At 58.8% G+C, this 57,671-nt stretch carries 50 protein-coding genes and 2 pseudogenes (2 of these 52 cut by a window edge); 22 read left to right on the top strand and 30 right to left on the bottom strand.

Features of this window, described 5'->3' with window-relative positions; translation table 11 throughout:
• Positions 1-249, top strand: partial view of an MgtC/SapB family protein gene (locus tag JNB91_RS17005; protein WP_220326702.1) — the 3' portion only. Its footprint begins 213 nt before the window's first position; the window shows 249 of its 462 coding nt (coding positions 214-462); its start codon lies beyond the left edge, outside the window; the stop codon is at positions 247-249.
• A 100-nt stretch (positions 250-349) separates the two neighbouring features.
• Here JNB91_RS17005 and JNB91_RS17000 read toward each other — a convergent pair whose 3' ends face one another.
• The 5 genes from JNB91_RS17000 to JNB91_RS16980 form a co-directional block, all read right to left on the bottom strand.
• Positions 350-646, bottom strand: coding sequence for a PRC-barrel domain-containing protein (locus tag JNB91_RS17000; RefSeq protein ID WP_220326701.1), 297 nt, complete (start codon positions 644-646; stop codon positions 350-352).
• Between the two features lie 101 nt (positions 647-747).
• Positions 748-972: a hypothetical protein gene (locus tag JNB91_RS16995; protein WP_220326700.1), complete on the bottom strand. Its 225-nt coding sequence runs from the start codon at positions 970-972 to the stop codon at positions 748-750.
• Between the two features lie 179 nt (positions 973-1,151).
• Entirely contained in the window at positions 1,152-1,331 is a 180-nt protein-coding gene (locus JNB91_RS16990; protein ID WP_220326699.1) for a DUF2934 domain-containing protein, read from the bottom strand.
• A 127-nt stretch (positions 1,332-1,458) separates the two neighbouring features.
• The gene (locus JNB91_RS16985; protein ID WP_220326698.1) at positions 1,459-2,937 is read right to left on the bottom strand and encodes a PQQ-dependent sugar dehydrogenase; all 1,479 of its coding nucleotides are present in this window, start codon (positions 2,935-2,937) and stop codon (positions 1,459-1,461) included.
• Position 2,938: 1 nt separating this feature from the next.
• Positions 2,939-3,379, bottom strand: coding sequence for a DUF2231 domain-containing protein (locus JNB91_RS16980; protein WP_220326697.1), 441 nt, complete (start codon positions 3,377-3,379; stop codon positions 2,939-2,941).
• 149 nt (positions 3,380-3,528) lie between these two features.
• Here JNB91_RS16980 and coxB point away from each other — a divergent pair, with 149 nt between their 5' ends.
• From coxB to JNB91_RS16955, 5 genes are read left to right on the top strand one after another with little or no spacing between them, the layout of a single operon-like run.
• Positions 3,529-4,617 (top strand): cytochrome c oxidase subunit II, encoded by a 1,089-nt coding sequence (gene coxB, locus JNB91_RS16975; protein WP_223218224.1) that lies wholly within the window; start codon positions 3,529-3,531, stop codon positions 4,615-4,617.
• Complete coding sequence (gene ctaD, locus JNB91_RS16970; RefSeq protein WP_220326696.1) at positions 4,617-7,130, top strand: cytochrome c oxidase subunit I; 2,514 nt, start codon at positions 4,617-4,619, stop codon at positions 7,128-7,130. The genes coxB and ctaD overlap by 1 nt, the downstream gene beginning before the upstream one ends.
• Positions 7,127-7,510 carry a hypothetical protein gene (locus JNB91_RS16965; protein ID WP_220326695.1) on the top strand — a complete coding sequence of 128 codons (384 nt, stop codon included), beginning with the start codon at positions 7,127-7,129 and terminating at the stop codon, positions 7,508-7,510. Before ctaD ends, JNB91_RS16965 begins: the two co-directional genes overlap by 4 nt.
• Positions 7,507-8,148 carry a cytochrome c oxidase assembly protein gene (locus JNB91_RS16960; RefSeq protein ID WP_222857548.1) on the top strand — a complete coding sequence of 214 codons (642 nt, stop codon included), beginning with the start codon at positions 7,507-7,509 and terminating at the stop codon, positions 8,146-8,148. Before JNB91_RS16965 ends, JNB91_RS16960 begins: the two co-directional genes overlap by 4 nt.
• On the top strand, positions 8,148-9,200 hold the full coding sequence (locus tag JNB91_RS16955; RefSeq protein WP_220326693.1) for a c-type cytochrome: 1,053 nt from the start codon (positions 8,148-8,150) through the stop codon (positions 9,198-9,200). The genes JNB91_RS16960 and JNB91_RS16955 overlap by 1 nt, the downstream gene beginning before the upstream one ends.
• 79 nt (positions 9,201-9,279) lie before the next feature.
• Here the strand turns inward: JNB91_RS16955 and JNB91_RS16950 are convergent, their stop codons facing one another.
• From JNB91_RS16950 to JNB91_RS16930, 5 genes are all read right to left on the bottom strand, one after another.
• On the bottom strand, positions 9,280-9,531 hold the full coding sequence (locus tag JNB91_RS16950; RefSeq protein ID WP_220326692.1) for a YMGG-like glycine zipper-containing protein: 252 nt from the start codon (positions 9,529-9,531) through the stop codon (positions 9,280-9,282).
• A gap of 60 nt (positions 9,532-9,591) precedes the next feature.
• Positions 9,592-11,319 carry a ubiquinone-dependent pyruvate dehydrogenase gene (gene poxB, locus JNB91_RS16945; protein WP_220326691.1) on the bottom strand — a complete coding sequence of 576 codons (1,728 nt, stop codon included), beginning with the start codon at positions 11,317-11,319 and terminating at the stop codon, positions 9,592-9,594.
• Between the two features lie 456 nt (positions 11,320-11,775).
• Positions 11,776-12,846 (bottom strand): siderophore-interacting protein, encoded by a 1,071-nt coding sequence (locus JNB91_RS16940; RefSeq protein ID WP_220326690.1) that lies wholly within the window; start codon positions 12,844-12,846, stop codon positions 11,776-11,778.
• On the bottom strand, positions 12,843-13,949 hold the full coding sequence (locus JNB91_RS16935) for an ABC transporter substrate-binding protein (protein ID WP_220326689.1): 1,107 nt from the start codon (positions 13,947-13,949) through the stop codon (positions 12,843-12,845). The genes JNB91_RS16940 and JNB91_RS16935 overlap by 4 nt, the downstream gene beginning before the upstream one ends.
• Positions 13,943-15,997: a TonB-dependent siderophore receptor gene (locus tag JNB91_RS16930; protein ID WP_223218223.1), complete on the bottom strand. Its 2,055-nt coding sequence runs from the start codon at positions 15,995-15,997 to the stop codon at positions 13,943-13,945. The genes JNB91_RS16935 and JNB91_RS16930 overlap by 7 nt, the downstream gene beginning before the upstream one ends.
• A gap of 540 nt (positions 15,998-16,537) precedes the next feature.
• Between JNB91_RS16930 and JNB91_RS16925 the strand changes: the two genes are divergently transcribed.
• Positions 16,538-17,407 carry a helix-turn-helix transcriptional regulator gene (locus JNB91_RS16925; RefSeq protein WP_220326687.1) on the top strand — a complete coding sequence of 290 codons (870 nt, stop codon included), beginning with the start codon at positions 16,538-16,540 and terminating at the stop codon, positions 17,405-17,407.
• A gap of 210 nt (positions 17,408-17,617) precedes the next feature.
• Here JNB91_RS16925 and JNB91_RS16920 read toward each other — a convergent pair whose 3' ends face one another.
• The gene (locus tag JNB91_RS16920) at positions 17,618-18,577 is read right to left on the bottom strand and encodes a LysR family transcriptional regulator (RefSeq protein ID WP_220326758.1); all 960 of its coding nucleotides are present in this window, start codon (positions 18,575-18,577) and stop codon (positions 17,618-17,620) included.
• A gap of 165 nt (positions 18,578-18,742) precedes the next feature.
• Between JNB91_RS16920 and JNB91_RS16915 the strand changes: the two genes are divergently transcribed.
• The 4 genes from JNB91_RS16915 to JNB91_RS16900 all read left to right on the top strand — a co-directional run bounded on the left by JNB91_RS16915 (position 18,743) and on the right by JNB91_RS16900 (position 24,550).
• On the top strand, positions 18,743-20,830 hold the full coding sequence (locus tag JNB91_RS16915; protein ID WP_223218222.1) for a TonB-dependent siderophore receptor: 2,088 nt from the start codon (positions 18,743-18,745) through the stop codon (positions 20,828-20,830).
• Positions 20,831-20,900: 70 nt separating this feature from the next.
• Positions 20,901-21,731, top strand: a complete 831-nt coding sequence (locus JNB91_RS16910) for an ABC transporter substrate-binding protein (protein ID WP_220326685.1) — start codon at positions 20,901-20,903, stop codon at positions 21,729-21,731.
• Complete coding sequence (gene fhuB, locus JNB91_RS16905; protein ID WP_220326684.1) at positions 21,728-23,686, top strand: Fe(3+)-hydroxamate ABC transporter permease FhuB; 1,959 nt, start codon at positions 21,728-21,730, stop codon at positions 23,684-23,686. Before JNB91_RS16910 ends, fhuB begins: the two co-directional genes overlap by 4 nt.
• Before the next feature lie 78 nt (positions 23,687-23,764).
• Positions 23,765-24,550: an ABC transporter ATP-binding protein gene (locus JNB91_RS16900; RefSeq protein ID WP_220326757.1), complete on the top strand. Its 786-nt coding sequence runs from the start codon at positions 23,765-23,767 to the stop codon at positions 24,548-24,550.
• A 105-nt stretch (positions 24,551-24,655) separates the two neighbouring features.
• Here the strand turns inward: JNB91_RS16900 and JNB91_RS16895 are convergent, their stop codons facing one another.
• The 17 genes and pseudogenes from JNB91_RS16895 to JNB91_RS16825 form a co-directional block, all read right to left on the bottom strand.
• A complete protein-coding gene (locus JNB91_RS16895; protein WP_220326683.1) occupies positions 24,656-25,603 on the bottom strand; it encodes an MBL fold metallo-hydrolase in 948 nt (315 codons plus the stop codon).
• Positions 25,604-25,709: 106 nt separating this feature from the next.
• Complete coding sequence (locus tag JNB91_RS16890; protein ID WP_220326682.1) at positions 25,710-26,417, bottom strand: MOSC domain-containing protein; 708 nt, start codon at positions 26,415-26,417, stop codon at positions 25,710-25,712.
• Positions 26,410-27,126, bottom strand: coding sequence for a glutamine amidotransferase (locus JNB91_RS16885; protein WP_220326681.1), 717 nt, complete (start codon positions 27,124-27,126; stop codon positions 26,410-26,412). The genes JNB91_RS16890 and JNB91_RS16885 overlap by 8 nt, the downstream gene beginning before the upstream one ends.
• Before the next feature lie 3 nt (positions 27,127-27,129).
• Complete coding sequence (locus JNB91_RS16880) at positions 27,130-27,711, bottom strand: redoxin family protein (RefSeq protein WP_220326680.1); 582 nt, start codon at positions 27,709-27,711, stop codon at positions 27,130-27,132.
• 63 nt (positions 27,712-27,774) lie between these two features.
• Positions 27,775-28,323, bottom strand: a complete 549-nt coding sequence (locus tag JNB91_RS16875) for a carboxymuconolactone decarboxylase family protein (protein WP_220326679.1) — start codon at positions 28,321-28,323, stop codon at positions 27,775-27,777.
• Between the two features lie 72 nt (positions 28,324-28,395).
• Entirely contained in the window at positions 28,396-29,109 is a 714-nt protein-coding gene (locus JNB91_RS16870) for a hypothetical protein (protein WP_222857547.1), read from the bottom strand.
• A 41-nt stretch (positions 29,110-29,150) separates the two neighbouring features.
• The gene (locus JNB91_RS16865) at positions 29,151-29,720 is read right to left on the bottom strand and encodes a MarR family winged helix-turn-helix transcriptional regulator (protein WP_223218221.1); all 570 of its coding nucleotides are present in this window, start codon (positions 29,718-29,720) and stop codon (positions 29,151-29,153) included.
• Positions 29,721-29,845: 125 nt separating this feature from the next.
• Positions 29,846-30,562, bottom strand: coding sequence for a MauE/DoxX family redox-associated membrane protein (locus JNB91_RS16860; protein ID WP_223218220.1), 717 nt, complete (start codon positions 30,560-30,562; stop codon positions 29,846-29,848).
• An 80-nt stretch (positions 30,563-30,642) separates the two neighbouring features.
• Positions 30,643-30,984 (bottom strand): hypothetical protein, encoded by a 342-nt coding sequence (locus JNB91_RS30765; RefSeq protein WP_223218219.1) that lies wholly within the window; start codon positions 30,982-30,984, stop codon positions 30,643-30,645.
• Positions 30,985-30,996: 12 nt separating this feature from the next.
• On the bottom strand, positions 30,997-31,806 hold the full coding sequence (locus tag JNB91_RS16855) for an SDR family NAD(P)-dependent oxidoreductase (protein ID WP_220326677.1): 810 nt from the start codon (positions 31,804-31,806) through the stop codon (positions 30,997-30,999).
• A gap of 11 nt (positions 31,807-31,817) precedes the next feature.
• Positions 31,818-33,268 (bottom strand): annotated as a pseudogene (locus JNB91_RS16850) (catalase).
• Between the two features lie 59 nt (positions 33,269-33,327).
• Positions 33,328-34,158 carry an alpha/beta fold hydrolase gene (locus JNB91_RS16845; protein ID WP_220326676.1) on the bottom strand — a complete coding sequence of 277 codons (831 nt, stop codon included), beginning with the start codon at positions 34,156-34,158 and terminating at the stop codon, positions 33,328-33,330.
• Positions 34,159-34,413: 255 nt separating this feature from the next.
• Positions 34,414-34,956 (bottom strand): type 1 glutamine amidotransferase family protein, encoded by a 543-nt coding sequence (locus JNB91_RS16840; RefSeq protein WP_220326675.1) that lies wholly within the window; start codon positions 34,954-34,956, stop codon positions 34,414-34,416.
• Between the two features lie 66 nt (positions 34,957-35,022).
• The gene (locus JNB91_RS16835; protein WP_220326674.1) at positions 35,023-37,800 is read right to left on the bottom strand and encodes an ATP-binding protein; all 2,778 of its coding nucleotides are present in this window, start codon (positions 37,798-37,800) and stop codon (positions 35,023-35,025) included.
• A 660-nt stretch (positions 37,801-38,460) separates the two neighbouring features.
• The gene (gene mog / locus JNB91_RS16830) at positions 38,461-38,982 is read right to left on the bottom strand and encodes a molybdopterin adenylyltransferase (protein ID WP_220326673.1); all 522 of its coding nucleotides are present in this window, start codon (positions 38,980-38,982) and stop codon (positions 38,461-38,463) included.
• Position 38,983: 1 nt separating this feature from the next.
• Positions 38,984-39,160, bottom strand: coding sequence for a hypothetical protein (locus JNB91_RS31670; protein ID WP_430736297.1), 177 nt, complete (start codon positions 39,158-39,160; stop codon positions 38,984-38,986).
• 31 nt (positions 39,161-39,191) lie between these two features.
• Positions 39,192-40,808: pseudogene (locus JNB91_RS16825) on the bottom strand (molybdopterin-dependent oxidoreductase); the annotation flags it as partial.
• Here JNB91_RS16825 and JNB91_RS16820 point away from each other — a divergent pair.
• Positions 40,756-41,781, top strand: coding sequence for a heparinase II/III domain-containing protein (locus JNB91_RS16820; protein ID WP_220326672.1), 1,026 nt, complete (start codon positions 40,756-40,758; stop codon positions 41,779-41,781). The pseudogene JNB91_RS16825 and the gene JNB91_RS16820 sit on opposite strands and share 53 nt — an antisense overlap.
• Positions 41,782-42,059: 278 nt before the next feature.
• Here the strand turns inward: JNB91_RS16820 and JNB91_RS16815 are convergent, their stop codons facing one another.
• Both JNB91_RS16815 and JNB91_RS16810 read right to left on the bottom strand, forming a co-directional pair.
• Positions 42,060-42,809, bottom strand: coding sequence for a FadR/GntR family transcriptional regulator (locus JNB91_RS16815; RefSeq protein WP_220326671.1), 750 nt, complete (start codon positions 42,807-42,809; stop codon positions 42,060-42,062).
• Positions 42,810-42,898: 89 nt separating this feature from the next.
• Positions 42,899-43,219, bottom strand: a complete 321-nt coding sequence (locus JNB91_RS16810) for a hypothetical protein (RefSeq protein WP_220326670.1) — start codon at positions 43,217-43,219, stop codon at positions 42,899-42,901.
• A 26-nt stretch (positions 43,220-43,245) separates the two neighbouring features.
• On the opposite strand from JNB91_RS16810, the gene JNB91_RS16805 reads away from it, so the two are divergent.
• From JNB91_RS16805 to JNB91_RS16760, 10 genes are all read left to right on the top strand, one after another.
• Positions 43,246-43,719, top strand: coding sequence for a RidA family protein (locus JNB91_RS16805; RefSeq protein ID WP_220326669.1), 474 nt, complete (start codon positions 43,246-43,248; stop codon positions 43,717-43,719).
• Between the two features lie 20 nt (positions 43,720-43,739).
• Positions 43,740-44,495, top strand: coding sequence for an amino acid ABC transporter ATP-binding protein (locus tag JNB91_RS16800; RefSeq protein WP_220326668.1), 756 nt, complete (start codon positions 43,740-43,742; stop codon positions 44,493-44,495).
• A 10-nt stretch (positions 44,496-44,505) separates the two neighbouring features.
• Positions 44,506-45,174: an amino acid ABC transporter permease gene (locus JNB91_RS16795; protein WP_220326667.1), complete on the top strand. Its 669-nt coding sequence runs from the start codon at positions 44,506-44,508 to the stop codon at positions 45,172-45,174.
• Between the two features lie 9 nt (positions 45,175-45,183).
• Entirely contained in the window at positions 45,184-45,834 is a 651-nt protein-coding gene (locus JNB91_RS16790) for an amino acid ABC transporter permease (RefSeq protein WP_220326666.1), read from the top strand.
• 42 nt (positions 45,835-45,876) lie between these two features.
• Positions 45,877-46,722, top strand: coding sequence for a transporter substrate-binding domain-containing protein (locus tag JNB91_RS16785; protein WP_220326665.1), 846 nt, complete (start codon positions 45,877-45,879; stop codon positions 46,720-46,722).
• Between the two features lie 174 nt (positions 46,723-46,896).
• Positions 46,897-48,987 carry a hydantoinase/oxoprolinase family protein gene (locus tag JNB91_RS16780; RefSeq protein WP_220326664.1) on the top strand — a complete coding sequence of 697 codons (2,091 nt, stop codon included), beginning with the start codon at positions 46,897-46,899 and terminating at the stop codon, positions 48,985-48,987.
• 16 nt (positions 48,988-49,003) lie between these two features.
• Positions 49,004-50,641 carry a hydantoinase B/oxoprolinase family protein gene (locus JNB91_RS16775; RefSeq protein WP_220326663.1) on the top strand — a complete coding sequence of 546 codons (1,638 nt, stop codon included), beginning with the start codon at positions 49,004-49,006 and terminating at the stop codon, positions 50,639-50,641.
• Between the two features lie 75 nt (positions 50,642-50,716).
• Positions 50,717-51,922 (top strand): pyridoxal phosphate-dependent aminotransferase, encoded by a 1,206-nt coding sequence (locus tag JNB91_RS16770; protein ID WP_220326662.1) that lies wholly within the window; start codon positions 50,717-50,719, stop codon positions 51,920-51,922.
• A 73-nt stretch (positions 51,923-51,995) separates the two neighbouring features.
• Positions 51,996-52,901, top strand: a complete 906-nt coding sequence (kdgD, locus tag JNB91_RS16765; RefSeq protein WP_220326661.1) for a 5-dehydro-4-deoxyglucarate dehydratase — start codon at positions 51,996-51,998, stop codon at positions 52,899-52,901.
• Between the two features lie 665 nt (positions 52,902-53,566).
• On the top strand, positions 53,567-57,671 hold the 5' portion of the coding sequence (locus tag JNB91_RS16760; RefSeq protein ID WP_220326660.1) for a DUF4082 domain-containing protein. The gene runs 1,577 nt beyond the window's last position; 4,105 of the gene's 5,682 nt are visible here — the first part of the coding sequence; it begins with the start codon at positions 53,567-53,569; the stop codon falls past the right edge of the window.

Here is a 57,671-nt window from a genome sequence, read left to right as displayed (position 1 = left end):
ACGGCACGTGTGGTCGAGGGGTTGATCAATGGTGTCGGATTTATTGGCGGCGGTGCCATTCTTGTTGGCAAGGCTAGCACACGTGGGACCGCGACAGCGGCAAGCCTTTGGGCTACTGGCGCGATCGGCGCCGCGGTTGGATTGGGCGCCTATGACACCGCCATCGTACTCTCCATCGTCACCTTTGCCACGCTCAGGGTAATGGCGAATTTCAAAGCGACCAGGGATGACGAAGACGCTTCTTCCTGAAGAAGCTTGTATCGGTATCTGCTTGCCGCACGGCGTGCGGGCGAAAGGCGGACAGGAAAAAGCCCGGCGCGTGCGCCGGCTCCGGATATGCCGACGCAATCTAGTGGCGATGTTCGGGCATCTGCTTGAGCTGATCTTTCGTCCAGGCCGTGACGGCGTGAACATCACCGTCCTGGTCGCGCATGAATTCCAGATCGGTCAACGGAACGGCGACGGGCTTGGCGCCGATTCCGAGGAAACCGCCAACATCAATGATCGCGGTACTGCCTGCACCTGATCCATGGATATGGTCGACCTTGCCGACCTTGTGATCGTCTGCGCCATAAATCGTTGCGCCCTCGAGAACGGTTGGCGTCAGTTCCGTCGTGCTTAGACGAACATGATTGGTGTGGTCCATGATGTTTCCTCCTTGTGTTATCCGCAGCGACCGAACCTGATGGCCAAGCTTTTGTTCCTGTAGCTGCCTTCGGCGGAATGCCGGAAAACTGGAGCAAAAGGTCACACGTGCCGCAACTCATTGAGGCCGCAGTGAGCGGCGATTGCCTTGCGCATCGCGGGCATCGTGTCATTGCCTTCCCGAAATAGATTGATGACGATCGCAGCCGCCAGCTCAGCCTCGGGACTGTCCTTGGCGACATTGGCGACGGCCATCCACTCCTTAAAGGCGGTGTCGACGATATCGAGTTCGGTCGGTCCGAAAGTCGTTTCGAAGAAGTTTCTCATGGGATGCACCTGTGGTGGTCGCAGCGGGATGCATCATGCGTCGTCATTCAAGATGAGAGATTTCGCCCAGGTGGGTTGCTGGCTTTTCGTCTCCCGGCGTTTCTCATCCGTCATGGCGCGCTACTTTCAATCCCGTGCGAATTGCGGGACCGGCCTGATTGGAGATCAGAAATGGAGCTTCAACCCTCATCCTCGTCATCCCAATCGGAGCGACCATGAGGATCGGTGGAGCGATGAGCATCGCGTTCCCACTGATAGGCGGCATCTTGCCAGTGTTCCCGATCCAGGCCCTGTGGGCGGCCAGCCTGCTCCCAAAGATCATAGGCCTTGCGGGCAATCCATTCGTCGCGCTCAGGCATCGTTTCCTCCCGTGTTTACAAGGCGGGAATCTGGGATACTGCTGGCCGTAAACAATGTCCGATGCCGTACGAAGGAACGTGTTTCGACGAAGGCCCATAAGCGGACATGGTGTTAGAACATGATGCGTTACGGACCAGTCGCAGGGGCGATCTGCATTTGCGCTGGCTGCAACCGGTCCGCCTCGGGCACAAGCGGGTCCTGTCCGCCTTGCATGGTTGCGGCAGCCGGCGAAGCAGCGTTTGCGTGGTCCGTGCCGATCGGCTGCGGGATCGTCGTGCCATCAGCGGCGGAAATACGCCACACCGTATTTCCTGCATCATCGGCCACAAGCAGGGCGCCGGTGCCATCTATACCGAGGCCGACGGGACGACCGCGAGCCTGCTCACCGTTGATGAAGCCCGTGACGACGTCCTGCGTCTTGCCCGAAGGCTTGCCATTCTCGAAGGGAATGTAGACGACCTTGTAGCCGTTGAAGCTGTCGCGGTTCCAGCTGCCTCGGTTGCCGACAAATGCTCCATTCGCATAGGCTTGCGGCATGGCCGAGCCTTCGGTGAAGGCCATGCCCAGCGCCGCGACATGGCTCGACAGCGCGTAGTCGGGCTTGATTGCCTTCTCGACCATGTCCGGACGCGGGGGGTAAACGCGCGGATCGACGTGATCGCCATAGTAGCTCCATGGCCAGCCATAAAAGCCGCCATCCTTAACCGATGTCATATAGTCCGGCACAAGGTTGGGGCCGAGTTCGTCGCGCTCGTTGACCACCGTCCAGAGTTCGCCGGTCTGCGGATGGAATGTCAGCCCGTTCGGATTGCGCAGGCCGGAAGCGAAGACGCGTGCCGCCCCGGTCTGCCGGTCGACCTGCCAGATGGCGGCCCGGCCTTTTTCTGCCTCAAGCCCGTTTTCGGCGACGTTGGAATTCGAACCGACGGACACATACAGCATGCGGCCATCCGGGCTCAGCGCCATATCCTTCGTCCAGTGATGGTTCAACGGACCGCCAGGAAGCGGCGTCAGGGTCCTCGGCGCTTCGCTGATCTGGTTCTGGCCGAGTTCGTAAGGGTAGGCGAGAACAGCACTGGCGGACGCCACATAGAGCGTGTTGTCGGCCCATGCGAGGCCAAAGGGAGAATCGAGACTGGTCAGAAGGTCATGACGCTCGTCGACCTCTCCATCGCGATTGGAGTCGCGCAGCAGAGTGATGAGGTTCGTCTCCTTCTGTTCCCCGCCACCGCCGCCGGAAGCCATCGCCATGATCCAGCCGCGGATAAAATCCTTTGGCCGACTGAGTGGTTTTCCCTCCGGTGCTTTCGACTGCACCACCAGTACATCGCCATTCGGGAGCGTGTGGACCGTGCGTGGGTTGGCGAGGTCGTTGGCATAAGCCGTTACCTTGAGGCCTTCCGGTACAGACGGCGTCTCACCATCCTTCCAGCCGACCACCTCGGCTACCTTGAGGTCCGGCAGCAATTCCTGCTGCGGTTCCGGCAGAACTGGGTCGGGACCGATCTGCTGGGAGGTATCGAAGACCGCAGTCTGCGCCATTGCGGTGCCTGCAAGGCTGGCCGTCAAGGCAAGGGCGGAAACGCCGGGAAAGAACGATTTCATCTCAGACCCTCCAGGCCAGTCTTGCGTATTTTCTTGCCGACGTGATGGAAGCGAAAACGATGAGCACGAATGTTGCCGTCGAAATCGCCAGGCCGAACGGAACGACCGCCGTCCAGCCGTCACGGGCATGAACGAAGCTGTTGACGAAGGCGAGCAGCAGGATCGCGATATAAAGCAGAATGGCCATGAAGCCGGGTCGAAGTGGCCGCGTGCGCCGCCGAAGAATATCGATCACGCCCGCCAGCAGACCGATCGCTCCAAACACCAGGCCGGCAAACAGCAGCCACGAGGCAAAGGTCAGCCAGATCAAGTTGCCGCCGCTTTGCCAATAGGAGATGTCCGCCACCAGGGTCAGGGTAAAGCAGACGAGGGGGAAGGGGACGAAAAGCGATTGCAGCGGATAGGCGGCGGAATCGCGGTTTGGCGAGGAAAGGGCGGCCATCTGTCACTCCGTTGCGACGGTGAGCTTGTGCCATTCAACCGCATCACGGCGCGAATTGTTCCCGCCAACCGTCGCGTCTGGAGAACCTGGTCTCCCAGGCGCAGACCACTATGAACAGCCAGACACGAAAATGACAATCACTTGGAACCATGAGGTTCCGCCACCGTTTCGCCACGAATGGTCAGGTGCAGAGGGGGCAATTCTGGATGGCGGATGGCTGCGTGACCGGCACATGCCGGCCGACACGATCAAAGACGCATCTTTCGCGGCTCTGTCCCAGCCTTCTCGCTCTGCTCGCCTTCACGCTCACGTCCTGTTCCGGCAACCATTCCGCACTCGACCCCGCCGGGCCTGAAGCCGCAAACGTCGCGCAGCTTTTCTTCGTCATGCTGGTCGGCGGCGCAGTCATCTGGCTTGGGCTTGTCGCCGCCCTTATCTACGCCGCGCGAAAAAAGCGGGAGCACAGCGAGGAGAGCGCCGGCCGCGTCATCCTTTGGGGCGGAGCAATCATTCCGACAATCATCCTTTGCGCGCTGCTCTCCTATGGCATGTGGCTCATGCCGGCGATCCGGCCATGGATACCGGACGATCAACAGGTGCGCCGCATCGAAGTGACCGGTGAACAGTTCTGGTGGCGGGTGCGCTATCTCGACGAGACGGGCAAAACGATGTTCGAGACGGCCAACGAAGTGCGTATTCCGGTCGGTCAACCGGCGCATTTCTCGCTCAAGGCCGCGGACGTCATCCATTCCTTCTGGGTTCCTTCGCTCGGTGGTAAGATGGACATGATCCCCGGCCGCACCAATCCGCTGACGCTGACAGCCGACAGGGAAGGGATCTATCGCGGCGTCTGCGCTGAATTCTGCGGTGAGTCCCATGCACTGATGGCCTTCACCGTGCGTGCGGTTTCGCCCGAAGAGCATGAGGCCTGGCTGGCCGAACGTCGGGCCTCCGGTTCGCAGGAGGCCGAGGGGCTTGCGGTCTTCCTCAACAATGGCTGCGGCGCCTGTCATACGATTTCCGGCACGGCCGCCAATGGGCGCATCGGGCCGGATCTCACCGCATTCGGAGAGCGCGCGACGCTTGCTGCCGGAACACTGCCCCACACCGCCGAGGACATCGCCCGCTTCGTCGCCTATCCGGGCGAAATCAAGCCGGGTGTGAAGATGCCGCATTTCGGGATGCTTCCTGAAGATGACATCAAAACAATCGCGGTATTCCTGAAGGAGCTCAAGTGATGGTGGAGCTCGGCGATTTCTCGCCCGAAGAGCGGGCAGCACAGGAGGAGCGGTTGCGCAAGGTGTGGAAGACACCAGGCGGCTGGCGCTACTGGACCTCTGTCAACAATAGCGAGATCGGTCTCTGGTACGGTGTCACCGCTTTTGCCTTCATGCTGTTCGCCGGCCTGCTGGGATTGCTGATGCGTGCCCAGCTCGTGGTACCGAACAATAATCTCATCTCCGCCGAGCTGTTCAACCAGGCCTTCACCCTGCATGGCACGGTGATGATGTTCCTCTTCGCGGTGCCGATCTTTGAAGCGATCGCGATCTTCCTTCTGCCCTCCATGCTCGGCGCCCGCGAGCTGCCGTTCCCGCGGCTTTCTGCCTTCGGCTACTGGAGCTTTCTGCTCGGCGGCATTTTTGTCTGCGGATCGATCTTCTTCAATGCGGCACCCAATGCCGGCTGGTTCATGTATCCGCCGCTCGCTACCGACAAGGAATATGCCGGAATCGGCGCCGATATCTGGCTGCTCGGCCTGTCCTTCATCGAAGTTGCATCGATCGCCGCCGCCGTCGAAATCATCGTCGGCATCATGAAATGCCGTGCGCCGGGCATGCGCATCAACATGATGCCGATGTTCGCATGGTATCTTTTGATCGTCGCCGGCATGATCCTGTTTGCCTTCCCACCGTTGATTGCCGGTGACATCCTGTTTGAAATGGAGCGGATGTTTGACTGGCCGTTCTTCGACGTCGCGCGCGGCGGCGATCCGCTTCTGTGGCAGCACCTGTTCTGGATCTTCGGCCATCCGGAAGTCTACATCATCTTCCTGCCGGCGATCGCGCTGATGGCGATGATCGTGCCGACATTCTCGCAGCGGCCGATTGTCGGCTATTCGTGGATCGTGCTGGCGGCGGTGGGAACGGGCTTCTTAAGCTTCGGCCTATGGGTACATCACATGTTTACCACCGGCCTGCCGCAGATTTCCTTGGCTTTTTTCTCTGCTGCATCCGAGGCTGTGGCGATCCCGACAGGCGTGCAGATCTTCGTCTTCATCGCCACCATGCTGGCCGGTCGGGTGATCTTTTCCGTGCCGATGCTGTTCGGAGCAGGGGGCCTAGCGATCTTCACCATCGGCGGCCTGACCGGCGTTATGGTGGCGCTCGTACCCTTCGACTGGCAGGCGCATGACACCTATTTCATCGTAGCGCACCTGCATTACGTCATCATCGGCGGCGTGTTCTTCCCGATCGTCGCCGGCATCTACTATTACTTTCCCTTCGTCACCGGCAAGAAACTCTCCGATGCCTGGGGCAAGGTGGCCTTCTGGCTGATGTTCGTCGGCTTTAATGTCGGCTTTTTCCCGATGCATTTTTCCGGTCTTCGCGGCATGCCGCGCCGCATTTTTACCTATCCGGAAGAATTCGGCTGGGACCTGTTCAACCTGATCTCGACGATCGGAGCCTTCGTCTTCGCCGCGGGCGTCATGACCTTCGTCATCGATATCTTCCGCCCGAAACCGGAGCCGCAGGTGCGCAATCTCAACCCGTGGAATTCCGGCACGCTGGAATGGACCAACGATCCGTTAGAGGACTGGGGCATGCGCTCGGTGCCGATCATCACCAGCCGGTATCCGCTCTGGGAACAGCCGAACCTGCAGGCCGATATCGAGGCAGGACGCTACTATCTCCCCGACGCCAAGTCGGGCCAGCGCGAGACGCTTGTGACGTCCGTGCTCGATGCCGAGCCGATCCAGTGTCTGCGTGTCGGCGGCGTTTCCCTGGTGCCGATGGTCGCCGCCTTGGCGCTCGGCGGCGTCTTCATCGCGCTGACCTTCCACTGGTGGATCCCGACCCTCATCTGCGCCGTCATAACCTTCATCGCGATCATGGTCTGGCTCTGGACGGGGACAGCGCAGATCCCGGAGGCGGAGGAGGTGGATGTCGGCCTCGGGCAGAAACTGCCGGTCTATGTGTCCGGTCCGGCTTCTGTCGGCTGGTGGGCGATGTTCATCACCATGGTGGGTGACGGTACCGCCTTTGCGAGCCTCATCTTCGGCTATTTCTTCTACTGGACAGTGCATGACGATTTCACCGCTGGCGCCACTGGCCCCGGCGTATTGTGGCCGATGCTGGCGCTCGCCCTTTTCACCGTCGCCTGGCTCTTGACCATCACGGCGCGCGAATTGAACGAGAAGGGACCTGCCGGCTGCCGCATCGCGCTCGTTGCCAGCATTCTTGTTACCATCGCCGCCTGCCTTGCAGGACTTGCCGGTCCCTATTTCCACGGCATGGACCCGACCTCGAACGTCTATCCCGCCACCGTCTGGATCATCGCCATCTGGACGGTCGTTCATGGTGCGGTCGGGATGATCATGCAGGCCTATTGCCTCGTCGGCAGCCTTACCGGACGGGTGACGGCTGCCTATGATCAGGATATCCGCAATGTCACGCTCTACTGGCATTTCATGGCTTTTACCGCAGTCGTCACATTCGCGGTGCTCGGCCTGTTTCCGATGGTGAGCGCATGAAGAGCTTCATCCCGCGCGAGGTGGAAAGCCTCTGGACCCTGTTCACTGCTCCGACCGTGTGGGCGGTGCATTTCATCGGCTGTTACGCGACCGTTGCCATCTACTGCGCCAAGGCTGCATCTCTTGATTTCGATTTTGCTACGGTGCGGCTTCTTCTCGCGGGCTTCACCGTCGTCGCATTGGCCGTCATCGTGCTTTCCGCCTGGCTGGCTTGGCGGCAATGGGGTTTTGGCGTGCATGACCCGCCGCATGATGAGCCGACGAGGAAGGGGCGTACCCTGTTTCAGGGTTATGCGACGCTGCTTCTTTCGGGCCTCAGCTTTGTCGCCGTCATCTACGCCGCCATTCCTCTGATCTTCATCGCAGAGTGCCAGCGATGAAACGCGCTTCGCTCTATTCCGGTTTGATCCTGCTCGCAGCGCTTTGGGGGCTATTGCTTCCCTTCGCCGACCGGGCCTCGTTCACCATCCACATGCTCGCCCATATGGGTGTCGTTGCCGGTGCAGCACCGCTGATTGCCATCGGCCTTTCGGGAACGCGCTTCGATTTCCCGGCTCGCTGGCCATGGTTCTCGCCTATCGTTGCCTCGATCGTGGAACTTGTTGCTGTCTGGGTCTGGCATATCCCCGCTCTTAGGGCACTGTCGGAAAGCTCTCCGCTCATTGCAGCATTCGAGCAGATAACCTTCCTGGCTGCAGGGCTGGCGCTCTGGCTCTCCTGTCTCGGCGGGCTCGAAACGGGCAGGGACGGCCGGCGGATGGCCGGAGCCGTGGGCCTGCTGTTCACCTCCATGCACATGACGCTGCTCGGAGCATTGCTGGCGCTCTCGCCGCGGGCACTCTACGGCGAAGGCGAGGTGAGCTGTTTCGGCATCCCGCTCAGCCCGGTCGTCGATCAGCAAGCGGGCGGCGTTATCATGCTGCTGGTGGGTGCGGCGGTCTATCTCGCCGGCGGCGTCTCGCTTCTGGCCACGACGCTCAATTCCGGCATTCCGCAAGCATCACGCAGGAGAGGCTGATGACCATTCGCTGGAAACACCTGATCGTGCTCGCCATCATCGCGCCAATCCTTGGGCTTGCCGTCGGCTGGTCCGGGCTGATGAGTGTGCGCGCCTCGACCGGCCACTGGGCCGCCACCGACTGGTTCCTGCATTGGGTGATGCGCAACTCCGTCTCGGCCCGTGAAGTTGCGACCGGCGACGTGCCGCCGCTCGACGATCCCGGGCTCTTGCCCGGTGCGGCCGGCCATTTCGAAACTGGCTGCGCCGTCTGTCACGGCTCGCCGGCCCAACCGAGACCGGATTCGGTGCTCGCCATGCTGCCCCCGCCGCCGGACCTGAAAGAAGTGGTGCCCGAATGGTCGGATGCCGAACTGTTCGAGATCGTCAAGCACGGCGTCCGCTTCACCGGCATGCCGGCATGGCCTGTGCAGTCGCGCGATGACGAGGTCTGGTCGATGGTGGCGTTTCTTCGCAAGCTGCCGGATATGGATGCGAGCGCCTATATCCAGGCGTCCGGCCTGCACGGGATTGGCCACGCCGGAGAGGTCTCGCCTCTGCCGATCACCTGCGAAAGCTGCCACGCCGAAGCAAAGCTGAATGATGGTAGCTATATTCCACGGCTTGCCGGGCAGTCCGAGGCGTATCTCCTCGATGCTCTGAAGGCTTATGCGGACAAGCAACGCCCAAGCGGCATCATGCAGGTGGCGGTCGGTACATTGTCCGTTGAGAGCCTGCCAGAACTGGCTGCCTATTATGCCAACCAGAAACCTGGTCCTCGGGCAGATGCAGCCCCTGATCCGGCTCTGATCGAGAAAGGGCGCCTGCTGGCAGAGCAAGGTCGCACTGCCGATAAGATTCCTGCTTGCCTGAGTTGCCATGACAAACAGGGCGGAAATCCGGCCTACCCAAAACTGTCCGGTCAAAATTCAGCCTATCTACAAAATCAGTTGACGCTATTTCAATCCGGCGGGCGCGGTGGCTCTGAATACCACCACCTGATGACTGGGGCCTCCAAGGAACTCACGGCCAATGATATTTCAGCTGTAGCAGCATACTTCAGCGCCAGATAATGCGACGGGTGTGTAGCTAAATTGGAGATGGACAACGGCGGTTGAGAGGTAGGAGGCTGTCCTACCTCTCAACAAAGGATCAGCAGCGATCCACGTACCTGTTGCCGTTTCGATCGCGATAGTAGCAACGCCCCGGCTGATCTGCGACGTTGCCGATCAATGCGCCGGATACGCCGCCGACAGCCGCGCCGACAGCCGCGCCTCTGACATTGCCTGTGGCAACACCACCGATGACGGCACCACTCGCAGCGCCGATGCCGGCACCACGTTCGGTCGAAGAGCATGCGGTCAAAGACAATGCCGCCAACAGCGGAATGATGATTTTATGCATTGAAACCTCGCTTTTTTACAAACGGCAAACGTCGCGACGTGTGATGCGTTCCGATCATATTTAGCGAGAGAAGAAGTTGGATCTTGCAACATCGATCAGTTCGTCTCCTCGACCACTCATCACCGCCTTGGCAGCCCAAAGGCTCATGCCCATCACCTGGGCCGCCTTGATCTTCGGAGGAATGGATAGCTCTTGCGGATTTGTGACAACATCGAGGAGTGCCGGGCCTGGATGGCGCAGAACAGCTTCAATGCCGCGTTCCAGTTCAGCGGGATCCTCGACACGGACAGCATGAATGCCGGCGGCACGCGCGACCGCTGCAAAGTCCGGGTTTTCAAGATCGGTTCCCGTTTCGATATAGCCGGCGGCCTTCATCTCCATGGCGACGAAACCCAGAGACGAATTATTGAAGACAATGACCTTTACGGGAAGATTTTCCTGTTGCAGCGTCAGAAAATCGCCCATCAGCATGGTGAAGCCGCCGTCGCCGGACATGCTGATGACCTGTCTATCCTTGTCGGCAGCCTGCGCTCCAATCGCCTGGGGCAGCGCATTGGCCATAGAGCCGTGAACAAGCGACCCAATCAGGCGTCGCTTCCCGTTCATCTTGAGATATCGCGCAGCCCAGACCGTCGGCGTTCCGACGTCAAAGGTGAAGATCGCGTCGTCCGATGCCTGTTTGCTGAGCAGTCTCGCAACATGTTGCGGGTGAATTGTCCCTCCGGCTTTGCCGGTCGCGAGGTCGTCCAGACCTTCGCGTGCCTTCTTGTAGGCTGCCAGGCAACGATCGAGGTGTTTGGTGTCGGTCTGTTCTCGAAGCTTAGGGAGTATTGCGCTGAGCGTCGACTTGACATCACCGACGATCGCCAGGTCGAGCGGTGTTCGCCGGCCAAGGTTTTCGGGCCGGATATCGATTTGCACGACCTTCGCATCGGTCGGATAGAACTGCCTGTAGGGGAAGTCGGTCCCGAGCATGATCAGCGTGTCGCATTCGAGCATCGCCTTGTAACCGGACGAAAACCCGATCAGGCCGGTCATGCCCACATCATACGGATTATCCCACTCAACATGCTCCTTGCCGCCAAGCGCATGCACGATGGGTGCCTTGAGGCGCGAGGCTACTGCGACGACCTCGTCGTGCGCGCCTTGGCAGCCACGACCGCACAGGAGAGTGATTTTTGAACTTTCGCCCAGCAGCGCTATCAGGGCGTCGACTTGATCATCAGCCGGGACCACGCTTGGCAAGGCCAATTTCAGGGCTGCCGGAGACGAGATTTTTGCAGAAAAATCGGCAAGGGCGATATCGCCGGGGATGACGATAACCGCAACGCCGCGTTTGCCGACTGCGGCCCGAATGGCAGCCTCCATGACACCAGGCAATTGCTCGGGTTGGCTGACGAGCTCGCAATAATGGCTGCACTCCCGAAAGAGCTGATCCGGATGCGTTTCCTGGAAATAGCCTCTGCCGATTTCCTCCGACGGTATCTGTGCTGCAATCGCCAGAACCGGGACACCAGAACGGTGGCAGTCGAACAACCCATTGATCAGATGCAGGTTGCCCGGACCGCAACTTCCCGCGCAAACAGCGAGTTCGCCGGTGATATGAGCTTCCGCGCCAGCGGCGAAGGCCGCAGTCTCCTCGTGGCGAGTATGAACCCACTCGATATCGCCTCGTTTGCGCAGAGATTCCGTCAGTCCATTCAGGCTATCGCCGACAACACCATAGATCCGCTTTACGCCGGCGGAGTGCAGAATCTCGGTCATTACGTCGGCGACTTTGGACTTCATTGCGATACTCCTTCAAAATAGGTTCACGGCGTGGGTCACCAACCCAATTAGTCCGTGCTGCGCCCATTCCAACCCTCACACAGAGCGTCGGGGTTGCCGCGAAACTGATTTCGAAGGTTTTGTACCTGCGACCGCCGTTTGAGCCGCGATGAAATTCGGCCCACACGAGATCAGAGGTGCGGCGGTTGGATTTTGCTGATCGAATGGAACCGGCCGTCTGCCAGCGTCTTGTTGAGATATGAGAGCACCGCCGAAAAAGCCCGAACACAGCAAAGCCGATCTCCACGTCCGAGATCGGATAATTCATGCGCTTTACCTCAAGCTGAAATCCGAGAGGGAAACGCGTGAAGCTCTGCTCTATACGTCCTAAGTGGGGGCCGGGGCTGAGGTTCTGGAAGCCATTGCATCCGATCCTATCCCCGTATCGATGACTTGGGACAAGAAGAGACGGTACCGTTACGCTTCGCTGGAACCGCGTCTCCAGTAGGACACGGCCAGATGTTCCTCCTTCCTTAATCGGACGTCCTGCCGCAGATAGGCGCGGATCGATCGAAAGTCTTCGAATTCGCACCCAGACCAGACGTAGATCCGCCTGCCGTCGCGAGGAAAGTTGATGCTTCTGACTGCATCGACGAGAGGTGAATTCGCGCCAGGATTTGATCGGTCTCGCATCAGCCAGATCACCTTGATGCCTTCGGGATGAACCAAATTCTGGATTTCATTTTCGCACGCAACTTCTATGAAAGCCTTGCCGGTCACGGTCTCTGGCAACGCCTCCAGCATGCGCGCGATCGCCGGAAGAGCAGTTTCATCCCCCGCAAACAGGTACCAGTCGGCTTCAATGAGGCCACCACCGCCCGGACCCGCAATGCCGAACCGATCTCCGATCCTCGCCTGTTCTGCCAGCGCCGACCCTGGGCCCGCATCTGCGTGCAGGACGAAGTCGATATCGATTGTGCCTGCCTTAGTGTTGATCGACCGAACAGTGTATTTGCGGAAATCCGGTCGCAGGTCCGGGTTTGCCCAGTGGATCATGCCGTCCGGTCCGACGCTCGGCCATTGCGGTTCGCTCACACCGGGCTTCTGGATTAGGATGTTCAGATGCAACGCGTCGAGCGGTAGAAATCGCGCGACATCCTCACCTGCGAGCGTGAGCCTCCGCATGCGAGGGGTGATGTCTTCAATAGCGCGGACCTCCACAACCTGGAAATTCGGCGGGCGGATCAGGTCACCACCATCGCCCTGCCATATGATCCGAGGGACGGTATCCGCTGCGAATTCCGTTATGTGCGAAGCCACTGCCAGACGGGTGAAATAGATGCCCTCAAGATCCGTCGAGCGAATGGCGATGACGGTGGTGGCGCCGTCTTGGCGAAAGCTGGCGATTGAGTTCTTGAACCGGAGTGTCCTGAGACCGTCGGCTTCTTCGAGATCTGCATCATGTTCGACCATGTGACGACAGAGTTCACCGAGAACGCGGTCAGGGTCGTCAAGCACGATACGCGCCTGGGATTCCAGCTGTCTCATGGCGCAATCCAGAACGTGCCCTCAAGCGGCACTGCAAAGAAGTGTTGGTTGATCTCGGCCAAGGTCATCTCCGGGTCGATGTCCGACATCTCGTCCGGATGCAGCCACTTCGCGAAGCATTCGAAAACTATGATGTTGAGCGCCGAGATCGCGATTTGGTGGGAAACCGCGAAAACCTTGCCCTTTTGCACGGCTGTCAGGCTGTCCAGATGGTTGCGATTGGTGACGGCCCGCAGGGATGAAATCGCCGTGCCGGCCGATATGCCGCCACCCATCGCCATGCCACCACGGTCTGCAAGGCGCGGCATGCCGGTGGCGATATAAATGTCCGGATCGGCACCCAGAACATATTCGATATTGATGCGCGTATCGTAACCGGATGCGGCGTCTGCGCCGATGCTGTGGCCGCCCGCAAGTTCGAGATATTGTGTCATCCGATTGCTGGCACCGGCAGTGTAGCAGCAAAGCGAGCCTGCTTGAACGTCGATCAGCACCGATTTGGGCTTTGTGAGGTCGGATAGACGCTCGTCAACTCTGGAGTACCGGGCCTTAACGAAGGCAGCATATTCCCGCGCCTTGCTTTCTTTTCCTATGATCTGGCCAAGAAGCCTAACCGAAAATGCAGTTGCATCGGGAGGTGACAGTTTGTCGACCTGCGGCCCGTCGAGAAAAATGACAGGAATGTCGGCTGCCGCAAGCTGCTCGACCAAAACATCCCAGCCGGCCTGCCATAGCCCGACGATGAAGACGTCCGGCTTCATTCCAATGATTGCTTCAACGGAAATCTTGCCGGCGACCACGCCACCGATATCCGGGATTGCATCTATCTCCGGAAAGCGCTTCCTGAAGGCGGCATATACACCGCCATCAATCCGTCCGGGCGTACCCCATCCGGCGAGCCTGGAGACCGGATCGGGATCGATCAGCGCCAATGAATACAGGATGAGACTGTCATTGACGACAATCCGCTGTGCTGCGTTTCGCAGTTTTACTTCGCGGCCAAGCGCATCATGCACCACCACTTCCGCGCTTGCCGAAGAAGCAAAGATGAAAGTCACGGCGGCAAGGAGCAGACCGAGCCATGATCGACGATAGATTACCATGTATATTTCAGGCTGGCCGTGATGGCGCGTCCTGCCCCGTAGTTGCAACTGCCACCGGTCAGGTTAAGGCAATGGGAAACGTATTTTTCGTCGAAGAGGTTCGTGACGTTGAACTGCAGTTTGGTTCCGCCGAATTCCTGTTTCAAGGCGCCGAAGTCGTAGGACGCCCCGATGTCGACCAATGTTCGTGCGGGAATGCGGAGTTGATCGAGGTAGGTCACGTCGGTCTGGTAGGAGGACATGTAGCGCACACCGGCGGTCAGCGTCAGGCCATCTATGGCGGCCGGACGATAGGCGCCCCAGATGCTTGCCTGATGCTCGGGAAGGCGTAAGACCTCCCTGCCAATGGCGATCGCATTTGTCGATCTCAACACCTCGGAATCCGAATAGGCATATGCAGCCATCAGGTCGAATTCGGGGGTCACCTCGTACTTCCCCTCGATCTCGACGCCGCGAACGCGTTGACGTCCATCCTGAAGGTAACTGACCGGCCGTGCCGGATTGGGCCCGACCGGAGTGAGCGCGTTCTCGTGGATGAGGTTGAAAAGCGAAACAGTGACCATACCGCGGCCGCCTGCGGGCTCGTATTTGACCCCGACCTCGAACTGGTCGGCAGTCTGCGCCTCGAATGGCTGACCAGCGGCATCGGTGCCCATTAACGGCAGGAAAGATGTGGAATAGCTGGCATAAGGCGCAAAGCCGTTGTCGAACAGGTAGGTTAAGCCTGCCCGCCAAGTCAGCGCCTTGTCGTCTGTACTGACGGTCGATCCCGTCAGGCGGTTCTTATTGTCGATATTCGACCAATCATAGCGGAGCCCGAACGTGCCGAGCCACCCGCCGTAGCGGATCTGGTCCTGCACGTAGAGCCCGACCTGATCCTGAGTCTGCAGACCGCTCGCGGTGATCGGTGCAACCGGAAAGTCGATGCCATAGACAGGGTTGAGGAAATCGATGCCCGGGACGACGGTACCAAATCCGGTATTGCCGAAATTGGTGCTCGATTTGCCGTGGACGTAGTCGAGGCCAAACAGCATGGTGTGGTCGAAGTCGCCCGTATCGAATTTTGCCTCCAGTTGGTTGTCAACCGCGAACGTGGAAGTCCAGTCGTCCGAAATCGCCGTCACACGATCCAGATTTGCGGATGGAGCGCCGGTATAGGCGAAGGCGGGATTGACGAGCACGAGATCCATATGCTGGTCGGACCGGCCATAGCGGAGATTCTGGCGTATCTTCCAGGTCTCGTTCAACGCATGCTCAAACTCATAGCCCAAGTGATAGTAATCGCGGCGGAAGCCGCCCCAGTCCGGGTCGCCCAGGAAAACGTCACGCGGGATCTGCGCCGCCGGGTTTGGCAGGAGAGTGCCGTAGGCGGGATAGAAGCGGGGGCTGAAAATCGGGTCGTCATGCTGGTAATAGCCGTAGAGAGTAAGCGAAGTCTCCGCACTGGGAGACCATGTGATTGACGGCGCGATCATCAACTGCCGATCGCGCTCATGGTCGATCTGTGTATGCATGTTGCGGGCCTGGCCGAGGAGGCGATAACTCCAATCGCTTCCTTCAGTGACAGGTCCGGTGAAATCGAATGAGCTTTGCACGCCGCCGAAGCTGGAGGTTCCGATCGAGACTTCCCGGTGCGGCGTCGTCTGGGGTCGCTTGCTCACCTGGTTGACCAATCCGCCGGGCACGGTGCGCCCATAAAGAACAGATGCCGGTCCCTTGATGACTTCGACCCGTTCAAGCGAATAGGGATTGATTGTCGGTGTCGAGTAGTTCAACGGATCGCCGGGTATGACGAGGCCGTCCAGCCACATCGTGCCGTAGGAGTTGAAGCCGCGGATGTACAGCCAGTCATAACGGACATCGTAGCCGTTCGGATCAGGGTGAACACCCGGCGTATAGCGCAATGCTTCAGCGACAGTGTTGGCGCCCTGTTCCTCCATCTGGTCGCGCGTAACAACGCTGACGGCCTGGGGTGTTTCCAGAATCGATGTATCAGTCTTCGACGCGCTACGGGTCCGCTTCGCAATAAGTCCTTGATCTGGGCCCATCGGGCCCTCTCCATTGAGAACAATTGGAGCCAGTGTCGTGTCGGCCTGTTGCGCGTCGGCAGGGCCCGTGAGAAGCATCAGGCTGGCCGTGGCTGTGAAAAAAGTCGCTGCCGGTAGATCCGCCATCCTTCTTCGGCGCAAAATGGACGTCCCATCGCGTTTCTGCGTAGCGTGTCCCCTGAACTCCTGCATCATGCCCCGTATTCTCCATTACCCATAAACTTGACCTGCATCATCAAGTTAATGTAGCTTTTATGGCATGCTGGCTTGGGTGGGAATGTGATGACCTTTGCGGACCAACAATAAACCTTTGCCGGACAGCATATATGAACGACGAACTGCCGCTCCCGTCATCGGTTCGCGTATCGCAGACCTGAAGATCGCCCAAAGAGAGCCGCTTCGATGACAAGACTTTCAGAACAGGTGGATCGGAACGCGGCTCGGCCAGGCGCGAAGCAGACGTTCTGCGTAAGGGATTTTCTTCGCTCTGATGGCGTCTCTGTCGCCAGTCCGGACAGCCAGCTCTCTCCTGATGACACATTGATCCATGGCGACTTCCTGCATGCCGAACTGCGGCCGGGACTGTTTCTGCATCTGAGCGACGTGACAGAGGAACGCGCGTTTACAGCAAAATCCACGCTGCAGGAGGGCTTATCCTGCATCTTCTTTCTGGACGGCAAGGTTGATCTCAAGATCGGCGATCGCGACTTTGCGTTCGATGGCGCAGAACGGAGGAAGCCAACTGGCGTCGCCATCATGAACAGCAGGCGGGAGAGTTTCGAACGCTCCTCCCGCCAGCGCCAATATCTGCGCCATCTGGTCGTTTCCGCATCGTCGGAATGGCTGAGCTTGGACGGACTGGCGCATTTGCAAGATGCCACTCCAGGAACCCGATTGTTGAAGGATCATCTCTCCCACCATCAATGGGAGACTACGGCGAAGACCGGCGCGCTTATCGCCGAAATTCTTTCCCCGCCGCCCCTTTTGCCGCCATTGCGTAACCTTTATCTGGAGGGCCGCGCAGTAGAACTAGTCGTTGAAAGTCTGACCGCGGCGACGCGGACAGAGACTTTTGCAGGCGAGAACGCAATCGTGACCGGGGCGGACAAAGTGAGACTGTCGCGCGCGATCGATATCATCGAGGCAAATCTGGAGTTACCGTTGAGTGTCGCGGCGATAGCGCGCGAAGCGGGCATCAGTGCGAGCGGGCTGCAAGGACTTTTTCGAAGAGCGGAGGGCAAAAGCGTCTTCGAATTCGTTCGAGAAAGGCGTCTTCAGAAGGCTTTCTCAGCGCTGAAATCCGGCGAGGCTTCAATACAGGAGGCGACGGCGATGGCCGGCTACTCCGATGCCGCAAATTTTGCCACGGCGTTCCGCAAGCGCTTCGGGCTGTCGCCAAGTCGGATCTAGCTGCGATGATCGCGTTTCCGGCTGCGTTGAGGTCCCTCGCTACCCTGGCTGTACACGAGTGACAAAACGTCCTTTGCAGCTTCATGCCACTATTCAAGCTGTTGCGTATTCTTTGAGCGCATCATGGGTTGGAAGTCACCAGTACTCGCCCGATCGTAACTCGTTGGTCGGGGGGAGACAGCACGCATGCGATCCGGGTGCAGTCAGGAGTTAGGTTAAGCTCTTGCCATGCATGCGATTTTTCGTCCTACGCTGACCGGAGAGGTCGCGATGATGGGTGATGAATGCCCTGACTGCCGGGCTGGCTTCCTTCTTCCGGTAAACGACAGCTAGGTCTGTTGTAATTTCGTTGTCGACAAGAGGGACGTAGCGCACACCCGGCAAACCGAAACAGTTCATGCTGTGCGGAACAAGCGCAATGCCGAGGCCAACCGCAATCATGCTGGCTATCGTGGTGAAATCCCTGCCGTTCAAATCCAGCTTGGGCTTGAAGCCGGCCTCACCACAGGCAGATAGTGTATTCGCATGAAAACCAACATCAGGCGGCTGCCGCGGCGTGATGAACACGTCGTCTCTTAAGTCGAGAAGTTTTATCGCTGTTCTTGATGCCAGCGGATGGCCCGCCGGCATTGCCACCACTAGAGGCTCCTTGAGCACTGTGGTGGTCTCCAGGTCTGAAGGGATCGGTGCAGGGGGGCGAATATAGCCGAAGTCGATATCGCCATCCTTGATCCTCTGCAGTTGCTGTCGCATCTCCATCTCGAAAAGCTGCAGTTCGATATCGGGGAGCGAGCGCCGGAACGAGCCCAGCATTTCCGTCAGGATGCCGGAGTAGGACGCGGACGCGACATATCCAACGGTGATCCTGCCCTTCTCACCGCGACCAACGCGCCGGATCAGGGAAAGTGTTGCATCCGCCTGTGCGATAATTTTCGTCGCATCTTCATAAAGCGCCTGCCCGGTCGGTGTGAGGTTCACCGATCGCTTGGACCGGTCGAGCAGGGGAAGACCTACAATCGCTTCCAGGGAAAAGATTTGCTGACTGAGGCCTGGCTGCGCGATGCCGAGCCGGAGTGCGGCCCGCTCGAAATTCCGCTCCTCCACCAAGGCGACGAAGTATCTGAGATGTCTCAGTTCAAAATTGGTCGCGCGCTGTCTGCCTGAAGCCATCGTCCTAACCGCACCAGTTATCATAACTTTTGCTTCTGAAAAAAGCTGCTTCCATTTATTGGATTTGATGCTGCGCTGTCGATAGAAATATGACCAATATTGTCCAGATTTCTTGCGAGGGGCGGCATGCACCGTTTTCGATCCCATCTTCTTGTCACGACCACGATGGCATTTGCCCTTTCCGGCACAGGGCTAGCCGTCGCTCAGGAGCCGCAGGAAACGACACTCGCACCGATTGTCATACAGGGGCAGGGGGAGAGTGATCCGCGCGGCCCTGTCGACGGATATGTTGCAAAGACAAGCGCCACGGCATCCAAGACGGGGACGCCTATCCTGGAAACGCAGCAATCGATTTCTGTCATCACTCGGGATCAGATCGAAGCACAGTCGGCACAGACGCTCGGCGAAATTCTCAATTATACCGCCGGGGTCGTCGGGCAGCCGTTTGGCGCCGATCCGCGCTTTGATTCACCCATCGTTCGCGGCTTCGATGGTCGGCAGCTACAATATCTGAACGGACTCAAGCTAATGCGTACAGCGGGCGCGCCGACAGTAGAGGTCTACGGCCTTGAGCGTGTCGATGTCTTGCGCGGCCCGGCCTCCGTCATGTACGGGCAAGGCAATCCGGGCGGTATTATCAATCAGGTCAGCAAGCGTCCTCGGTTCGAGAATTTCGGGGAAGTCGGCACTCAGATCGGTAGCTATGATAATTACGGTGCGTTTTTTGACTTCGGCGGCGTGATCCCCAATCACGAAGAATTCGCCTATCGCCTGACAGGTCTCGCCAAGAACGCTGGAGCGCAAACCGATAACCTGGACAACGACCGGTACTTCATCGCACCCGCGTTCACCTGGAAGCCGGATGAAGATACATCGCTGACGATCCTGACAAGCGTGCAGCATGACAATCCCAGTTCGCCTTCTGGTTTGCCACCGCAATACATAACTGGTGGATCGGGTTTGAAGCTCCCTCGCAACTTCTTCGTAGGCGATGAGAGCTTCGATGACTCCAGCAGAACCATGACCAACGTCGGATACGAATTCGAGCGGCGTCTCAACGAGACATGGACATTCCGCCAGAATGTTCGCTACACGAATTTCGACTGGAACTACCAGGCCCTCGGCATGGCGTCTGCGGGTCTCGGTCCTGACGGGCGTACGCTTGCTCGTACAGCGACTTTCCAGGACGAAAATCTGAACACATTCAACGTCGACAACAACCTGACGGCGGAATTTTCGACTGCTGCAGTCGATCATAAAGTTCTGTTCGGCCTCGATTACAGATACTTCGACAATAATGTCAGAACACGCTTCTTCCGCGCGACACCGCTTGACGTTCTTGATCCCGTCTATGGTGGGCCGATCGACATGATCTCTCCGACAATCGACACCAAGGTAAAGAGTGATTTGTCGCAGGTGGGTATCTATATTCAGGACGAGTTGGCCTATGAGAACTGGCGTGCGACACTCGGACTGCGGCAAGATTGGGCATCAACCTCCGGTACCTCGACAAATATGCTTTCAAACGATCCCCGATCTGTCGATCAGGACGATCATAAGCTGACCGGACGCGCGGGGTTGAGTTATCTCTTCGACAACGGCCTGGCTCCCTATATTAGCTATTCCACCTCCTATGACCCGATCGCGAGTACAGCCGCAGCTGACTTCAAGCCCAGCGAAGGGAAGCAATGGGAAGCTGGGATCAAGTATCAGCCGACAAGCTTCAATGGTTTCTTTTCCGCGGCGGTGTATGATCTGAAGCAAACGAACGTGCTCAGAACTGTCGCAGGCCTTCCGCAACAGATCGGCGAGGTTCATGTCAAGGGTGTCGAGCTCGAAGGCGTGGTGAGTGTGGCTCAAGGTCTCGATCTCCGCGCCGCCTACACCTATACCGATGCCAAGATCGGTGAAGGCATCGATGACGGAAACCGTGTTGAGAATGTCCCGCGAAACGCTGCGAGCCTTTGGCTAAACTATACCTTTCAGGAGGGGACTGCCCTGGAGGGACTGGGAATTGGAGGTGGCGTTCGTTACGTGGGGCAGCGTTTTGGCAATAGCACGAACAACCCGGATTTCGATCTCGATGGCGTCACATTGTTCGACGCAGCGTTGACGTATCGAAAGGAAAACTGGAAAGGCTCTCTTAATTTCAAGAACCTCGGTGACGAGAAGTATGTTGCAAGTTGCAGCACCTTCGGATGCTATTATGGGGATGGCCGTACAGTCATAGGGAAGCTTAGCTATACCTGGTAAGCCCGTGCATTCAACGAATTCAGCCTTTCTGCGACGTCGGGAAATCCTTCTCGGCGTCGCAACGTCACTGATGGCTGGCAAAGCTTTTGCCACCGGTGCTCCGCGGATTGCCGCGATCGACTGGGCGATGCTGGAAACAGCAGTGGCTTTGGGTGTGATGCCGGTTGCCGCGACCGAACTCATTCAGTTTCGCAAGGATGCAGTCGCGCCCGAAATTCCCGGCGACGTCATCGACCTTGGATTGCGCGGCTCTCCGAATTTCGAACTTCTCCATCTTTTGAAGCCTGACCTGATCCTGCTCTCGCCTTTCTACACAAGGCATCAGATCACCTTGGAGCGGATCGCGCCGATTGTCTCTTTTCCCTTCTACACAAGGGGCGAACCGCCCTTCGAAAAGGCTGTTGTTGCAGTCAGCGGTCTCGCTGAGCGGCTCGATAGGCGAGATGAAGCGTCGATGATACTTTCAGGAATTGAGGTTCAACTGGAGGGGTACCGCAGAACTCTTTCGCCGTTTGCCAAGAGGCCCATTTATCTCGTCAATGTCGGTGACGCGAGACATGTCCGGGTGTTCGGCTCGGATAGCATGTTTGGTGACGTTCTCTCCAGGATCGGTCTCCAAAATGCATGGACCGAACGGTCGCGCTACACGTTTGCCGCCCCGGTGCCGATCGAACAATTAGCGGCTCGTGAAGATGCCCGTATTATCGTGATTTCTGAAATCCCTATCGAGGCTCGAAGTTCTCTCAAGAGGAGCATGATATGGAATTCCCTGGTTCCTGTTCGGGAGCGCAGGGTCCTGATGCTGGATAATATCAACCCTTACGGCGGCGTTATTGCTGCCATGCGCTTTGCCCGGCTTCTAAGCGACGCACTATTGGGTTCGGACGGGGCAAAACGATGAGCAGGACTGTCATCGTGGGGTTAGCCGGACTGCTCGGTGCCGTCGCACTTTTTCTGTTCACGGCGACGCAACATCTGGCGATTTCGGCTTGGCCGAGCGTGCTGTTTGGCCCGGAGGAACCGGGACTCGATGGCATTATTTTGCAGTATGGTCTATTGCCACGAGCCGGTGTTGCTATCATCGCGGGGGCCGCTTTGGGGCTGTCGGGAGCACTGCTTCAACAGTTGCTGCGTAATCCGATTGCAGATCCATCGACACTTGGGATTTCCGCCGGAGCACAGCTTGCGATTGTCGTGGCTACTCTTTTTTTCCCGCAGATACTTGATGGTAATCGCACGATTGTTGCCCTTTCAGGTGCGGGAGCAGCTGCGGCAATCGTCTTCGCGCTTGGCTGGAGAACTTCATTCGAACCGGTCACGATGGTTGTTTCGGGGATGCTGGTGGGTGTCACGGCAGTTGCACTGTCGTCCGCACTCACTTTGGCTCAGGGCGAGTATCTAATGTCGCTTGTCACCTGGAATGGCGGATCGCTCAGCCAGCAGGACTGGTCAGTCTTCAATGCGCTTTCACTTGAGCTCGTGGTCAGCCTGGTTTTCTGCGCATTGGTCATGAGGCCGCTGGTCTTGCTGGGCCTTGGCGATGCGAGTGCCCAATCGCTCGGCATAAACCTGCGGGGTGTACGATTGGCCGTCGCTGTCATTGCCACCGCACTTGCCGGTTTTGTAGCGGCGAATGTCGGTCTGATCGGTTTTGTTGGGCTGGCAGCTGCTGCGTTCGTAAGAGGATGCGGTATCCGCAAACCGACTGCCGTGCTTGCTCTTTCGCCATTGGCAGGCGCATTGTTCCTCTGGATTTGCGATGGGGCGGTACAGGCAGTATCGGGCGCGACAGGAGAAACCTTTCCCACAGGTGCCGTCACCGCGCTGATCGGCGGGCCAATATTACTTTGGCTTTTGCCGAAGGTGCGCGCCGCGCGACCGACGACAGCATCTCATTTCATCGTTCGGCGCATCCGGTTTTCAAAGGGAATCTCCGGGCTTCTTGCCTTCCTGCCTGTCATTATTCTTCTGGCGTTCTTCGTCGGCAATGATGGGCAGAAATGGACCTTGCTTTCTTATGCCGATGCCGCCGAACTCTCTTCGCTGCGTTGGCCTCGATTTTTGGCGGCGGCAGGAGCCGGTGGCCTGTTGGCGCTCACGGGAGCAATTCTGCAGCGGATGACTGGCAATCCGATGGCGAGTCCCGAGGTCATTGGAGTGAGCGGCGGTGCGGGCTTGGGATTTGCTGCTTCACTGACGTTTTTTCCTGCAGGTGGACCTTATAGTCTGGTGTTTGGCGCGGCGCTGGGGGGATTGGCAGCCATGTCCATCGTCTTGGGTCTCGCGCGCCGGCAAAATTTCCCCCCTGAAAAGCTGCTCCTTGCGGGGATTGCAGTCAGTTCCCTTAGCTCTTCGGTTTTGGCCGTTCTGATGGCCGCGGGAGATCAGAAAGCGTGGCAAATATTAGCCTGGATTGGCGGGTCGGCTTCCGCGGCGACACCTGCGACTGCGGTTTTCCTCGCCAGCGCTTCCATCTTCGTGCTGCTCGCAGCCATGTTGATGGTCCGTTGGCTGACCCTTCTGCCGCTTGGGCAGGCGACTGCGCACAGTCTGGGCGTTCCGATCATGAGCAGCAGGGTGCTGATGCTTGCATTATGTGGTCTGGCTACCGGTATGGCGTCAGTCCTCGTTGGCCCGTTAAGTTTTGTCGGCCTTATCGCTCCACATATCGTCGTCCGGGCAGGCTTTGTCGGCACGAAAGAACATCTCGTGTCTTCGTTCGTCTTGGGCGCCCTGATCATGGGGTTCGCCGATTTCGGTGCAAGGACGATGACATTTCCCTACGAATTACCACTCGGTCTCTTCGCTGCGATGGTGGGAGCCCCCTATTTGGTCTGGCTGGTTGGGCGAAGATGAAACTCTTGTTGCAAGTGGAACAGGTGAGGTCGCAGTAACATGGGAGAACTCATGTCAGAAACGGACGATAGCGCAGAAATGCAAGATGTGAGCCATGCTTTCGTAGCGTCCAATCTTGGATATACGATCGACGGTGTCGAGATCCTGTCGAATGTGAGCCTCAACTTTCCATCGGGAGAGATGGCTGCACTCGTGGGGCACAACGGTTCGGGAAAGTCCAGCCTTCTGAAGATCCTCGCTCGGCAACTCTCTCCAACGTCCGGATCGGTTCTCCATGAAGGGCGCGATCTCAAGAGTTATCACAATCGGTCTTTTGCCCGCTCAGTGGCCTATCTCCCCCAGGATTTGAGTGCCGGATCGGACATGACAATCCGCGAGCTGGTAAGCTGTGGGCGTTATCCCTGGCATGGCGCTCTCGGCCGCTTTTCGGATCTGGATCGTGACAAGGTAGAGGCCGCCATCCTGGCGACCCATCTCGAAGCCTTTGCTGACCGTGTGGTCGGTACGCTTTCCGGGGGCGAGCGCCAACGCGCATGGATCGCAATGCTGATCGCTCAGGATGCACGCTGTTTGTTGCTCGACGAGCCGACTGCTGCGCTCGACATTGCGCATCAGGTCGAGGTGCTCTCGCTTGTCAGGCGTCTGGCGCATGAGGCAGGCATAAGTGTCGTTATCGTTCTACACGACATCAATATGGCGGCTCGTTTCTGCGACCGAATTCATGCACTTAAAAGCGGGCGGGTTGTCGCCAGCGACAAGCCTGAAGCGATTCTTGTGCCGGACAGGCTGCGTTCCATCTATGGGATAAATATGGCTGTCGTTACAGCGCCGGACCTATCCTATCGGCTGGCTTACCCTTTGTAATGGTTTGCGATGGCTTGACCAGCGTCGTCGGTTAGCAGATGCCATCTGCGTTCGCGTTCAGCTTCAGATCCCAGCAAGACCTAAATAGCGTCGAAGGTTACGGCGTCAGCTTCCCTTTACAAAGCGATAGGATGTTCCCTTGCGTTCTGCGTAGCCAATACCCGGATAGGCCCAGTGGTAGCCAAGCATCTTAAAGCGTTCGGTCGCGGCGCGGTCCAAGAGTGCCTGCCGGTTTCGCAGTGCAAGATCCTGATCGGTGTCGAAACCGAAATGCCATGCGGGATGCTCGAAGAATATCACGTCGCTCGTGCAGGCATCGCCTGTCACCAAAAGGTTTCCGTCTCCTGCCAGCTCGATCGATATGTGACCGGGCGTGTGGCCGGGCGTGGAGACGACATGCATTCCAGGGACGATTTCATCGCCGGGTTTGACGATGGTAAGTCTGGTCCCGACCGATGCAAGATCCCGTTGGGCGCCTCTTGCGAAGTCATGCAAGGCGGGCGGCATATGCGCTTCGTAATCCTTATCAGTCCAGAAGGTGAATTCCCTGTCGCCCACGAAATATTCGGCATTGGGGTAAAGGGCTTTACCCTCCGGGGTCGTGGTCGCCCCGGAATGGTCGGGATGCAAGTGCGTGAACACGACCTTTGTGATTGCCTCCGGGCTGATGCCGAGGGTGCGCAGATTGGCAGCCAGCCTGCCGGCGCTCGCCTGAAAATTGATCCCCGCGCCGTTGTCGATCAGGATCAGATCGGAGCCGTGTCTGATCAAGGGAATGTTCGCCGCCACCGGCGCGCCGGTACGATCGCCTCTGAGGCGGCGCAGTATCTGCTCCTGTTCCGGCGGCATGGCGTCCGGCAGCAATATCTCCGCCGGCAATGTCAGATACCCGTCGCTGAGCACTGTGATATCGAATGCCCCATGGGTGAACCGGTGGAAATCCGCAGCGGTTGCGCTGCGTAGGGGCCATGCCACCACTGCTCCCAGGACTGCGCTGCAGATGAGGAAGTCTCGTCTGGCTAATGCAAAACGGTCGGGGCCCTGAACGCGCATCTGTCGATCTCCCTGAAGACTGTGTGGAAGATAGCAGCATGTCCGCCGCAAGACCTGTTTATCGTTGTAAATCCGTTCGATTTACGCAGCTTTGCGGCGGTCCGCTTCATTCGGCGCAACCTTGGAGCTCACTGCCCGTCAACCGCATCGTCCAGTCTTCGACCTCCTGCGTCTGCAGCCTGCGGGCGGCATGAACGCGCCAGTTCTCGGCCAGCGACGTCAGTTCGACCAGCGCCTCCAGCTCGCAGAGATTGAGCGTATCCATGTAAAACAGGTGCCATATGCGGGCGATCGTCCAGTCCGGCGATTGCCGGTCGATGAGCTTCAGCCGGTCGGCAGGGCCGACTTCGCCTTCAGCGAGAACCCGATAGTACCAGCCTGTCCCTCCGGTAAATTGGACCGATTTCGCCATGTCGTTGCGGCCGAACCTCTGGTTCAGTTTCCAGCAGGGCTGCCGACCCTGACTTACCTCGATCGTTGCTGTCCCGAGTTCGAAAACGTCGCCTATGGCGATATCGCCTTCGGTCAGGCCGCGTGTCGAAAGGTTCTCGCCGAAGGCACCCGGCCATCGCAGAAGCTCATGCGCGCCGATATCTTCCGCCCATGTCGCATAGTGGTCGAATGGGTAGTGGTGGACTGCCTTTTCGGGACCACCATGGCGCACCATGTCGCCCTGTTCGTCACCGGCAAGCCCGTTTCGCGTAAGCCGGATTGTCGATCGCACGCTCGTTTTTACGATGCCGCTCGGCACTTCACGCGGCCCGAGTGGCGCAACTTTTCCCGTCATGAGGTCTTCCAACGCAAAACTATCCATGATCGCGCTCAAGTTGTTCCAGCCATTCCGTCATCATTGCCACAGCCGCCACCCGCAGGCTCGCGGCGAATGTCTCGCCATCCTTTCGAAGCGCCACGCGATCGATTTCTGCGGCGGAAAGTTCAGCCGCATGCCCCACAAGCCATTGCTCCAGACGATCCGCGGTCTCGACCTCCGGATGAAACTGCAGGCCGAGAATATTTGCACCTTTTGAAAACGCCTGCTGGCTGAACAACGGTGTGGAGGCCAGATTTCGGGCTCCTTTCGGCAGGTCGTAGGGATCGCCGTGCCAATGCAGCACATCGACACCTGCAAGATGACGCAAGGGGCCGGCAAGGGCTTCATCCGACAGATGGAGTTTGGAAAAGCCGATCTCCTTCCGGCCGGAAGGATAAACGTTCGCTCCAAGTGCCGAGGCGATGAATTGTACGCCGAGACAGATGCCCAGCGTCGGCAGTCGCTCTTCCAGCCGGCGTCTGATGAATTCCCGTTCGATAGCAACAAACGGATAGATATCATCCTCATAGGCACCGATCGGCCCGCCGAGAATGACCAGCAGATCCGGTGCCAGCGGATCATCCTGACAGAAGTTCGCATCGGTGATGTCGCTGTAGCGGATGTCATAACCAGCATCTGCAAGCGGCGTTGCGAAACTGCCGAGATCTTCGAAATGAAGGTGGCGGAGAATAAGGGCTGTCTTGTTTGCCATGGATCAGGCCACGCTGGCTGCAGGTTTTGCTATCTCGCAACGACCATCGAGGCAGTTCCGATCATCATCATTATCATCATCTGTCGCCATAGCCGACGACAGGCTTGGGATCTGCTCGGCAAGAGCCATGGCAATGCGCGCTCCAACGGCAATGTCATCTTCGACACCGAAGACGTGGTGGCGGATTGTGCCATCCCTGCCGATCAGAATGGAAGAGGGTGTGCCGCGCAGGCCGAAGCGCTGCATGGTGATCGGCGTTGTCGAGCGCTCGTCCGCCAGATCAACGCCGACCGGATGCTTGATGCGGTACTCGTGCAGAAAGGCCTTGAGTGTCACCGGTGACATGGCGGCGTGATGCTCGAACACGGTATGTATGCCGATGATCTGCAGGTCGGTTTCGGCAAAGACGCGTTCGATCTTCTGCACCTGCGGGATCGATTGCGCCACGCAGCCGGGGCAGAGGAGCTGAAAACTGTGCAGAAGCACCGGGCGTCCGCGTAACCCTGCCAATGTGAGAGGGGCCGGCGTATTGAACCACTCGCTGATAGCAAGCTCCGGAGCCGGGATTTGCTTTGGAAAATCCATTGCCATGTTCCTTTCGGGATGGTCGGGCTGCAAGGGGACGCAGCCCGACCGCCAGGTGCTGCTTTACGCGGCGGCACGTGTGAGCTTCACACCTGGAAAGTCGACCGGAACGTCCAGCGCGACATTGAGGTAGTTGGTGAACAGGTTGAGTGCGATATGCGCGAGGATCTCGACGATTTCCTCATCGTCGAAGCCTGCCTTGCGCAGGTCGGCTACATCCTCGGCGGCGATATCCGCCCGGTTCTCGACAACCTTGATGGCGAAGCCAAGCGCTGCCTGTGTCCGCGGGTCTGCCGATCTGCCGGCCTGCGCTTCGGACATCTCGGCGGCGGTGGCTCCCGCCTTGCGGCCGAGACCCGTATGCGCGGCGAGGCAATAATTGCAGTTGTTGCGGTCGGCGATGGCGACCGCGATCTGCTCGCCGAGCTTGGCTCCGAGGCGTCCGCCGCCAAGCGCGCCGAACGAACCCCACATGCTGGCAAGAGCTGCGGGCGAATTGGCGGCCGCCTTGAACATATTCGGCACCATGCCGAAAGCGGCCTTGATCTCACTGAGCTTTTCGGCCGTGGCGCCGGTTGCATTCGATGGTTCTATAAGGGTAATCCTAGACATGTTCTTTCCTTTCAATGCCTGGAGGGGAGGAATTGTCGGTTCGGTGATGGCAGTCGCCGAACCGGCGCTTGGTTACTCGGCCGGCATGACCTTGCCGGGCAGACTGAGATTTCCGGATGCGACCTTGAAAACATTGCTGACGCATAAGAGCGGCGCATGCAGATTGCCGTTCACCTTGAGACCGGCTGTAACGCCGTCATAGGATGCACCGACAATTCCGCCGATCAGCGGCAACGGAATTTCGACATCGACGCGGTCGCCCTTGAACTCGGTCGGATATTCCGGGCTGTCGATCAGGAGCGGCACGCCCGGCCATGTCGCGGGAACCTTCGGTTTTGCACCTTCCGGAATGTCGATGACCTTCAGTCCGCCGCCGCAAGCCTTGTCCTGCGCCAGCACGACCCAATGAGGATGCCAGATATGGCGGTTCTTGCCGCCATTGGCCGCATCGTCGAAATCCGGGTGGAAGGTGACGGCGAGTGCTACAATGCCCTGTTTCTCATCAAAGCCGATTGCCCCGCTGTCGAGACTGGTCGGCCAGACATAGGCATAGACGCTCGATCCCTCGAACTTGCCCGTCGCATCGGGCTTGTCCTTGCCGGCTTCGCCGCGCACGCGGGTGGAGAAGATGGCGGTTTCGCCCTTCGTCGTTATTGTCGTTTCGATGATGTCGAACGGCGCCTGTACCGCATCACTCGGTTCCGCCTTGATGGAATGCGCGGATGCGGCAGTAAGCCATAGCGATGCCGTTCCGGCGATGAGCGCGCCGGTTGCAATTTTCCCCAAGATGGACAATCTCCTTTCTTCCGTTGCCTGGAGGGTGTCGCCTATCCTTTTTCGAAGGCGGTCCAGGTGGCAGCCCGGAACGCCGGATCGGCGATCTCATGTTCGCGGCAATCGATGCGGAGTTCCCGCTGGCCGAATGCTGCGTCTACGAAATGACAGTGATGCGGCGTTGCCGCATCGGAATGGACATTCGGCGCGAAATACCGACAGCTGACACACATGCGCTGGATCGGGATCGCATCGTTTTCCTGCAGGTGCCTGATCATCTTGACGAGATTGACCAGCAGTTCTTCCTGTTCCTGATCGGCCAGCGCGCCAACGGTATTCTGTGCCGCCCCGGGAGTGCTGTCCTCCTCGAGGATCGCAACTCCCTTCTGTGCGATCACGACCTTGACTGTGCGCCTGTCGGCTGCGTCGCTGGTCTTCGTCACAAGTTCCTTGCGCTCGAGCGCCGCGATGGAATCCGTTGCCGTCGGTTGGGAGACGCCGAGATTGGCAGCGATTTCCTTGACGGTCAGCCCGTCTTGTCTGCCTTGCAGCAATTCGAGGATGGACAGTTGCGTCGGGTTGAGGCCGAATGCCTTTGCCCGGTTCCAATCCTCATTGCGCATGACCGTCGCGATCCGGGAAAGGCCTTCCCGGATGCGATGATTGACTGACCCTGCATTTCGCGTCGTTTCCATAGGAGTAAATATATATAGGACTCCTAATTTAATCAAGAGGCAGGCGATGAAATCTATTGTTTTGTCGGCGGGGCTCCTATCCCGCTACCCGATACGGAACCGTGAGGCTGTTCCGGATTATGGGAATGGGTCGCCCGTTCGACGGTGGCCGGTCCGGTAAAAGCTTGCGGGCCGTAAAAGGCGAGGTGCAGTCCCCAATAGCTGGTGGCGAAAATGACGAGTGCCGCCGCTATGCCGCCGGGGATCGCTGGCAGGTGGATTTTCAACGACGGCAACACGCGAGTGATCCGGCATTGGTCGCAGGCGACGGCCACGAGAATGGCCATGATCAGCCCGTGCCCGATCAGGTCGATCCGGCCGAAGGGCCAGACGGCGGCCGTGAAGATCACGATCAACGCGATGGCCGAGAGCCGCCTGATCAGAGGCGTCCAAAGAAGGCCGAAGCCCATGGTGAATTCGGCGACGCCGGCCATCGGAATGAAGACGTCACGCGGCATGCCGAATGTCAGGAACGGCTTTTCCTCGATGAGTGGGTAGAACCAGTCGGGATAGGCAAATTTCTCCAGGCTCGACCACATCAGTGCAATCGCCAGCCCCCAGCGCAGGATCTCGAACCGATGCGACCGCAGAGCCTCGTTCTTCGACGGTTCGATGATGAGATAGGCAGCCACACCGGCACCGAGCGCCAGGTAATCGAAGAGATGGAAGAGATCGTATTCGCGGATGGCGAGCAGCCAGAGCGCCAGAATGCCGATGCCAGCAAGCGGCATCGTCCTGCGGGAAAAGATGCAGGCCGCGATTACCAGTTGCAGCCAGGATACCCATTCGGCAGGCGTCCGGAGATCCGGCGTCAGATAAACGCCACCGACGGAGAATATCGCAACGAAGAAGGCACCGACCGTCCGCGTATATAGTCGTCCAGTCTTCGATACAGCGCACCGGTGCTGCGGTCGAGACCATCGTGGACGCGATCTCCGAGAGGGCTGATTTCCACGAGGCGCGTCAGTACGAAAAAGAGAATGACCAGAAGAATACCGATCCAGAACCATGGGTTCGCCAGAACGGACGATATCGGCTGCGGCGGCGCGCCGACGATATAGGGCGCGAACCATTTGACATGCGCCTGTGCGGGTGCGGCTTCGAGAAACGCAAGGCAGATCAAGGCGCCGGTTGCGCCGCGTTGCAACGACATTGTCATATCCCCCTATCGAGCCAATCGTCTGGCTTTCGTTACCCCATAGCGTTCCGCAGCGTGTTTCAGGGACAGGTGAGGCGCGAGCGAATGCCTTGCGTCTTCGAGTGTCTCCCACAGCCGGGCGTCCGCGAGAGATGGGATCGTGACGATCTCACCCTGATCGAAACCGGCGAGTGCGGCACTCACCATTTCCTCCGCATCCATCATCATCTCGTCGGGAATGATGTTGATGTCGATCCCGGCGCGACCGAAGATTTCGGTCCGCGTGAAGCCCGGCAATACCGCCTGTATCCTGACGCCATGCGGCTCAAGCTCGACCGCCATGGCCTGTGTGAGGGCAAGCACGAAAGCCTTGCTGGCGACATAGCTTGGATTGAAGCGTTCCGGCATCAGCGCGACAACGGAGGCGATGTTGATAATTCCGCCCTGACCGCGCGCAACGAATGCTTTCGCGGCAGCGACCGTCAGCAGGTGCAGGGCATCAACATTCAGGTAGACCATGCCTGCAAGGCCGGCTGTTTCGGATGCAAGCACCTTGCCGCTTGGTCCTATGCCTGCGCAATTGACGAGGAGACGCAAACTGGCGTCATACGATAGCATGGATGAAACGTACTCCAGATCGGCGGGCTCGGAGAGATCTGCCGGCAATGCCTGAACCGTCACGCCATGATCCGCCGAGAGCTTTTCGGCAAGCCGGTCCAGCCGGTCGCGATCTCGCGCGATAAGCTTCAGGTCATAACCTCGCTGCGCGAGCTTCTCTGCATAGACGGTACCGATCCCCGAGGATGCCCCGGTAACAAGAGCTGTTCCGATCGTCATCTCATCGCTCCCTATTCTGCTGCCTGATGAATTGGCAGTCCGAGCGCTGCCGCAACGCCTGCGCCATAGCGTTGATCTGCCCGCATGCAGTTGGCGATATGGCGTTGCTTGATGTGAAGTTCGGCATCGCCAATGCTGCGCGCGGTATTTTCAAACAGTTGCCGCTGTTGTTCCGGCGACATCAGTCTGAACAGAGCTCCCGGTTGCTCGTAGTGATCGTCTTCCAGACGATGGTCGAAATGGGGCGCGTAGTCGCCGATCGGAAGCGGCGGCTCCATCAGGCCAGGCTGTGTTTCCCACTCCGAATAGGAGTTGGGGAAATAGTGAAGCGTGGAGCCGGCATTGCCGTCCGTGCGCATCGCGCCATCGCGGTGAAACGAGTGAAATGGACATTTCGGCGCGTTGACCGGAATATGATTGAAGTTGACGCCGAGGCGATATCGCTGGGCGTCGCCATAGGAAAACAATCTCGCCTGCAGCATCCGATCCGGCGAGAAGCTGATACCGGGGACAATGTTTGCGGGGCTGAATGCTGCCTGCTCCACTTCGGCGAAGACGTTTTCCGGGTTTCGATTAAGTTCCAGCACGCGACCTCGATCAGGGGATAATCGCCATGCGGCCACACCTTCGTCAGGTCGAAGGGATTGTGCTTGTGCGCGCGGGCCTGCTCCTCGCTCATGACCTGGACGCAGAGTGTCCAGCGCGGAAAGTCGCCCGCCTCAAGAGCCTCGTAAAGGTCGCGCTGGTGGCTTTCGCGATCATTGCCGATGACGTCCGCGGCTTCACCGTCCGTCAGATTGTGGATACCCTGCTGACAGCGGAAATGAAATTTTACCCATACACGTTCGTTTGCCTCGTTGATGAGGCTGAATGTGTGAGAGCCGAAACCGTGCATGGTGCGATAGGACTTCGGTGTGCCTCTATCGCTCATCACGATTGTGACCTGATGCAGCGCCTCTGGCAGCAAACTCCAGAAATCCCAATTGTTATTGGCACTACGCATGCCTGTCCGAGGGTCTCTTTTGACGGCGTGATTGAGATCCGGAAAACGCAGCGGATCACGGAAAAAGAAGACAGGCGTATTGTTGCCGACGATGTCCCAGTTTCCTTCCTCGGTGTAGAACTTGACCGCGAAACCGCGGATGTCCCGCTCGGCGTCAGCCGCACCGCGCTCTCCGGCAACCGTGGAAAAACGAACAAATACAAGGGTTTTCTTGTCAATCGCATTGAAGAGTGACGCCTTGCTGAAGCGCGTGATGTCCGAGGTTACCGTGAATGTCCCGTAGGCGCCGGAGCCTTTGGCATGCATGCGTCGCTCGGTAATGACCTCTCGGTCGAAATGCGCGAGCTTCTCGATAAGCCAGATATCCTGGAGAAGGGCAGGGCCGCGTGTTCCTGCAGTCTGAATGTTCAGGTTATCGACAACAGGTGCGCCATTGGCATGGGTGAGCTTGTCATTCATGTCAGTCTCCCTGAGGCGTTTCAGGCAGGTGCGCTTCGGCGTACCTGCCTTGTGGTTCTTTAACTCTGGATGAAGGCAAGCAGGTCCGGGTTGACGATTTCGGGATGCGTGGTGCAAAGCCCATGCGGCAGGCCGGCATAGGTCTTCAGCGTGCCGTTCTTAAGAAGCTTGACCGATAGCGGAGCGGAGTCCGCATAAGGAACGATCTGGTCGTCGTCACCATGCATAACGAGCGTCGGCACGGTGATCGCCTTCAGGTCTTCGGTGAAATCCGTTTCGGAGAAAGCCTTGATGCAGTCGTAATGGGCCTTTGCCCCGCCTGCCATGCCCTGGCGCCACCAGTTTTCGATAACGCCCTGGCTAATCTTTGCTCCGGGCCTGTTGAACCCGTAAAAAGGACCCGTCGGGATATCGAGGAAGAACTGGGCGCGGTTCGCCACCAGCGCGGCACGGAAGCCATCGAAAACCTCGATCGGCAGACCGCCGGGGTTCTTATCCGATTTGACCATGATCGGCGGCACCGCGCCGATGAGCACCGCCTTGGCAACACGGCCGGGCTTCGCACGCGCCACATAATGCGCAACCTCGCCGCCACCCGTGGAATGGCCGATATGAACGGCGTTCTTGAGGTCGAGCGCATCGGTAAGGGCCGCAACGTCGGCTGCGTAAGTGTCCATCTCGTTGCCGGTCCATGTCTGGGTGGAGCGGCCATGTCCCCGCCGGTCATGGGCGATGACGCGATATCCCTTGTCGAGGAAATACATCATCTGGGCGTCCCAGTCGTCGGCGCTGAGCGGCCAGCCGTGATGGAAAACGATCGGTTGGGCGTCTTTCGATCCCCAGTCCTTGTAGTAGATTTCGGTGGCGTCCTCGGTCTTTACAAATGACATGGTCTGTTCCCTCGGTGGGTTGGCGGAAGATTGGGTGGCTGAGTTGGAATGCCTGGGTAGTGCGACAATGGCTAAGGCTGCTCCACCGCTCACGATGATCTGGCGGCGGGTTGACCCGGCCATATGACTGATCGTGGCACTCGAGTTCATGGCATCCTCCACAGGGCGTGCTGACCGGGACAGACTGGGAGACTTGCGTGCGAATGGCGAGTAAAGCGTCGTAAATCGATGCAAACGGCATCCTGATTTTGTTCGCTAGAAACGCGCGTCCCCGTGGCGCTCGCCAACTATTCGCAGCAATGCGTGAGCGGCTACCAGAGGCGTGTCACCGGCATCTCCGATGATCAGCAACCCGTTTCCGGCACCCAATGGGGTCAGATCGAGCGCCCGGCCCGGGATAATGACGACAGGTTTTCCGCGTTGCAGGAAGGAGGCAATGAAAGTTGGCGGCCCGGCTTGGCTTGCGTCCCAGATCCTGCCGGAAATTCCGATGCAGAAGGCCGCATCGAAGTCCTCGACGGCGATCTGCTCGAAAAAGAGGGTATCGGCGAGCTCGTCACGCGCCGTCCTGTCTTGGAGGAACCGGTGGATGGCGGGATCCTGGGAAGTTTTTCCTTTAAGATCGAGAAACGCGGGCGGCTCGCCGGCAAGCGTCGTGAGCACGACTTCAGCGCCGAAATCCTTGAAAAGGTAGTAGGCCGGTGCGAGCTGGCTTAGTGTAATCGGTGCATCGGCCTCCGTCGCGCATCCGGTGGAGGCAAGGATGACCAAAAAGCGGATTGGCTCTATTCCGTCCATGGCGCTCTCCGTTGGAGGAGAATAATGCCAAGCCGCGCATTCGCCTTCGAGTTTAATGTTGTAAATCTACGAAAACGAACCGGCAGTATCGCGCGGGAGCCTTCGTTCGCTGTTGCCGAAAGATTGCCGGCTGGTTTCTTCTGCTCCTGGCCAAGCGGTTTCGGCCTTGATTTCTGCCTCGACCATGTCCCGCTCGATCCGTGCCATCAGGCCGGGCGTCTGCGCTTCTCGTGCAGCTATCAAGGCTCCGCGGAAGCTTTCGCATGCGCCGGGAAGATCGCGTCTACTCAGCTGTATTTCGGCCTTCGCTCTCAAAAGCTCCGGCAGGCACCACGCCTCACCGGACAATCCGCATCTCGCCAGTGCGCCATCAAGCGCCGCCAAGGCCTCCTCGCTACGCCCGCCGGCCAAAAGTGCCCGTGCCTCGGTTGTGACGAACATGGATTCGAACAGGATGAAGCCTGCCGCCCGCAGCGCGTGGAGCCCCGACTGCATCTGACGAAGACAGGACTGGATCTCGCCGCTCCGCCGCAGAAGCTCCGCCTCGAAGCACACCGCATATGTCCGCCAGACATCCAGCATAGTGGCCTTGGTATGCTGCTTTAGAAGGGCGATATAGACGGCCGCCAGATTGTCGTCACCTGATGCCAGCGCAAGCGGGCAAGCGGCCTCCGCAAGTGCATTGGTCAAAGACGCGTGGTGCCCGATCGACTGCGCGTATTCAAGCGTCGTGGCCACGTCGTCGAGTGCCTCGGTCTCCCGACCTAAAAACCATCGGCAACGGGACAGGAGAATTTGCGCGGTGACGCGCTGATCGAATTGAAAGCGGACGGCATGACTGGGAGAGGGAAGCGCGTCATAATCCAGAAGCATGGCATTCAGGCATGTTTCTGCCTCGGTATGCCGACCGAGCCAATGATAGGTCGCGCCTTTGATCCTGCGGCCGATGACGACATCTGCGGGATCGGAAGACAGGATGGCGATTTCGGCGAATTTGTCGGTCAGGCAAAGTCCCGTTCGGGGCTGCGCGCGATTGATCGCATCGACCCACAGTCCCCATATGGCTCTAAGGCGGTGATCCACATCCCCGAGCTTTTCCGCGATCAGGGCCGAAGCGCTCCAGGCTTCCGCACCCCGTCCCGGGGTGGCGGCCGCAATGATCTGAGGCCAGCCTAGCGCGGTGTAGAGCTTCATCCTGCTTGCCTCATCGACATCGGGATTGGCATTGAGGAATTCGATCGATGTGGTGACGACCGAGATACATTCGTCGTAAAGCGACAGCTTGAAGAACAGCGGCAAGGCAGCAACGGTCAGCCGGGCACCGAGCAACCTGTCGCCATGACCGGTCAGCGCCCAGTCCAGGCATGAGCGCAGGCCCGGCAAAAGATGACCGAAATCGCGCACGGCCTCCTCTGTGGGCTGGACATGGATTGTGGCCGAGGCTGTATCGAGCAGTTGCCAGAGGTAGCGCGCAAACCGATCCATGGCCGCGTCATATCCTCCTGAGGCCGCGAGTTTTTCCGCTCCATAGATCCGGGTCGTGTCCAACAGGCGGTAGAACTCGTCGGTCGTCGATGTCTCCGCGACGACGAGCGATTTGGCGACGAGTGCGGCAACGAGGTCATAGGCATCGCCGGTCAGGACGGCTGCTGCGGCCGATATGGTGAAACGTCCACGAAAGATCGACAGCTCGTCCAGCCCGCGGCGTTCAGGTTCCGAGAGCAGGAGATAGCTCCAGTCCAGCGCCGCGCGCAGTGTCTGGTGACGCGGCAGCGCGGTTCGCCTTCCCCGGCTGAGAACCCGGAAACAGTCGTTGAGCGATGCCGCCAGGGTCGACAGGCTCATCGACTCAAGCCGGCCTGCTGCAAGCTCGATGGCGAGCGCGATCCCGTCCAACCGCGTGCAGATGTCGATAACCACTGGTGTATCGGCAAGCGTCAGACGATAACCGCCAAGGCAAGCATCGGCGCGTTCCACGAACAGTTGCACTGCAGGGAAGCTCAGTGCGTCCTCGACTTTGGCTTCGGCATTCGGAATTTCAAGAGGCAGCAGCCGATGGACGCGTTCGTCTGCGGCACGAAGCGGCTCCCGGCTGGTCGCCAGGAAGCGGATTTTCGAGGTGCGTTGGAGTACGGTTTCGACGAGTTGGGCAACGTCATCGATGACGTGTTCACAGCCGTCCAGGATGATCGTGGCCTGGCTGTTTTCCAGAGAGGTGCAAATGACAGAAAGCACGTTCTCTGCGCGATATTTTAGGCCAAGGCTCGCGGCAACGGCGGCGGGCACAAGATCTCCCGACGCGAGATCCGAAAATGCAATGCTGATCACTTCTGCGCCGCCGTTTAGCCGCTCGGCGACTGCTCTTGCAACGGTGGATTTTCCGATCCCTCCCGGTCCGGTCACGGTAACCAGTCTGCCTTTCTGCAATTGAGCCAGGATGATCTCTATGTTTTCGCTGCGACCAAATATGTTAGGCCGAGAGCCGCGAAATTCGTCGATATCGGCTTGCGGCATGTCGGGAGCCTGCGAGCTCGCGGAAACCTGGCCGACAAACGCATAGCCTCTGCCCGGAATATTGGCGATGAACCTCGGCTCGCCCTTCGTGTCTCCCAAGGCTTTCCTCAGCGCAGATACATGAACGCGCAAATTCGCTTCATCGACGAATGTGCTCGGCCAGACATGCCTGATGATTTCGTCATTCGTCTTCAGTTCGCCGGGATGCGAGAGCAGCAGAAGAAGGATATCGGTGGCGCGGCTTCCCAAGGGCACGCTTGCACCGTCCCGCTTGAGGTTGCGCCTCGCAGGAGAAATGGAAAACGACTCGAACCGCAGTTCTGCGTCCACCGCAACACCCTTATAAACGTATAAAGCGACCAATTCATTCTTCTAAGCTGATGCAATCTCACGTTAGCACGAGCTGTCGAAGAGGGAAGCAGGTGTTTTTCTTTGATGCTCTCAACGAGAGACTGTTGAAGCATTTGGAATCGTAGACTGTATTTCCTGCTTGTGCGCATATTCTAATCCAAAGTGCTATATGCTGATTTCCGCAGAAAGCCGGTACGAAGTCCTGTCTGGAAATGGTCGCAATGGATGGCGTCCGTGACGTCACTTTATGAGCATGGGTGCAAAAGTTTCCTGGTGCAGGGCTGCTTTTCACTTCACAGACAAGAGGATGGATTGGAGTTATAGTCGAGGTACGCTCGCACCCGGCCGGACGCATCCCGGCATTTATTTGTCAAATACAGAAATCACGTTTGCTTCGCGAGGTGCTTTGCGCCGGTGTGTGGGAAGGACAGGCAATGGTAGCCTCTGAACTGCCGCCAGTCGAACCGGTACGTCCCCGGGGCGAGCCCAACGCACTCACCGAAGTTATGGCAATGCTCGCGCAGAAACTCGACGCCAACGCAGCGTGATTAAAGCCTACGAAAGCCTCTCCACTGCCATCCGCAACAGAACCTTCCGGCTCAACATAAGCATCACGCTCGCGGCGTTCAGCCAACCCGATCAGCTGTTCGGACGATGACTTCTGACGACAGCGGGATCCGTTTCGATACGACCGGCACCGATCAGGTCGAGGCAATAGGGGATTGCTGGGAATACTGCGTTCAACGAGAGGGCAATCGCGTCCGGTTTGCCGGGAAGGTTCAGGAAGAATGTGTGTCCGCGTGTGCCTGCGGTCTGGCGCGACAGGATCGATGTCGGGGTCTGTTCCAGCCCCACCCGGCGCAACAATTCGCCAAAGCCAGGCAATTCCTTTTCCAGCACATGAGCCATGGCTTCGGGCGTCTGGTCACGGGGGGAAGGGCCTGTGCCGCCGGTCGTCAGTACCAGGTCTGCGTCCCTTGTGTCACTTAGCATAATGAGTATGTCACGGACCGAGGTTTCGCCGTCGGGGATGATCACTCGTTCCAATTCGTACGGGCTGGTGATCGCGCGTCGCAGCCAGCTTTCGATCGCAGGGCCGCTGATATCCTCATACTCCCCGCGACTGGCGCGGTCTGAAATGGTGACGACGAAGATTTTCATGTCAGACTCCGAGCACGGACATATGCCGACCGACGCCGGCGACGCCGTTGCGATCAATGGCAAAGGCATGGCCTACGGGTTTATTGGCGAGAGCGTCGAAGATCAATGCTTCCAATTGGTGGTCGGATGCCCCATTGCGCAACGTATCGCGCAGAGCCGTCGCTCCTTCGTTGCCCATGCAGGTGTAAAGCTGCCCGGTGCAGTCGAGCCGCATTCTGTTGCAAATGGAACCATTGATAAGTCATGTAGACCACGCCGAGATTGGTCCGGTCGGTGACTTTTGCGCGCGAAATCACCTTGCCGCGGCGCGAAATGACATGGACGAGTTCTTCGTCCTTCACCCCGAGCTTCTTGGCATCGGCCGGGTTCATGGTGACATAGCCCGGTTCGTCTGCAAGCGCCGTGAGAGCTGAGCAGTTGCCGGTCATCGAACGGCAGGAATAGTGCCCGACTTCGCGTACCGTGCAGAGACCGAGCGGATATTCGTCATCGATTTTTTCAAGTGGCGGGCGCCATTCGGCGGCAAACAGTAAGCCTCTGCTGCTTTCGGTCTGGAATTTGTTCCCTTCATAGAGATAGGGTGTGCCGGGATGACCGGGTTCGGGGCATGGCCACTGGATATAGCCAAGCCCGGCCAGCCGGTCATAGGTTGCGCCCCTGTAGAGATCGCAAAGCGAGATCAGTTCGCTCCAGATCTCCTCCGTATTGTTGTATTTCATCGGATAGCCCATCGCCGTTGCCAGCAGGCCATAGATTTCCCAATCGTGTTTCACATCGCCCTTGGCGTTGACGGCCTTGTAGAAGCGCTGGAAGCCGCGGTCGGCAGATGAGAAGACACCGTCGTGTTCGGCCCATGAGGTCGCAGGCAGGATGACGTCGGCATACGTCGCCGTCTTGGTCATGAAAATGTCCTGGACGAAGATGAAATCGAGTGCTGCAAAGCCTCGGCGCACAGTCTCGAGGTCGGGTTCGGTCTGGGCTGGGTCCTCGCCGAAAATATACATGGCCTTGAGCTTGCCCTCTTCGGCTGCATGCGGCACGTCGGTGATCGACAGACCTACCTTGTCGGGCAGGCTCTGTACATTCCATGCCTTGGCGAATTTTTCGCGAGCCGCGGCGTCGACCACATATTCATAACCCGGGAAAACGTTTGGAAGTGCGCCCATGTCGCAGGCGCCCTGAACATTGTTCTGGCCGCGAACCGGACCTACCCCGACATTGGGACGGCCGAGATTGCCGGTTAGCAATGCCAGCCCGGAAAGGGCTTTCACCACGTCCACCGCCTGGCCCCATTGCGTGACACCCATGCCCCAAAGGATGGTCGCCGACTTGGCACCTGCATACATTCGCATTGCCTTGCGAATTTTCGAGGCCTTCAGGCCGGTAATTTCCTCGACATATTCGGGCGTGTATTTTTCGACTATCTTTTTATCGTCCTCGAAGCCTTCCGCGTAGTCGGGGAGCTGCTGGGCAAGGATCCAGGCGATTGCTCCGAGTGCGGTACCAAGTGCCGCCCCCACCATGATGAATGAAGATAAGCGGCTCGTTTGCCGAGCGGGGCTGTTTCCGTCAGCAATGTTGCGCCGCCGGACTGTTCTGCACCTGCGCCAAACCCTTGGAGGAAGCGGCACAGAACGAGGAGAAGCGGAGCCCACATCACAGGCGAGTTCGCCCGCAAGCGCTTCCATGGCGGCAATGATCGGGAAAAGCTCAGCCACTTCCTCTTCATCGAGAATGGCGACCCTGGCCCCCCTTTGCGGCAAGAGTTCGAGCATGCCTTCGGCGGCAAGCGCCTTGAGTGCCTCCCTGAGCGGCGTGCGGGAAATATCGAATCTCTCGCCGGATGGCAGTCTGAAGATCGATCTCGATCAGGGGCTGCTCAGCCGTTATGCGAGCCTTATCGGTTCGGACCAACTATCGGGCCTCGTCAGTGACGATATCGACCGTTCGGCTAGGCACAAGCTGGCCAATCCGGGCCGTGGCCGGGGGCGCAATGATTACGCCCGCCAGTTCCTCGTTCATCTGACCCGACTGCTTTTCTGGACACCGGAAAACAGGAAATCGGCGGCAAGAACCTGCGAGAAAAGCGTATGGCTGGCCGACATGCAGATGATGATTGCTCGCTCCGATGAAAGAGCCGGTGCCGGGTTGATGTTGAGCGCAATCGCCGGCAGCAACGACCCGGAGGTCAATCATCACTCTCACAACGACGTCGGTCATTTCAGTGTTTATCTGGATGGTGAGCCGATAATCATCGATTTGGGGCAAGGGGCCTATTCGCGAGCCACCTTCACTGAGACGCGATATGACATGTGGCATATCAGTTCGAGGGGGCACAATGTTCCTGCAGTGAATGGCCGGCTGCAATATGCGGGGAAAGGCGCGCAGGCGCGGGATGTTACTTATCTTCGCGAAGGCGCCAGCAGTTTCTTGTCTCTCGATGCGAGCCCCGCTTATTTCAGTGATCCCGGATCGCGCCGCATGATCCGGCATTTCCGCTTCGATCACGATGCGGCTGAAATCTCGATCCGTGACGAGATCGATCCGGGCGAAAAGCTCACCCGTTTTGAGCTTCCGATACATCTGTCCGATCGCGAAATTGAGATTGGGGCAGATGGAGTGTGCCGGATCTACGGAAAAGATCGCGTGCTCATCGTCACGCCGACCAATCTTCGCGTCACCGGCATCGAGCGATCGAGATTACCGATCCGCGTCATTTGGAAGTCTGGGGACCGGGCGTGGTCAAGATCTGCTTTGACGCGGCCGATCTGGACAAGGCGAATTTCGGTCTATCGATAAAGCTCGAGTGAAAAGGCGGAGCGCGTTACTTTGCACTGTTGATTAATCGGGCTGAAGCTACGCAACCCGAATGTAAGGCTCGCTTCGTTCTCGTCCGACAAAAGCCCGGCTGGGCCAAGGGTTTTATGTTCATTACCATTGAAGGCGAGACCGGAGCGGCCAATCTGGTGGTCAGGCCAAACTGTTCGACCTGACTGACGATCTGTCGGCAATTCGATTTGCTCATGATAGTCTTCCTGCCTCAAAATTGGGAAAGAAGGCGTCTACAAATCTGTGGCCTATTCACTCGCGACATTACTAAGCGGTGAAGTGCCGCCGTCAGCAAAACCGCGATAGCGCAGATGGCTTCGGTTCAGGTGTGCACGCATGGCCTCGCGCGCCTTTTCCGAGCTTCCTGTACTGATTGCTTCGCAGATCGCCCGGTGTTCAATGACGGTGTTTTGCACATAGTCAGACGTTATGAGGGCAGGATTAAGCTCTTTTGAGAAAGCCGGTTGCGGCAGGATCTGAAGGCTCATGAGGCTGAAGAATTCAATGAAGGCACCATTGTTCGTCGCCTCTGCAATGGAGCGGTGGAAGACGAAATCGAGATGATCGAGTGCCGCCTCGTCATCCAATGAAGCCTCGAATTGACGCGCGGCATTCCATATGTTCGATTCCTGCGCCCAGGAGCGCCGGACGGCGGCGAGACCTGCGGCGTGCACCTCGAATGCCATCCTGAGTTCCAGAAGATCCATAAAGGATGTCTTGAGGCGGGATAAGGGAGCGAGGGCGACGTCGGCATCGAAAGTGCCCAGTTCTTCCACGCCTGCACGTGGGGTATCACGGACGAACACGCCGACGCCATGTCGCGCTTCAACGACACCTTCGGAACGCAGCGCCGAGACCGCCTCTCGGATAACGGTTCTGCTCACTCCGAATTGCTGTGACAGCTCGTTGAGCGAGCCGAGCTTTATGCCGGCCGAAAGCTGGTTGTCGCTGATATGTGTTTTCAGTGCCTGTATGGTACGGCCCGTCAAAGTGTCCAAAAAATCACCCGTCTTGTGAAGCGCTGGCGGTCTGCGCATGTCTTGATGGATGGCAAGGTAGCACGACCTATCGTGGTGATGCTATCTCTTTAATGCATCTTTTGTTTGATAGAGTGCGCACACTGGATTTTTCTGTGCGTTGCGATCACTGCGATACCTGAAGAAAGAATCTGAGAGATGCTTGAAATGATGCGATTTTCATGTCGTATAATCACATTTAAATTCATATAAATCAGATATTTAGGTTCTATAAAATGCCTGAATTCTTCAGGTGATAGCATCACTAATTTTCTTATTGACAAGAGATAGTATTTCAATAATCTCAAACCATAAGAAGTGAGCAGGCGATCAGCCAGGCCTTCAAGCCTATGACGACCTGCTCCGGGAACATGGTTGCGCTTCTGGCGCATCTTTAAAAATCGGATGGAAAGTCGCTATGGGTGTCGTCTCCGCACGCCTCTCAGAGCTCGGTATCGTATTGCCTACGATCGCGCCAGCCTCTGGGAATTACATATCGCATCGCCTCGTTGGAAGTCTTCTCTTCGTGTCAGGTCAGATACCGCGGATCGATGGTGTCGAGCATTATGTCGGTGTCGTCGGCAGGGATATTTCACCCGAGGATGGTTACAAGGCTGCCCGGCTCTGCGCGCTGAACATCGTGGCGCGAGTCAATGCCGCGCTGGAAGGTGATCTTGATCGCGTCGTGGCCTGCGTCCAGCTGCGCGGCTTCGTCAATGCACCGGCGGACTTCAAGGGGCATCCCGCAGTCATCGATGGTGCTTCCGATCTTCTCGTGGAGATTTTTGGCGACAAGGGTCGCCATGTACGCACGGCGCTCGGCGCCGGTTCGCTGCCGCGCGGGTCATCCGTCGAAGTCGATGCGATTTTCGAGATCGTACCTAAAGCCTGATGAAAAAAGGGGAACTGGCCATGAACGGGACCAGCATTTCGGAAAAAGCCATCTCCATGAGCGGCGTCAACAAGTGGTACGGCCACCTGCAGGTCCTCAAAGGGATCAATCTCGAAGTCGGGCGCGGTGAACATATCGTGCTGTGCGGCCCATCCGGATCCGGCAAGTCGACGCTGATTCGATGCATCAATCATCTGGAGGAGATCCAGGAGGGCAGTATCGCCGTTAACGGCACGACGCTCAGCCAGAAGGGCTCGAATGCCGACCATATCCGCCGCGATGTCGGCATGGTGTTTCAGCAGTTCAATCTCTTCCCGCATCTGACGGTATTGCAGAACTGCATGCTGGCGCAGCGCCGCGTACGCAAGACCTCAGTCGCCGAGGCGAAGGGCAAGGCAATGCGCCATCTGGAACGGGTGCATATCGCCGAGCAGGCACAGAAATACCCGGCCCAGCTTTCCGGTGGCCAGCAGCAGCGCGTGGCAATCGCCCGAGCGCTCTGCATGGATCCCCAGATCATGCTGTTCGACGAGCCGACATCGGCGCTCGATCCGGAAATGGTCAAGGAAGTGCTCGACACGATGATCTCGCTTGCCGACGACGGCATCACGATGATCTGCGTGACCCATGAAATGGGTTTTGCCCGCGCCGTGGCGCACCGCGTCATCTTCATGGATCGCGGCGAGATCATCGAAAGCGCCAAGCCGGATGTGTTCTTCAGCAATCCGAGCCACGAGCGTACCAAGACCTTCCTCAGCCAGATCCTCAATCACTGAGGGGCGGCTGATGAATTATACATTCGACTTCGCCCCCGTTTTTGCCGCCTGGCCGTCGCTTGTCGATGGCGTGATCGGCACATTGAAGATGTCGTCGCTATCGATGATCTTCGGCCTGTCGCTTGGCATCGTCTTCATGATGATGCGGATGAGCAAGCAGCCGGCGCTGAAAGCAATCGCCGTCGGCTATATTGAGATGATCCGTAATACGCCGATCCTCGTGCAGGTCTTTTTCGTCTTCTTCGGCATGCCGGCGATCGGCATTCGCCTGAGCGGTGAACAGGCGGCTATCCTTGCGATGACGCTCAACTGCGCGGCCTATGCGGCGGAAATCGTCCGCGGCGGGGTGCAGTCCATCCGCCCCGGTCAGATCGAGGCGGGCAGGGCGCTCGGCATGCACACGGTCGATATCTACCGCTTCATCGTGTTTCGTCCGGCGATCCGCGCGGTCTACCCGGCTCTGTGCAGCCAGTTCATCCTGATGATGCTGAACTCCAGCCTGATGTCCTCGGTTTCGGCGGAAGAGCTGACCTATTTCGCCCAGACGCTCGATGCCCAGACATTCCGCAGCTTCGAGATCTATCTGACGCTCGGCGTGATCTACCTGGCGCTGTCGCAGTTCTTCTCCATCGCTCTCGGCATGATCGGCCGGGTCTATTTCTCCTATCCGGCAAAGTGAGGCAGCGAGATGATCCGTCAATTCGGTTGGGGTGAGTTCCTCTTTCTGCTCGAAGGCGCACGCTGGACGATTGTCCTTTCGCTGCTCGCCTTCACCTTCGGCGGCGCGCTCGGGCTTGCCGTGGCACTCGGGCGGACCAGCAAATGGGCCTGGCTGCGCATTCTGATCGCGACCTACATCCAGATCTTCCAGGGCACGCCGCTGCTGATCCAGCTGTTCTTCGTCTATTTCGGCCTGCCGCTTCTTGGGTTCAAGGTGGATGTCTGGGTGGCGCTGACGATTGGTCTGTCATTGCACACGAGCGCCTTTCTCGGCGAAATCTGGCGCGGCAGCATCCAGGCTGTGCCGGATGGTCAAAGCGAAGCGGCCCGCGCGCTTGGCATCGGCTACATGCATCGGATGATCGATGTCGTCCTGCCGCAAGCCTTCCGCATCGGCCTGCCGGCGACCATCAGCTTCCTCGTCAACCTGATCAAGGGTACGGCGCTCGCCGCCCTGCTGGGCCTGACCGAGCTTACCCGATCCGGGCAGCTGATGGCCAACATCACCTTTCAGCCGCTGCAGGTCTATGGGGCAGTCGCACTGATCTACTTCATCATCTGCGTACCCCTGACCTATTGCAGCGCAAGGATCGAAAGGCGCCTCAACGCCGCTCGGTAAAACAAGAACGCATGTAAAAAGAAACCAACCAGAGGTGACCACATGTTCAATACAGCATTGACCCTTTCGCGTTCGAAAGTCATGGGCGGATTTGCCGCCATGCTTCTGGCTGCGACCTCCTTTGCCACAACGGCTTTCGCCGTGACGCCGGAAGAGATCAAGGCCAAGGGTACCGCCACGATCGGCGTGCAGATGGACCAGTTTCCGTGGGGCTTCATCGATCCGAAGGGCCAGAACGACGGGTTTGACATCGAGATCGCCAAGCTGATCGCCAAGGAACTCGGCGTCGAGGTGAAGTTCGAGCGCATCACCGGCCAGAACCGCATTCCGCTGCTGGTCAACGGCAATGTCGATTTCCTCGTGCCGTCGATGACAATCACCGAGGAACGCGCCAAGGTCATCCAGTATGTCATTCCCTACTCGTCGAACGACATCACCGTCTGGGGCAAGAAGGACGCAGCCATCAAGGCGAATGAAGATCTCGGCAAATACGTGATCGGCGTCAATCGTGGCAGTGCTTTCGATCCGCTTCTCGTCAAGGTCGCCCCGCCGAATACCGAGATCAAGCGTTTCGACGATGACGCGACGACGGTTCAGTCGCTGCTGTCCGGCCAGGTCGATGCGATCGTCGGCAGCATTACCTACGGCCTCGTCATCAAGCAGGCAGGTTATGACGCGCAGTTCGAGCGCAAGTACAAGGTTGCCGACAACTTTCAGGGCATGGCCGTTCGCAAGGGCGATCAGGAAATGCTCGCCTTCCTCACCGATTTCGTGACCCGTCACACCGCTGACGGCACGCTCGACGCGCTCTACAAGAAGTGGATCGGCGTCGACCGCGCAAAACTCCCGACCACGCTGCCGGGCGTCGATTTTACAGGCAAGCAGTAACATCCCGATCCAGCGCGACCGCTGAAGGCCGCCGCGCCGGACAGAAAACATCAACAACTGAAGAGCTCTTGGCCCCCGCCTGTTCGCGCGGGCGGGGACTGGTCGCTGCACGCCGAAAACCGGGTTTTCGGGCAGCACGCAACAACAGCTCGCTTATGGAGCATGAGACAGACAATGGCGAAAGATGGCAAGCAGATCAGGGTCGGTGTCGATATCGGTGGCACCTTCACCGACGTTGCGATGGAGGTAGGCATCACGCTCCATTCGATCAAAGTGCTGACCGACTATTCCTATCCCGAAAATGCGATCGTCAAGGGTATCCGGCAGGTGGCGGAGGTTGCCGGCGTCGAACTTTCCGAAATCGACACGATCATTCACGGCACGACGCTCGCCACCAATGCACTGATCGAGCGGCGCGGGGCGCGCACCGCCTTCATCACCACCAAGGGTTTTCGCGACGTCATCGAGATGCGCACCGAAAGCCGTTTCGAGCAGTATGACCTCGATATCGTTCTGCCGGCGCCGCTCGTGCCGCGCAACGAACGGTTTGTCGTTGATGAACGTATCGGTGCCGATGGTCTTGTGTTGAAGCCGCTTGATCTCGATGAAGTCGATGCCCTGTGTGATCACATCATCGCTGCCGGCTATGAGAGCGTCGCCATCGGCTTCATCCACTCCTATCTGAACGGCACGCACGAGAAGATCGTGAGAGATCGGCTTCTCGCCAAGAAGGCAGATATTTCGGTTTCGATCTCTTCGGAAGTCTCGCCGCAGATGCGTGAATTCCAGCGTTTCAACACCGTCTGCGCCAATGCTTTCGTCAAGCCGCTGATGGCTTCCTACTTGAACCGCCTCGTCGGTCGCCTGACCGAAGAAGGTACGCGTTGCCCGGTCTTCATGATCCACTCGGGCGGCGGCATCATCAGCGTCGAAAGCGCCGTCGAATTTCCGGTGCGCCTGCTTGAATCTGGCCCGGCCGGCGGTGCGATCTTCGCGGCCCATATTGCCAGCAGCTATGGTCTCGATCAGGTGCTCTCCTATGACATGGGCGGCACGACCGCAAAAATCTGCCTGATCGAAAAACAGACGCCGAAGACCTCGAAGACCTTCGAAGTGGCACGCACCTGGCGCTTCAAGAAGGGCAGCGGCATGCCGATCTCTATTCCCGTTATCGAGATGGTGGAAATCGGCGCAGGCGGCGGCTCGATCGCTACGATCGACAGCATGCGCCAGATCCGCGTCGGCCCTCACAGCGCCGGTTCCGAGCCGGGTCCTGCCTGCTACGGTCGCGGCGGCGCAAACCCGACAGTCACCGATGCCGACCTGATCCTTGGCCGTCTGGATGCCGACGAATTTGCCGGGGGCGCGATGAAGCTTGATCGCCCGGCCTCCGACAAGGCGATGGATACGGATCTCGCCTCCAAGCTCGAGACGGATATTGCAACGGCAGCCTATGGCCTCAGCGAAGTGGTCGACGAGAACATGAGCAATGCGGCGCGCATGCACGCCGTGGAAAACGGCAAGGAGCTTACCGAGTTCACCATGATCGCCTTCGGCGGTGCGGCCCCCATCCACGCGGCGCGCCTTTGCGAAAAGCTCGGCATGGCCGAACTTCTGATCCCGCCGGGTGCCGGTGTCGGCTCGGCCATCGGCTTCCTGCGCGCTCCCTTCGGTTTCGAAAGCGTTCGCAGCGCCTATAGCCGCCTCAGCCGCTTCGATGCTTCCGCGATCAATCAAACGGTTTCAGAGCTGATCGCGGAAGCGACATCCTTCGTGCGCTCAGGCGCGCCGGATGCCGATCCGGATCTCGAGTGCATTGCTTACATGCGTTACGTCGGTCAGGGCTGGGAAGTGCCGGTGACGATCGAGGTTCGTGACTATGCGGATGCCGATGGCGATCTGTTCCGCAAACTGTTCGACGAGCAATACGAACACTTTTTCGGCCGCGTCATCGACGGGCTCGATGTCGAGATCGTCAGCTGGTCACTGCGGGCCACATCCAAGGTCGCGCCGCCGGAGCGGATCGGCAGGACGGCAAAGGCCGGTGAGGCAAAGGTTCGCGGCACTCGCGAGATCTTCGACGTGCAGGAAGGCAGCTTCCAGAAGGCTTCGATCGTCGACCGCGCAGACATGAAACCGGGTGATTTCGTCTCGGGGCCTGCCGTGATCACCGAACGCGAAACCTCGACCATCATTACCGCCAGCCGCGAAGTCATCATGCAGGCCGATGGCTGCCTGCTCGTACGCGTCAAGCAGAGCGCTTGAACGGAGGATCCTATCCATGAAAACCAATGCACTTTCCGACGTTCACATGCAGATCATGTGGAACCGGCTGATCTCCGTCGTTGAAGAGCAGGCCATCACCCTCATCCGTACCGCATTCTCCACGAGCGTGCGTGAATCGGGCGACCTTTCCGCTGGCGTCTTCAACCGCGGCGGCCTGATGATCGCCCAGGCGGTCACCGGCACGCCCGGCCATGTCAACGCGATGGCGGAAGCTGTCGGTCACTTCATCCGCGATATCGGGCCGGAAAACATCTTTGAAGGTGACGTCTACATCACCAACGATCCGTGGAAGGGCACCGGTCATCTGCACGACTTCACCGTCGTCTCGCCGAGCTTCCGCAACGGCGCTCTCGTCGGTTATTTCGCATGCACGGCCCACGTGGTCGATGTCGGCGGCCGCGGTTTCGGGCCGGATGCGAACGAGGTCTACGAAGAAGGCATTTTCGTTCCGATCATGAAGTTCGCCGAGCGCGGCAAGGTCAACAAGGATCTCGTCAACATCCTGCACAACAATGTGCGCGAGAGCCATCAGGTCGTTGGTGACGTCTATTCGCTTGCCGCCTGCAACGAGATCGGCCACCGCCGCCTGATGGACATGATGGAAGAGTTCCAGCTCGTCGATCTGGAGACGCTCGGCGAATTCATCTTCAAGCGCAGCTATGACGCTACGATCGAACGGATCGCTGCACTGCCGAAGGGCTCGTATTCCAACACGATGCGGGTCGATGGCTACGGCTCGCCGATCGATATCGCCGTGCGCCTCGATGTGGGCGATGATCATATCCTTGCTGACTTTGACGGTACTTCGGGGCCGAGCCCGAAAGGCATCAATTGCCCGATCATCTATTCGGCGGCCTATGCCTGCTATGGCATGAAGGTCGCGATCGCGCCCGATATTCCAAATAACCACTATTCGCTCTTGCCGTTCCGCGTCATCGCGCCGAAGAATTGCATCCTGAATGCGCAGCATCCGGCTCCGGTCTCGGTTCGCCACGTGCTTGGCCATCTGGTGCCCGATGCCGTGCTCGGCGCCGTGCACAAGATGTTGCCCGGCAAGATCCCGGCCGAAGGTGCAGGCGCGCTGTGGAACCTGCATGTCAGCGTTCGCCCGCTTCAGGGCGACATGGCTCCGGCCGATGGCGGCCAGCGCGCAGAGGTTCTGCTGTTCAACAGTGGCGGTTCCGGCGCACGCCCGACGCTTGACGGCATGAGCGCCACGGCATTCCCGAGCGGCGTGCATTCCATGTCGATCGAAGCGACCGAGCATGTCGGTCCGGTCATCTTCTGGCGCAAGGAACTGCGTGACGGATCGGGTGGTGCCGGCCAGTTCCGTGGCGGTCTCGGCCAGGTGGTGGAAATCTCGCCGACCGAAGGTCACGAGATGCATTTCAACGCCATGTTCGACCGTGTCGATCATCCGCCGCGTGGTCGCGAAGGCGGTGAAAACGGTGCTGCCGGTGCCGTGCTGCTGGATGACGGAACCCGTCTCGCTTCCAAGGGACGCCAGCATGTTCCGGCTGGTCGCAGGCTGATCCTGCAGCTTCCGGGCGGCGGCGGTTACGGGTCGGCTGATAAGCGGGATGTCGCTGCGGCAGAACGCGATATCGCCTTCGACTACGTCGCTTCGAAATAACTCTCCCAAGAGTGTCGGGCGAGGCAGAGGCCTCGCCCGGTTTCGATCAGAACGCATTCTCCAAGGAAGCCGAAAATGAGTTTCGAGAACCGCCGTGCTGCGGGCATCAAATCGTCTCCGAGCATGGCGATCGCCATGGCGGCAAAGAAGCTGGCATCGGAAGGCCACGACATTATCGACCTGTCGCTGGGCGAGCCGGATTTCGAACCGCCGCCGCATGTGGCGGAAGCGGCCGTTGAAGCGATCCGCAAGGGCGGAATCCGCTATGGCGCCCCAGCGGGAATGGAAAGCTTGCGTCAGGCGATCGTCAAGAAGTTCAAGACGGAAAACGGCCTGGATTACTCGGCCGACGAGGTGATGGTCGCCAATGGCGCCAAGCAGATCCTGTTCGACGTGTTCCTCGCAACACTGGAGCCGGGTGATGAAGTCATCATCCCCACACCTTGCTGGGTGTCTTACGGCGACATCGTCTCGCTGCATGGGGGCACACCGGTCTATCTGACCTGCGGGGCGGATGCCGGTTTCAAGCTATCGGCTGAGCAGCTCGAAGCAGCGATTACACCGAAGACCAGATGGCTGATGCTGAATTCTCCGTCCAATCCAACGGGGGCGATCTATTCCGCCGACGAATATCGTAAGCTTGCCGAAGTGCTGGCGCGCCATCCGCGTATGCTCGTCGTCTCCGACGAGATCTACGAACATGTGCTGTTGAACGACACGCCCTTCGTCTCCTTCGGCGGGGCCTGCCCGCAATTGCGGGAGCGGACCTTGATCGTCAACGGCGTCTCCAAGGCTTACGCAATGACGGGTTGGCGGCTGGGTTATGCGGCAGGCCCGAAGGCGCTGATTTCGACGCTCAACAAGATGCAGTCGCAAAGCGTCTCATGCGTTTCTCCGGTCGCTCAGGCTGCAGCAATCGCGGCCCTGACCGGAGATCAGGCTTTTGTCGGCGAGGGCGCTCGAACATTTGCCGGGCGCGCAAAGATCGTGGCAGGCCGGCTGGCGGAGATCGAGGGGATCGATTTCATAGCGCCCGATGGGGCCTTCTACGCCTTCATCGGCGTGCAGCGACTGATTGGCCGCAAGACCGCCGATGGCGAAGTCCTCGGTGATGATACCGCGTTTGCGGCGCATCTGTTGCAGACATTCGGCCTGTCGAGCGTGCCGGGGGCTGCATTTGCTGCGCCGGGCTTCATCCGCCTGTCTATTGCCGCATCCGAAGCCGAACTCGAGAGCGCCTGCGAGAGGCTGGCCGATATGGTTCGCTCGCTGAAACCCTGAGACGCCAATCCCCGCAACTGAAAATCACGAAAGAGATACCGGATCAGGCATCTCGCAGACAAGGAGGTACATGATGAAGACCGAGGAGTTGAAACAGGTGCTGGGCGCCGGCCTTTTGTCTTTCCCCGTCACGCATTTTGACGGCGAGGGCAAATTCAACGCCAAGAGCTATGCCGAACACGTCAACTGGCTCTCAGGCTACGAGGCCGCCACGCTGTTTGCCGCCGGCGGGACGGGCGAGTTCTTTTCGCTGACGCCGGCGGAAATCCCGCAGATCGTCCGCGTTGCCAAGGAGGCTGCCGGAAAGACGCCGATCGTATCCGGCTGCGGTTATGGCACCGAGATTGCCGTCGGCATTGCCCGATCGGTCGAAAAAGCCGGTGCCGATGGCATTCTGCTTCTGCCGCATTACCTCATCGACGCTCCGCAGGAAGGTCTCTATCGCCATATCAAGGCCGTCTGCCAGTCAACCGGCATGGGCGTCATGGTCTATAACCGCGACAACTCGGTGCTGCAGGCCGATACGCTGGCAAGGCTTTGCGACGAATGCGAAAACCTCGTCGGCTTCAAGGACGGTACCGGTGACATCGGCCTGGTGCGCCAGATCACCGTGAAGATGGGCGATCGGCTGACTTATCTCGGCGGCATGCCGACTGCCGAGCTGTTTGCGGAAGCTTATCTCGGTGCCGGCTTCACCACCTATTCTTCTGCCGTCTTCAATTTCGTACCGGGCCTTGCCGTTGATTTCTACAAGGCGCTTCGCGCCGGCGAGCGGGCAAAATGCGAGAAGATCCTGATCGATTTCTTTTATCCGTTCATGGCGATCCGCAACCGGGCCAAGGGTTATGCCGTTTCCGCCGTCAAGGCCGGTGTGCGCCTCCAGGGCTTTGATGCCGGCCCGGTTCGTCCGCCGCTGCAGGATCTGTCGGCAGAAGAAATGGCGATGATGGAAAAGCTCATCGGTAGCATGAAACGCTGATAGGTTGGATGGCGTGGTGCAGACACATGGCTGCATCACGTCAATTCTGGAAACGCGATAAGCTGTGAGGCGAACGGCCGATAAAGTGCGCGTATGTTCATTCCAAGTCGAACAAAACCGTTCATGGCGACCCGTCACGCGTTCGATGCCGCCATCCAGTGGGGGACATACCCCGACGATTTTTGAATGATTTCGAAAATCCGAGAATATCTGTGATCGACAGGTCTTCTATCGGGCGTACCAGATGGGCCAGAAGCTCCAGAGCGAGCGTGGAAAGCAGTGTCTGATTGTGGACAGCATCGGTTGCTGCAAGCTGGTGAACTCTGGCAAAGACTTCGGATATAGCCTTGCTGCTTCGCATCACCGGCGAGTGTTGAAGCAGATATCCCCTTGAGGCGATGATGTCGTAGGCTTCACCGCCAACGTGATGGTCGGTGAATGCACGGCCTCCTATCTTCTCAAGCTAGCCGGCGCGGTGACGGTGGATCTCGTCACTCTCGACAGCCGAACAGCGCAGTCCTGAGCTGCGGGGGTAGGCTGAAAGGATGCCCTCTCTCGTCCAAATGGGTAGGATAAAGCCGCTCCTTTTTTCGGCTAGAGTTCGAGAGGGGCTTGTAGAGCAAGCCCACATATTTCATCTCCGAATCTTGCGAGAGGGGCATGCCATGGATCGCAGTGCTCGCCGGTGGGCTTCCAACTCCCGTTGGTTGGATGCGCTGGTTCCCAAATATCTGAGCGCTGGCAGAAATGAGAAATCAGGCAAGCCTGCAGGCGGCCGTGAGGTCAAGGTTGCGGCACATGCGCAGGCCGCAGGTGGAAACGATAGTGGCGCAATTTCCGAAGATCCCGACAACAACTCTGCCCTCGGCGAGGATGCGGCTGGACAGCGGGCGGTTCAGGACGCGGACCTTGAGGCCAGGATCGACGAAACCGGCAACGCGACAACGACCATAGCGGAGACGGTTGCGCCGACTTCTGCAATGCGATCGATCGGTGGAAGGGGCGATGCGTTGCCATCGGCCGCAATGCCGCAACATTTCGCGTTCTTCCAGCGGGAGAAAAACGGTGCTTCGTTCGGCGGCCAGTCGTCCGTTCATTCGACCTATTCGGCAGCCACTTCACTTCCCGATGATCCCCTGGCTGCCTATCTGCAGCAGAGCCCGGCGCAGGTGACGTCAGGGAGCGGAGCTACGCCGGATCCGAATGCGGCTGCAAGCAGGACGGCCTCTTCAGGTAATGTCGTCATTCTCGAGACGGCACCTTCGGCGCAGACGGCGGCCCATCTTGGCGGCACTCATTCCCTGGCGGTCGGCATGCCCTTCGGTGTCTGCGGATGCGGCTATCTCACCTCGCCCACGCGGATGCTCGACTGGGCGCAGAAGGGTGGAATATTGCGGGAAGACGGGCAATTGCCCGGAACGAGGCTGACCGAAGGGCCGGACCATGTGGCGACATCCAAACCGACCATGGGGCCCTCTACCAGCGATCCCCTGCTCGATCGTGACCTCGCACCCGCGCCGGACTGGCGGGGGACAGCTACCGGAACCCAATCGAAGACCTGGACCGGATCCTTGCCGGGCGGCGGCGAAACGGGGACAGGTCCGACCAATTCCAAAGGCATTGGTTATCTCGGTGGCTCCGTCACCACGCGCACCGCTGGCAGGCCTGCCGCGCCTGCGACGGTCACGGCCATCAACCCGATCGTGCTGGAAAACCAGTTGCAGGGCAATCCCGAGAGCGAGTGGGGCATCGACGGTGCGGGCAGCACAAACATTGAGGGGTTCGCCACCGATATCAGCGTCGATAACGGCAAGACCATCGATTTCAAGATCAATACGAATTCGACCAATTATCGCATCGATATCTATCGGCTTGGCTATTACGGAGGGATGGGTGCCCGAAAGGTCGATACACTTCAGCATACCGGGCTGCAGTCGCAGCCGACACCGTTGCGCAATGGCGCGACCGGCACGGTGGATGCGGGCAACTGGTCCGTCTCGGCCTCCTGGGCCGTGCCCGACGATGCCGTTTCCGGCGTCTATATCGCCAAGCTCGTGCGCCAGGACGGCACGTTCGGAGAAAACCACATCCCCTTCATCGTGCGTGACGATGACAGCCGGAGTGACATTGTCTTCCAGACGGCCGACCAGACCTGGCAGGCCTATAACGGCTGGGGCGGAGCCAATTTCTACGGTGGAAACGGGCCCGCCACAGGGCAGGGGGCAGGGCGGGCCTATGCGGTCAGCTACAACAGGCCGATCGCGACCCGCGGCGGGGTCGGCACCTTTGCCGGTCCGCAGGATTATCTGTTCGGGGCCGAATATGCGGGCATCTATTGGCTGGAGCAGAACGGCTATGACGTTTCGTATATGTCGGGCGTGGATGCCGACCGTTACGGGAGCCTGCTTCTCAACCACAAAATGTATCTCGATGTCGGGCATGATGAATACTGGTCCGGGCAGCAACGGGCCAATGTCGAGGCGGCGCGCGATGCCGGCGTGCATCTGCAATTCTGGAGCGGCAACGAGGTCTATTGGCGAACGCGCTGGGGCAATAGCTACAGCAGCGATGCGACGCCTTACCGTACGCTGATTTCCTACAAGGAAACCTGGGCGCCCGGCAGCAGCATCGATCCTTCCAATGAGTGGACGGGCACGTTCCGCGATCCGCGCCAGAGCCCGCCAGCGATTGGCGGGGGAAGCCCGGAGAATTCGCTGACGGGACAATTGTTCAAGGTGGATGACGTCGGCACCAATCTTCAGTCGATCACCGTTCCTTATGATGATGCCAACCTGCGCTTCTGGCGTAATACGAGTGTCGCCAATCTTCAGGCGGGCCAGACGGCAACGCTGACCAAGAACTATCTGGGCTATGAATGGGATGAAGCGGTCGATAACGGTTTCGACCCAGCGGGCCTTGTGAAACTGTCGTCCACGACGCTGCCGGTTAACACCTATCTGCTCGACTACGGGAATACGACCGGCAGCGCTGTCTCGACCCACAATCTGACGCTCTATCGTGCGCCGAGCGGTGCGCTGGTGTTCGGCGCAGGCACCGTCTACTGGTCCTGGGGATTGAGCGACAATCACGACAAGGAGGTGACGCCGACCGATCCGCGCGTGCAGCAAGCCATGGTCAACCTCCTGGCCGATATGGGCATTCAACCGGGCACGCTGCAATCGGGGCTGATCGCTGGCATCGAGTCCAGCGACGAGACGGCTCCCACATCCGTCGTCAATGCGCTCGCGACCGTTGCGGTCGGATCTGCCGTCACCTTGACCGGCACAGCCACCGATACGGGCGGCGGGGTGATTGCCGGGGTGGAAGTCTCCACCGACAACGGCGCGAGTTGGCATCCGGCGACGGGCGACGAGAACTGGACATATTCATGGACGCCGACGGCTGCGGGAACCTATACGATCCGGTCCCGCGCGGTGGATGACAGTATCAACCTTGAAACGCCGTCGGCGGGGCGTACGGTGACGGTCGCTGGACCGAGCTACACGTCCTTGTTTCCGGCTTCGGCGACGCCGGCCGTTGCCAACACCGCCGATACGTCGGCGGTCGAACTCGGCATCCGCTTCCAGACATCGGCGGCCGGCACGGTGAGCGGTATCCGGTTCTACAAGGGCAACCAGAATACGGGTACCCATACAGGATCGCTTTGGGACAGCACGGGCACACGGATTGCGACCCTCACGTTCACCGGCGAGACCGCCAGCGGCTGGCAGACGGGTACTTTCGCAAGTCCGGTGACCCTGACGCCGGGGCAGGTCTATACCGCCTCCTATCACACCAGTGCCGGTTATTATTCATCAACGGCCAACTACTTCACCTCCAACCTGACAAGTGGCCCGCTGACAGTGCCGGGCAGCAATAATGGTGTGTTCGTCTATGGCAATGGCGGCACGGCTCCGACCGAAACGTACGAGGCGACGAATTACTGGGTCGATGTGATGTTCAATCCATCGACGGGCACGCCCGGCAACACGGCGCCGACAGCGGTGGCCGATGCGGGCGAGGCGACGGAGAAGGGTGGGATTGCCAATGCCACAGGCGGCTCGAACGCCACCGGCAATGTGCTGACCAACGACACGGATCCGGATGCCGGGGATACCAAGACCGTCACCGCCGTGCGTTTTGGGACCACCACCGGTTCGCTTGGCAACGCTCTGGCCGGGTCTTATGGCAGCCTCGTTTTGAATGCGGCCGGGGTCTATACCTATACGATCAACGAGAGCAATGCCGCCGTTCAGGCATTGCGGCTGTCGACCAATACGCTGAGCGATGTGTTCAGCTATACGATGCGGGACACTGCCGGGGCGACAGCCGTGGCCAATCTCACGGTGACCATCCGCGGGGCCAATGATGCGCCGGTGCTGGCAGCCCAGACGGCCAACCAGAATGCGACGATCGGGACAGCCTATTCCTTTGTCCTGCCGGCCAACACGTTCACGGATGTCGACAGCGGCGATACGCTGACCTACACGGCGACCTCGGCAGACGGCTCGGCTTTGCCCGGCTGGCTGAGTTTCAATGCCTCGACGCGCACGTTCAGCGGCACGCCGACGGCAGCCGGCACCTATGGCGTCAGGGTGGCCGTGGCCGATATCGGCGGGCTTTCCGCCAGCGAGACCTTCAATATCGTGACATCGACGACGCCGCAGCCTGCGAGCTACAGCCTGTTCTCGACGTCCGCGACACCGGCCGTCACCAACAATTCCGATACGAATGCCGTCGAACTCGGGGTTCGGTTCCAGACATCGGTGG

This window comes from Aliirhizobium wenxiniae (assembly GCF_019511445.1).
Classification (GTDB): Bacteria; Pseudomonadota; Alphaproteobacteria; order Rhizobiales; family Rhizobiaceae; genus Neorhizobium; species Neorhizobium wenxiniae_A.
This window is presented reverse-complemented; position numbering and strand designations above follow the sequence as displayed.

Excerpts from the sequence above, each read along its gene's own strand:
- mog (WP_220326673.1), bottom strand. The coding sequence starts at position 38,982 with ATGAAAATCTTCGTCGTCACCATTTCAGACCGCGCCAGTCGCGGGGAG.
- JNB91_RS16900 (WP_220326757.1), top strand. The coding sequence starts at position 23,765 with ATGCAAGATGTGAGCCATGCTTTCGTAGCGTCCAATCTTGGATATACG.
- JNB91_RS16935 (WP_220326689.1), bottom strand. The coding sequence starts at position 13,949 with ATGGTAATCTATCGTCGATCATGGCTCGGTCTGCTCCTTGCCGCCGTG.
- JNB91_RS16875 (WP_220326679.1), bottom strand. The coding sequence starts at position 28,323 with ATGTCTAGGATTACCCTTATAGAACCATCGAATGCAACCGGCGCCACG.
- JNB91_RS16985 (WP_220326698.1), bottom strand. The coding sequence starts at position 2,937 with ATGAAATCGTTCTTTCCCGGCGTTTCCGCCCTTGCCTTGACGGCCAGC.
- JNB91_RS16810 (WP_220326670.1), bottom strand. The coding sequence starts at position 43,219 with ATGCGCCAGAAGCGCAACCATGTTCCCGGAGCAGGTCGTCATAGGCTT.
- JNB91_RS16960 (WP_222857548.1), top strand. The coding sequence starts at position 7,507 with ATGAAACGCGCTTCGCTCTATTCCGGTTTGATCCTGCTCGCAGCGCTT.
- JNB91_RS16785 (WP_220326665.1), top strand. The coding sequence starts at position 45,877 with ATGTTCAATACAGCATTGACCCTTTCGCGTTCGAAAGTCATGGGCGGA.
- kdgD (WP_220326661.1), top strand. The coding sequence starts at position 51,996 with ATGAAGACCGAGGAGTTGAAACAGGTGCTGGGCGCCGGCCTTTTGTCT.
- JNB91_RS16930 (WP_223218223.1), bottom strand. The coding sequence starts at position 15,997 with ATGGGCCCAGATCAAGGACTTATTGCGAAGCGGACCCGTAGCGCGTCG.
- JNB91_RS16795 (WP_220326667.1), top strand. The coding sequence starts at position 44,506 with ATGAATTATACATTCGACTTCGCCCCCGTTTTTGCCGCCTGGCCGTCG.
- JNB91_RS16845 (WP_220326676.1), bottom strand. The coding sequence starts at position 34,158 with ATGTCATTTGTAAAGACCGAGGACGCCACCGAAATCTACTACAAGGAC.
- JNB91_RS16805 (WP_220326669.1), top strand. The coding sequence starts at position 43,246 with ATGGGTGTCGTCTCCGCACGCCTCTCAGAGCTCGGTATCGTATTGCCT.
- JNB91_RS16895 (WP_220326683.1), bottom strand. The coding sequence starts at position 25,603 with ATGCGCGTTCAGGGCCCCGACCGTTTTGCATTAGCCAGACGAGACTTC.
- JNB91_RS16820 (WP_220326672.1), top strand. The coding sequence starts at position 40,756 with ATGCCTTCGGCGGCAAGCGCCTTGAGTGCCTCCCTGAGCGGCGTGCGG.
- JNB91_RS16990 (WP_220326699.1), bottom strand. The coding sequence starts at position 1,331 with ATGCCTGAGCGCGACGAATGGATTGCCCGCAAGGCCTATGATCTTTGG.
- JNB91_RS16995 (WP_220326700.1), bottom strand. The coding sequence starts at position 972 with ATGAGAAACTTCTTCGAAACGACTTTCGGACCGACCGAACTCGATATC.
- JNB91_RS16790 (WP_220326666.1), top strand. The coding sequence starts at position 45,184 with ATGATCCGTCAATTCGGTTGGGGTGAGTTCCTCTTTCTGCTCGAAGGC.
- JNB91_RS16890 (WP_220326682.1), bottom strand. The coding sequence starts at position 26,417 with ATGGATAGTTTTGCGTTGGAAGACCTCATGACGGGAAAAGTTGCGCCA.
- coxB (WP_223218224.1), top strand. The coding sequence starts at position 3,529 with ATGAGGTTCCGCCACCGTTTCGCCACGAATGGTCAGGTGCAGAGGGGG.
- fhuB (WP_220326684.1), top strand. The coding sequence starts at position 21,728 with ATGAGCAGGACTGTCATCGTGGGGTTAGCCGGACTGCTCGGTGCCGTC.
- JNB91_RS16800 (WP_220326668.1), top strand. The coding sequence starts at position 43,740 with ATGAACGGGACCAGCATTTCGGAAAAAGCCATCTCCATGAGCGGCGTC.
- JNB91_RS16775 (WP_220326663.1), top strand. The coding sequence starts at position 49,004 with ATGAAAACCAATGCACTTTCCGACGTTCACATGCAGATCATGTGGAAC.
- JNB91_RS16950 (WP_220326692.1), bottom strand. The coding sequence starts at position 9,531 with ATGCATAAAATCATCATTCCGCTGTTGGCGGCATTGTCTTTGACCGCA.
- JNB91_RS30765 (WP_223218219.1), bottom strand. The coding sequence starts at position 30,984 with ATGTCGTTGCAACGCGGCGCAACCGGCGCCTTGATCTGCCTTGCGTTT.
- JNB91_RS16955 (WP_220326693.1), top strand. The coding sequence starts at position 8,148 with ATGACCATTCGCTGGAAACACCTGATCGTGCTCGCCATCATCGCGCCA.
- JNB91_RS16980 (WP_220326697.1), bottom strand. The coding sequence starts at position 3,379 with ATGGCCGCCCTTTCCTCGCCAAACCGCGATTCCGCCGCCTATCCGCTG.
- JNB91_RS16880 (WP_220326680.1), bottom strand. The coding sequence starts at position 27,711 with ATGGATTTTCCAAAGCAAATCCCGGCTCCGGAGCTTGCTATCAGCGAG.
- JNB91_RS16865 (WP_223218221.1), bottom strand. The coding sequence starts at position 29,720 with ATGCGCAATGAGGATTGGAACCGGGCAAAGGCATTCGGCCTCAACCCG.
- JNB91_RS16910 (WP_220326685.1), top strand. The coding sequence starts at position 20,901 with ATGGCTGGCAAAGCTTTTGCCACCGGTGCTCCGCGGATTGCCGCGATC.
- JNB91_RS16920 (WP_220326758.1), bottom strand. The coding sequence starts at position 18,577 with ATGGCTTCAGGCAGACAGCGCGCGACCAATTTTGAACTGAGACATCTC.
- JNB91_RS16885 (WP_220326681.1), bottom strand. The coding sequence starts at position 27,126 with ATGGCAAACAAGACAGCCCTTATTCTCCGCCACCTTCATTTCGAAGAT.
- JNB91_RS16855 (WP_220326677.1), bottom strand. The coding sequence starts at position 31,806 with ATGACGATCGGAACAGCTCTTGTTACCGGGGCATCCTCGGGGATCGGT.
- JNB91_RS16860 (WP_223218220.1), bottom strand. The coding sequence starts at position 30,562 with ATGCCGCTTGCTGGCATCGGCATTCTGGCGCTCTGGCTGCTCGCCATC.
- ctaD (WP_220326696.1), top strand. The coding sequence starts at position 4,617 with ATGGTGGAGCTCGGCGATTTCTCGCCCGAAGAGCGGGCAGCACAGGAG.
- JNB91_RS17000 (WP_220326701.1), bottom strand. The coding sequence starts at position 646 with ATGGACCACACCAATCATGTTCGTCTAAGCACGACGGAACTGACGCCA.
- JNB91_RS16965 (WP_220326695.1), top strand. The coding sequence starts at position 7,127 with ATGAAGAGCTTCATCCCGCGCGAGGTGGAAAGCCTCTGGACCCTGTTC.
- JNB91_RS16770 (WP_220326662.1), top strand. The coding sequence starts at position 50,717 with ATGAGTTTCGAGAACCGCCGTGCTGCGGGCATCAAATCGTCTCCGAGC.
- poxB (WP_220326691.1), bottom strand. The coding sequence starts at position 11,319 with ATGAAGTCCAAAGTCGCCGACGTAATGACCGAGATTCTGCACTCCGCC.
- JNB91_RS31670 (WP_430736297.1), bottom strand. The coding sequence starts at position 39,160 with ATGGGCAACGAAGGAGCGACGGCTCTGCGCGATACGTTGCGCAATGGG.
- JNB91_RS16840 (WP_220326675.1), bottom strand. The coding sequence starts at position 34,956 with ATGGACGGAATAGAGCCAATCCGCTTTTTGGTCATCCTTGCCTCCACC.
- JNB91_RS16780 (WP_220326664.1), top strand. The coding sequence starts at position 46,897 with ATGGCGAAAGATGGCAAGCAGATCAGGGTCGGTGTCGATATCGGTGGC.
- JNB91_RS16915 (WP_223218222.1), top strand. The coding sequence starts at position 18,743 with ATGGCATTTGCCCTTTCCGGCACAGGGCTAGCCGTCGCTCAGGAGCCG.
- JNB91_RS16940 (WP_220326690.1), bottom strand. The coding sequence starts at position 12,846 with ATGAGACAGCTGGAATCCCAGGCGCGTATCGTGCTTGACGACCCTGAC.